This window comes from Sphingomonas sp. AC449, from assembly GCF_979253475.1.
This window is the reverse complement of sequence record NZ_CEEDCZ010000005.1, coordinates 55,888-113,558: the sequence shown is the minus strand read 5'-3', so window position 1 is coordinate 113,558 and position 57,671 is coordinate 55,888. Positions and strand designations below refer to the sequence as shown.

Below are 57,671 nucleotides of genomic sequence, written 5' to 3'. Positions count from 1 at the left end.
CTGCATGCAAAGCCCTGGATATCGACGCCGGATGGTCCGGACGCCGACATCACAGGGACCACCATCATGACTTTCCTCTTCGCTTCCGCCCGTATCGAAGCCGCCAAGCGCATCGCCGTCTCGTTCGTCGGCGCGGTCGTCTTCGCCGCAATCGCCGTCAGCGCCGCCGCGCCGATTGTCCCGATCGCCTGAGCCACGCGCCGCTTTCACCTCATCCCGTACAACCGGAGACACACCATGGCCCGCAGCCTGCTGATCGGCCTCGCCGCATTTTCAACGACCGTCCTGCTGATCACGACGCACAGCGCTGCGTTCATCTGACACAGGGTATCGGCACGCGCCGATCCGGTCAGGCGAGCACGCCTGACGACACCGGTCCGACCGGCACCTCCTCCTCGCGCGAATAGGTCCCGACCAGGACCCCCGCGGCGAGCACATGACCCTTTATCGCCTCGACGAAGGCGGATCGACCGGGTGACGTCCCCGGATCCCCGAGTGCGGAGTCGAGCGCGAAAAGCTGGAAGACATAGCGGTGGAGCCCGTGCCCGGTCGGTGGGTCGGGCGACAGCCATCCCTCGCGCAGATATGAGTTGCGGCCGACATCCCCGGGCATCGCAGCGTTCGCGAGGCCGGCGCCATCGGCGACGATCGCACCCTCGGCAAGACCGTTTGCGTCGGCAGCGATGTTCCACACGACCGCGTGGACGAGTGGCTGCGGCGTCGGCGCGTCGGCATCTTCGACGATCAGCGCAAACGCCGCGGTGCCCGCCGGGGCGGCACCCCAGACGAGCGGCGGCGAGACACCGTCACCGTCCGCGGTAAAGCGCTCGGGCAGGCGCGCGTCGGGCGCAAACGCCGGGCTCGACAGGTCGAGCGACGCAAGCTGCGCATCAGCCGTTGCACCAGCGGCGAGGTCGGGTTGCGCGATCACGACCGCATCGGCGCCCGCGCGCCACCCCTGCATTGCATGACCGAGCCACGCGGGAAGATGTTCGAGCATTGCTTATCCTTCCGACGGACAGGAACCGGGACGGAAGGTCGGTCCGCCATCGCCATACCAGCGGCTGCGATCGCCCATGCTGTCCGCATCGTGATAACAGGCCTCGGGTCGCCCGGCATCGGCATCACCGGCCTGGCTCGCGTCCGCGGCGACCGCGAACATCCAGTTGTGATCGCCGCAATTATGCTGCTCGCAGCCCCAGGCAGCGACGCGCGGCCCGCGCCGGAAGATCGGCGTCTCGGGACCGTCGCGGGTCCGGATCAGCGTGCGGACCTTGTCGTCGCCGACCGCCTCGATCAACGCGTTCGCGACCTCGGTCCGGTCGAAGAAATCGACGCCGCCAACTGCGTCGTGCGGATATTTGCCGACATAGGCGGTGATCGGCGTCGTCTGCGCCTGCCCCGCCATCGGCTTGGGCGCGCGCATCGCCGGCGGGGTAAAGTTTCCGACCGCGTCGGCCTGCGCCCGATCGTCGGCCTTGCCGCAGCCCGTGAGCGCGAACGCCGCGAGCGCGATGGGAACGAGCCTGGTCATCATATGCATCGCATCCCCGCCTTCATGACCTTCCTCAACGCGCCGGCGGGGTCGAGGTTGCGATCCCGGGCGATCCTCCGGTTGGCACGCACGCCCGCGAATATGCGCGCGTGCGGCACCGTGACCGTGTAGCATGGCGGCACCGGGGCGCTCCGCTCCGTCAAAGGGGCAGCATCATGGCCAAGAGCCAGAAGAAGTCGAACAAGGAAGTGCGCAAGCCCAAGGCCGAAAAGGCGCCCAAGGCGAACGCTGCGAACCCGACGACCAAGGGCAAGCCCGTCGAGATGACGACGCTGAAATGAGCGGGTCCGAGACGACGGCCGGGACCGGCGCCGAGGACAGCTATGTCTATGACGAGGCGACCGGCGAGTGGGTGGCCGCAGGCGCCGGGGCGGACAAGGATGCTGGCGAGGATGGCGTCGTCGTCCGCGATTCGGTCGGCAACGTCCTCGCGGACGGCGACCAGGTGACGCTGATCAAGGACCTGACCGTCAAGGGCGCAGGTCAGACGCTCAAGCGCGGGACGCTGATCAAGTCGATCCGGCTTACCGGTGACGCGCAGGAGATCGACTGCCGATACGAGGGTATCAAGGGGCTGGTGCTGCGCGCGGAGTTCGTGCGGAAACGCTGACCACGGCGATGCGAGGAGCATGAAGCGCGCGGTTCGTGCGCGTCCGCGTCGCGCGCCCGACGCTGCGGCGGGTGCGAATCACAACGCCCCCGCCGCCGCTCGCCGACGGTCCACGCATGACCGCGACCCTCCCCCGTTTAACGATCCGACCATGACCGGAACACCAGTCATTGGTCGACGGCGCGTGCGATGCCCCGAGGAGATCATGGCCACCCCCGGGCGAACGCGAGCGGTAGTTGCTTTGGGGCGGTACTAGTCGGACAATTCACACACGGCATTCGCCTCGCGCTTGTGCCGACCGACTGCTTCGAGCCGCGCTGCTGCTCCTGCAAGCGCTCCGAGGACTATTTGTCGATCGCCGCCGGCTCCGACGGTTCGCCATATTCTTACAACACCGGAATAATAAGAGTGTCGCGCCTCCGGTTATAAACGATTTTTTATTGTCGTCTGACTTGCCTCTTAACTTCACTTCCTGCCGTTACTATTAAGTTCACAGCGCTGCCCATTGGATTGGTTGGGTTTTTCAAAATCACCCAAGACTCGAATACATGGTGGCTTCACAATAGAAGTTTCGTTCGAAAATTTCGCGTAATTGCATATTTTTGTTTGATTTCTGGCCCTCCCTGTCCCATGTTGAGACAAAGCGAGCGATATGACCGCTGAGGAGAGTGCCATGAATGAGCTTCACCGCTCTGTGATACAACCGCCGTCGTACCACGATGCCCCGCAGGCCATGTTCGGGCTTGTCGTGGGCCTTTCCATCAGCATCGTCATTTGGATGCTGATCGCGTTGGCGTTGATGCTGGCCTATGCGTAACAGGTCTTGGCAAGACCCGTGTGATACATGCTGCCGATCTGCGCCGCCTCATTTCTGACAAACGGCGCAAGTTCTTGGGCGGAGGCATGACTTTCAGACTGTATGCGCCTGCACTCGTCTGCAGGTTCCAGTAAAGCCGGTCAAGCCATGTCTTGGTCGCAAGCATGGCCGCTGATCTTTAGGCCGGACATAGGCTGGCGGATGTGGCGCCGTCCCCTCCATACCGTTTTCGTGTAATAACGATGCGATTGCCCGCGGCGGCGTTGAAGCTGGCGATTTCGACCAGACGGTTGTGACATCATCTGTCACGACATGATGCGCACTGCACTGCATGGCCAAGCGCGGCGGACCGCGCGCTACGGTCATCATGGGTACCCGAAACACCGCGGCTGTTCGCAACGCGACGCTGCGGAAACATCGATGCTGGCAGTGACACTCGCGAGCAGATCGGCGGTCGGCTGACGAAGGCTCGTGTCGACGGCCGGCTGCCACGCGGAACCCGACTCACGCTGCCCCGGACGCCTGTCCGTATGAAGCGATCATCCACGCTCACGACGGATCGCAAACCGCGCGCGCCACCACCTCCGCCCCTGACGCATCATCCAAACGTGATGCGTTCGTCACGCGCACGATACCGCCCCGTAATGTCGTTGACTTTTGTAATAAAAGTGTCAGCTTCGTTAACCAAGATGGGGGAGCGGAACACCGTGTGGGGGCCAGTCGGATTGTCCATGATGATAGCGTCGCCGCTGGCCGCCGCCGCACCTGACGCCGTGGACGCCGCACCGTCGTCGCAACGCGTGATGCTGTCGCCGCTATGGCGCGGTGCGGCGCGTATCGGCCTGATGTGCGACACGGGGATCGCGCCCGCGCTATGCGACGTCATCGCCGACGAAGCGCGGCGGCGCTCGCGTCTGCCGGTAACCCCCATCTCGCGGGACCGCCGCGCGACCAGGGCCGACCGTGACACCGTCATCGTGGCCGTCGCGATCGAACAGCATCCGCAGGGCGAACACCTCGTCGTCGTCGTCCGCCGCGCCGTCGAGATCGACGACGCCGAATCGCCCGCGCGGTACAGTGTCGCGTGGCACGGTACGGCGCCGCCACGACCACAGATCGACGAAGTGCTGCAGAAAAGCCTGCCTCATCATCGCAACGCCGGGAACAGACCAGAATAGGCGGTCCGGGCGCGCGTACATATCCGCCGACACAGGGTTAAAACAGGGAGAATAGCATGACGTTCGAAGCATCCGGATCAACGGCAGGGTTTAATGACGGCGGGACGTACAATGATGGCGGGCCCGTTCCCCTCGCCGCTTCGCTCGACCCCAATGCGGGCGGCACATCCAATGACAAGACGATCTGGACGCTCGATCAGATCAACGCGAACTTCAATCGGTCGGGCTATGACTGGTACACCAACAACTATGGCGAACTGAACGACGGCGTCCTCAACTATGGCTTCTGGCTGAACCAGGAAGAGCTGGGAAACAGCTATTACACCAACGTCACGGGCACGGTCGCGCTTAGCGAATATTTCGATTTCACCGCGTTCAACGCCGGTCAGACGGCGCTTGCCCAGCGGTCGATGACGTTGTGGGACGATCTGGTCGCGATTTCGTTCGAGCAGACCAAGTCGGGGTCGGCGGACATCACGTTCGGTAATACCGCGACCGGTGGCGCGCAGGCCTATGCCTATCTGCCGTTCGGCAGCACCGACGATGCAGAGATCCTCGCGGATTTCGGATTCGAGGATTATGGCCGGCTCGGTGGCGACGTCTGGATCGACGGCGGCGTCGCGTCGAACTTCTCGCCGCTGACAGCAAGCTATTACGCGCAGACGACGATGGTGCACGAGATCGGTCACGCGATCGGGCTCAGCCATCCCGGCGATTATAACGCGCTCGACGACAATGACGGCGACGGCGTTCCCGATCCGATCACCTATGCGAGCGATGCCTTCTACGCGCAGGATTCACGCCAATACAGCATCATGAGCTATTTCGATGCGTACGAGACGGGGGCGCAGCATATCGACTGGGCGCTGCTGAACTTCGCCTATGCGGCCACGCCGCTGGTCCATGACATCGCCGCCATCCAGAAGATCTACGGCGTCGACCAGACGACTCGGACCGGCAACACCGTCTATGGCTTCAACGCCACCGCGGACAACGCCGTCTATGACTTCTCCGCCAATACCCGGCCGATCGTCGCGATCTGGGATGCGGGCGGCACCGATACGCTCGACTTCTCCGGCTGGAACACGTCGTCGACCATCGACCTCAACCAGGGTGCCTTCTCGTCGGGTGGCGGCGTCGACGACTTCCTGACGCTCGAACAGGTCAATGCCAATCGCGCGGCGCTGGGCTTCGCAGCGCGCTCGCAGGCCAGCTACGACTTCTACGAGGACCTCAAGACGCAGCTCGGACTGAAGAGCGGGTTGTTCACCGACAACGTCTCGATCGCCTATGGCGCGGTCATCGAGAATGCGATCGGTGGCGGCGGCAACGACCGGATCATCGGCAACGAGGTCGCCAACGCCCTCACCGGTGGCGCCGGCCGTGACATCTTCGAACTGCGCTCGGGCGGGACGTCGGGCACGGATCGGATCACCGACTGGTCGCGCGGCGATGTCCTCGCCACGACCAAGGCGATCAACGACGCCAATGGCGACGGGATCATCACCTGGAAGGGTGCGTCGCTCACGCTCGACGGCAGCGACGGCGACCGCGTCGAACTGGTCGGCGCGCAGGGGAGCAGCGGGCTGCGACTGATGGGCAGCATCGACGGCGTCTTCTACTATGAGGACGCGCGGGTCCGCCCGGTCGCGTCGAGCGGGCAGAAGGTGTATGAAAGCGGCTTCGGCAACGACGTCCTGCGCGGACGCACGACCGCAAGCGCGACCGACGTCTTCTTCTTCGACACCGCCAACCCGGTCTCGTCGCTCGGCAACGATACGGTGTCGTTCACGAAGAACGACATCTTCGTGACCACGACCAAGCTCGCCGATGCCAACAACGACAACAAGATCACGTTCGGCAAGAACGGCGTGCTCGATCTGGGCGGCGATCATGGCAGCGTCGCGCTGAGCGGCACCTCCGCGCTTGAATATGACGGCGTCGTCATGAACAACGGCACCGAATATTACGTCTACAGCAATGTCGGCTCGGCCGTCGGTGTCGGCGCGCTGCACTTCTGACGCTCGGGGGAGCGGCTTCGGCCCTCCCCCACACGCCCGCGGCACAGCCTGGTCGCGGGCGCACAGGACAAGAGAACGAAGCCGCCGAGTCAGGGCGGCTTCGTTTTTTTGCGCATGGCGTCGACGCATGACGATGCGGCATCGTGCACGATACCGGCGGCCGCGCGCTTTGCGGCATGCCGCCGGCGATGATCAGATCAGACCCGATACCGTCCGATCAGCGGGTCTCAGCTTCGGTCGGGAGTATGCCACGCGGGCTCAGCGCGCGCCGACATAGTCCTTGTACCATGCCGCGAAGCGCGCGAGGCCTTCGGGAAGCTGCGTCTTGGCTTCGAACCCGCAAAGTGCCTTCAGCTTCGACACGTCGGCATAGGTCGCGGTGACGTCGCCCGGCTGCATCGGCTTCATGATCATGTTCGCCTTGCGGCCGATCGCCGACTCGAGCGAGGTGATCATTTCCATCAGCCCGACCGGCTGGCTGCCGCCGATGTTGAGGATACGGTGGCCGTGCCGCGCCGGAGGGTTGTCCAGCGCGCCGAGGATGCCGTCCACGATATCATCGATATAGGTGAAATCGCGCGCCATCTTGCCTTCGCCGAACACCTCGATCGTCTCGCCCGCGAGGATCTTCTGCGTGAACGAGAAATAGGCCATGTCGGGTCGCCCCCAGGGGCCATAGACGGTGAAGAACCGCAGTCCCGTCTGCGGACCGCCATAAAGCTTCGTATAGGCCGCGCTCATCAGCTCGCAGGCGCGCTTCGTTGCCGCATAGAGCGAAACCGGCTCCATTGCGGGCTCGTCCTCGCTGAACCCCTGCCCGCCCATGAGACGATCGCCATAGACCGAGCTCGACGAGGCATAGACGAGATGCTCGAACCCCGGCGCGTGCCGACACGCTTCCATCACCGAAAGATGGCCCGCGAGGTTGGACCGCTCATACGCGAACGGGTTCTCGATGCTGTAGCGGACGCCCGCCTGCGCCGCGAGATGGACCACGCGGGTCACGCCTGCGTCGCGGACGATCGCCGCCACCGCATCGGCGTCGGCGATGTCGACCTGCTCGAACCGGAAGCCTTCACGCCCCTCGAACGTCGCGAGACGCGCGTGCTTGAGCGCCGGATCATAGTAATCGTTGACGATGTCGATCCCGATCACCTGCTCGCCGCGGTCGAGCAGACGGTGGGCCGTCGCGTGGCCGATGAAACCCGCCACGCCGGTTACCAGAACCGGTGCAGTCATATCAGCGGCCAACCGCGTGATAGGTGAACCCGGCCGACTCGACCATGTCGCGCGGATAGATGTTGCGCAGATCGACCAGGATCGGCTCGCTCAGCAGCGACTTGACGCGTGGCAGGTCGAGCGCACGGAACGCATCCCATTCGGTGACGATCACGAGCGCATCGGCGCCCTCCATCGTCTCGTACGCATTCTCGCAATACGCCACGTCGGTCAGGACCTTCTGCGCCTGCTCGGTGCCCTCCGGGTCATAGGCACGGATCGTCGCGCCGGCATCCTGCAGCGTCTGGACGACGGCAATCGCGGGACTGTCGCGCATGTCGTCGGTGTTCGGCTTGAACGTCAGGCCCAGCACCGCGACGGTCTTGCCGCGAACATCGCCGCCCATCGCCGCGATCACCTTGCGGCCCATCGCACGCTTGCGGTTGTCGTTCACCGCGACGACCGCCTCGACGATACGCTGCGGCGCCTCGTAATCCTGCGCCGTCTTCAGCAGCGCCAGCGTGTCCTTGGGGAAGCACGAACCACCATAGCCGGGACCGGCGTGGAGGAACTTGCCACCGATGCGACCGTCAAGGCCGATGCCGCGCGCGACGTCCTGCACGTCCGCGCCGACCTTTTCACACAGGTCCGCGATCTCGTTGATGAACGTGATCTTGGTCGCGAGGAACGCGTTGCCGGCATATTTGGTGAGCTCGGCACCGCGACGGCTCATCTCGACGATCGGCGACTTGTTGATGTGCAGCGGACGATAGATGTCGCGCATTACCTGCATCGCGCGCTCGTTGTCGCCGCCGATGACGATGCGGTCGGGCCGCTTGAAATCGTCGATCGCCGCGCCTTCGCGAAGGAATTCGGGATTGGAGACGACCGCGAAATCGGCATCGGGGTTCGCCGCTGCCATCAGCCGTGCGACCTCGTCACCGGTGCCAACGGGCACGGTGGACTTGTCGACGATGACCGTGAAGCCTTGGATCGACATCGCGACCTCTTCGACGGCGGCGTAGACATAGCGAAGATCGGCGTGGCCATCGCCGCGGCGCGACGGCGTACCGACCGCGATGAAGACCGCGTCCGCGTCCTTTACCCCTTCGGCGAGGTCGGTCGTGAAGCTCAGGCGACCCGCGGCGACGTTGGAGCCGACGAGGTGATCGAGGCCGGGCTCGAAGATCGGCATGCGACCGGCGAGCAGTGCGTCGATCTTCGACTTGTCCTTGTCGACACAAACCACGTCGTGCCCGAAATCTGCGAAGCAGGCTCCGGAAACGAGCCCGACATACCCCGAACCGATCATCGTAATGCGCATGAAGATTAAAAGCCTTGTATCGCGACCGTCCGGGTCCAGACTCGCCCCGGTCGGACAATGCTGCGCCGCGGAATTGCAGATTACGGGCAGTGACGCAACGCCTGTTCGCCGAGTCGACTGTACAACAAAGACACAGCGCGCTCTGTGTAAAACATTGCGCAGGGGCGGAATAGAATGGCCGCTGGGGCCAGATCCGTCAGACGTCTGAACCGCCATCCCGCGCAAACATGCGACGGGATTGGAGCGTCATTCGCGTGGCGCTTTTCCGCTCGCGACGCGGTCGTACACCGCCAGGGTCTGCGCAGCGATGCCGTTCCAGTCGAACCGCAGCCGAAGGGCGGCGGGATCGATGGCATAGGTCTCGGCCGGCGCCGCCAGCTTGGTCACAAGATCGTCGATCGATCCCGTGCGGAAATAATGGTGCGACGGCAGGCCGATGTCCGTGTTCGCCGGAATATCGCTCAACAGCATCGGCGCGCCCACCGAGCCCGCCTCGAGCGCGGCGATGGGCAGGCCCTCGTGGAGCGACGGCAGAACGAACAGGCGACAGCGTTGATACAGGTCGCGCAGGGTCGCGCGCGTCTGCACGCCCGCAAAGACGACGTCCGCGTCCGCCATCGCGCGGACACGATCGGCAAAGGCGCTCTCATGATCCGAGCCGCCAACCACCAGAAGCTTTGCGCCCGGCACGCGGCGGACCGCCTCGATCAACTGGTCGACCGCCTTTTCGGGAACGAGTCGCCCCACCGTCAGGAAATAGTCGCCGGCCGCGAAGCCCGCGGTCGCGAGCACCTCATCGGCGGCCGACCCCTGCTCGGGAAGCCGCGACGTGCCGTTCGGAATATAGACCAGCCGGTCGCGCGCAGCAGGGTTGTCGCGCGCCAGCGTCTCGCGCAGCGACGGCGCGACGACGATGATCGCCTGCGCGAACCGCAACGCGGCCTTTTCGCCGAGCCGCAGCATGATGCGCGCAAATCGTCCCCATTTCGCCCGTGCATAGTCCTCGCCGTGATGCGTCACCACCACGCGCAGGCCGAGGATCCGGGCGAGCGGCGTCAGCAGCGCGGGCCCGACCGCATGGATATGGATGAGATCCGCGCGCTGCCGTCGCGCATGGAGCACGGAGAAGAACGTACCGACGATCGCTTCGAGCCGTGCGTTGCGTGTCGATGGCAGCGGGACGACATGGAGGCCGTCATGGTCGAACGGCGCGCGGTTCACATAGGGCCGCCGCGCCAGGATCGTGACGTCGAGCCGTGGCGACTGTGACAGCGCGCGGGGATAGAGTTCCTCGCAGTGGCTTTCGACGCCGCCCATGATGTCAGGGATGCCGCGCAGCCCTGTTACGAATACTCGCATTGATCACGCCGCTCCGTTTGATCCGCGCCAACGCGACGATGCCAGTGGGCAGCGCGGGAACCTAGGCACTAGCGCCAAAGTCGTCAACGCGGCGTGAATCCGCCGGGTTTGGACACGCGCAAATGCCGTGTATGCACGCGGCTACTCTTCCATCGCGCCGGATCGGGCTTCATGCACTCCCCTCCCCCTGATTTCCAACCGATAGAGGGCGTGACGGCGCGCGCGCACGTCCCGCTGTCGACGCTCGGCCGCTGGCGGATCGGCGGCCCGGCGGATCTTGTCCTGACGCCGACATCGACACGGTCGCTGGGCCTGGCACTGGTCGCCGCACGGGATCTGGGCAAGCCGCTCATCATCATCGGCGACGGCACGAACCTGCTGTTTGCCGATGAAGGGTTTCGCGGCACGGTCATCCGTATCGGCCCGGCGATCGCGGCGGTACGACATAGCGGGCCCGGCCGGATCGAGGCGGAGGCCGGGCTCTGGGTGCCGAGCTTCGTACGCCTCGCCATCGGCGCGGGACTGGGCGGCGTCATCCATGCGATCGGCATCCCCGGCCGGCTGGGCGGGCTCGTCACGATGAACGGCGGCAGCCAGCGCAAGGGGATCGGCGACCATGTCGAATGGGTCGACGCCTTCGATCGCGACGGCGTGCTGCACCGGCTCGATCGCGACCAGCTGAACTTCGGATACCGGCAATCGCGGCTGCAGGATGGCAGCCTTGTCGTCGCGCGCGCGGGCTTTCTGCTGCCGCACCGCGCGGCCGAGGAGTCCCGCCGCGAGGCGATCGCGATCCTGGCGGCACGACGCGCGAAGTTTCCCCGCATCCACGCCAATTGCGGCTCGGTTTTCGTCAGCGACCCTGCGCTCTACCAGAAGATCGGCCCCCCCGGCCAAGCCATCGAACTGGCGGGACTGAAAGGCGCGACGCAGGGCAGCGCTCAGTTTTCCCCCGACCACGCCAATTTCATCGTCAACCGGGGCGGCGCAACCGCGCGCGACGTGCTGTCGCTGATCGCGCTGGCGCGCGATCGCGTCGCGGCGATGACCGGCGTAGCGATGCAGGCCGAAGTGCGCTATGTCGCGCCGAACGGAGCCGTGACTGCGGCACATGAAATCCTAGGGACTTAAGGCGGACTCGCTTCGCTCACCGATCATGACGTAGGGGCGCGACGGGCGCGCGGATGGGCAGGGCTCGCCAGGGCTATGCTCGAGAGATGGAGCGCGACGACGTGACTATTGTAACGCGGCACTCGGCCGAGGTGCCCGCCATGTCGCGCGACGGCGAAGGCGATACGCGGATCCTGACCGTCCGGCCGTCGCAACTGCGTGGCCAGGTCCGCGTCAGCGGCGCGAAGAACAGCGTCCTGCGTCTGCTTGCCGCGTCGCTGCTGACGCCCGAGCGGATCGTACTTCACAACTATCCCGGCGAACTGCTCGACGCCATCGTTCACGTCGGGATGCTCGAGACGCTCGGCAAGACCTGTCGCGTGATCGGCGAGACGCTCGTGATCGAGGCCGAGACGGCGCCGCCATCGTCGACGCTGGCATGGCAGGGCCGCTCGATCCGCAACACCCTGCTCATTCTCGGCGCGATGGTCGCGCGGACTGGCGCCGGCGCCGTCCCCGCGCCCGGCGGCTGCGACCTTGGCGATCGCAAATACGATCTCCACGAACTGGTGCTGACCAGGCTCGGCGCGCGCGTCTGGGAAGAAAACGGCATGCTGCACGCGGAGGCGCCCGATGGCCTGCGCGGTGCCGAAATCACGTTGCCGCTGCGCTCGACGGGCGCGACGGAGAACGCGCTTATCGCCGGGTCGCTGGCGAAGGGGCGAACCACGCTGTGGAACCCGCATATCCGCCCCGAGATCATCGACCTCGCCCGGTTCCTCCGGTCGATGGGCGCGGCGATCACGATCAACGGCCAGGAAAGCATCGTCATCGATGGCGCGCCGACGCTCGGCGGGATCACGCACCGCGTCATGCCCGACAACATGGAGGCGATGACCTGGCTGATCGGCTCCGTGATGACCGGCGGCGATGTCGAGATCGTCGATTTTCCGTTCGAGGATCTCGAGGTCCCGCTGATCTTCCTGCGCGAAAGCGGCGCCAGGATCTTCCGCGACGGCCCCGTGGCGATCGTCCGTTCGGGCCGCCCCTACCCCGTCGAGATCAGCACGGGTCCCTATCCGGGCATCAATTCGGACATGCAGCCGCTGTTCGCAGCGATGGGCGCGTGCGCGCGCGGCGTTTCCCGGCTAGTCGATCTGCGGTTTGCGGGACGCTATGGCTATCTCGACGAATTCGCCCGGATGGGCGTTTCGAGCGAAGTGCGTGACGGCGCCGCGCACATTACGGGGGGGGCCGCCATCGAGGGAGCCGATGTCCGCGCGCTCGATCTGCGCTGCGGCGCGGCGCTCGCGCTGCTCGGCATGGTCGCGCGCGGTGAAACCCGGATTGCCGACGCGTGGCAGATCGAACGCGGCTATAATGATTTTGCGCGGAAAGCGCATGAACTTGGCGCTAACCTGGCATATACAAATGCATGCTAAGACGCTGAGCAATAAGTTGCCTCGGCCGCTCTACTATTGGATTTCCGCATGACGGATGGCTTGTACGATTCGAATCCGCTGCGTGCTGCGTTGCGCGCCTGCAAACGACACTTCCTGTTCGCGGGGCTGTTCAGCGGCCTCATCAACATCCTCTACCTCGTCCCGTCGATCTTCATGCTCCAGGTCTATGACCGGGTCGTGCCGACGCGCGGCGGGGCGACGCTGTTCGTCCTGACGCTCATCCTGACGGTATCGCTCTGCGTCTTCGCGATCCTGGACTCGGTGCGCATGCGCCTGTTGCTGCGCGCGAGCGTCCGGCTCGAGCGGATGGCGGCATCGAACATCCTGCACCGCATCCTGGGTGCGGGCGGCGCAACCGCGCTGCAGCGCGCGACGGCGATGCGTGATTTCGACACGTTGCGCGGAACGCTGACCGGTCCGGCGATCATCGCGATCTTCGACGCGCCATGGGCACCGATCTACATCCTGATCTGCTTCCTGCTGCATCCGTGGATCGGCGCGCTGGCGCTCGTCGCGACGCTGCTGCTGACCGCGGTCGCCATTGCCAGCGACTTTGCCACCCGCAAGGGCGTCAGCGAGACCACGCTGCGCTCCAACGCGTCCTATCGGTCGCAGGATTATTCGATCCAGGCCTCGGAGGTCGCTCGGTCGCTCGGCATGCGCGAGGCGCTGGTGCGCCGTCATCTGCATGAGCGTGCCGATCTTGTCCGCCGCCAGGGCGAAGTCGCCGAGAGCTCGGGGACGTTCCTTGCGATCACCAAGTTCCTGCGCCTGCTGTTCCAGTCGCTCGCGCTGGCGCTCGGTGCGTGGCTCGCGATCAACCAGAGCATCTCGGCAGGGTCGATCTTCGCCGCGTCGCTGATCCTGGGTCGCGCTCTTCAGCCGGTCGAGCAGATCCTCAATGCACTCAAGAACGTGCTGGGCGCGCGCAACGCCTATCGCGGGCTCGACGAATTCTGCAAGCTGCCCGACATCACGATCGCGCGCACCGCGCTGCCCGCCCCGCGCGGCAAGGTCGAGGTCTCGAACCTCACCGTGCGCGCGCCCGGCAGCGACCGCGTACTGCTCAAGAACATCAACTTCGTCGTCGAGCCGGGCCAGATCGTCGCGCTCATCGGCCCGAGCGGCGCGGGCAAGTCGACGTTGCTGCGCGTTCTCTCAGGCGGTCTCGAACCCGACGAGGGCGAGGTCCGCATCGACGATGCGCGCCTCGACGACTGGAACCGCGAGGACCTGGGCCGGCATGTCGGCTATATGCCGCAGACCCCGACGCTGTTCCCGGCGACGGTCCACGCCAACATCTCGCGCTTCCAGGCGGCGGTTGAGGGCGGTGGCGAGGCGCTGGACCTCAAGGTCGTCCATGCCGCGCAGCTGGCCGGCGCGCACGAGCTCATCCTGCACTTCGCCGAAGGCTATGACACGCGTTTGGTGATCCGCGAGGGCGGTGGCCTGTCCGCCGGCCAGCGGCAGGTCGTGGCGCTGGCGCGTGCGTTGTTCGACAGCCCGTCGCTGCTGTTCCTCGACGAGCCGAACGCGCATCTCGACATGAACGGCGAGTCGCGGCTGATGCACACGCTCGGCGAATTGCGCAAACGCGGCGCGACGGTGATCGTGTCGACGCATCGCACCGGGCTGTTGCAGGCGGTCGACAAGATCCTGCTGCTGCGCGACGGCGAAGTTCAGCTTTTCGCGAACCGCGAGGACGCGCTGCGTCCGCAATCGACGCCGGTCGGCGAACAGCCCGATGGCGCGGCTGCAGGTACCGACGCGGGCCATAACGACGACGGCGACCGCCGGCTCGAAGGAGCGAATTGATGAGCGAAGGCGAACTCGTAGGCCCCGTCACGGCCAAGTCGCAGGAGCTGGTGCAAACCACCAGACCCGTTCCGGCGACACCCGAACTCGAGGATTCACCGCGCGACGCGCTCTGGATCGGCGGTCTCGTCGCGGTCCTGTTCTTCATCATCCTGATCGGCTGGGCGAGTTTTGCGCGGCTCGACGCCGCCGCCTATGGCGAGGGCCAGGTCTCGGTCGCTGGCAACCGCCAGACCGTGCAGCATCGCGACGGCGGCAACGTGCAGCAGCTCGACGTCCGTGAGGGGCAGCACGTCAAGGCGGGCCAGATCCTGATCCGCCTGTCGGGCGCCGAAGTGGCGGCGACCGAACGCGCGCTGGCGAACAGCGTCATCGACCTTCAGGCGCAGAAGGCGCGCCTCGAGGCGGATATCCGCGGTGGGCCGATCCAGTGGCCTGCCTCGTTCGCGGCGGCGACCGGCGATGACCGGGCGCTGGTCGCCAAGGCGATGCAGCTGCAGATTGCCCAGCGCGCATCGCGGCAGAGCCTGCTGGCGTCGAGCCGCAACGTCCTGCAACAGCAGGAGGCGCAGGTTTCCAAACAGTCGGGCGGGTATAACGCGCAGGCCGGTGCCAGCGCCGCCCAGCGTGCGTCGCTTCAGGCGCAGCTCGACCGGACCCGCAAGCTCGCCGACGAAGGCTATGTCTCGCGCAACTCGGTCAGCGCGCTCGAACGCGCGGTAGCCGAAATCAACGGCGCCAACGCGGATTATGCTGCACGTGCGGCCGCATCGCGCGAGCAGATCGGCGAGACGCGCCAGCAGATCATCCAGACCGAGCGCAAGTCGATCGACGACAGTGCCAGCATCCTGCGCGATACGCAGTTCCAGTTGAACGAAGTGATGCCGAAATGGATCGCCGCGAGAGAACAGTTGGAACGCACCGTCATCCGTGCACCGATGGCGGGCAGGGTCGTCGGCCTGCGGGTCTTTTCGGTCGGGGGCGTCGTCCAGCCCGCGCAGCCAATTCTCGACATCGTTCCGGATGCAGCCCCACTGATCGTCAAGGCCAACTTCCAGCCGAACGACATCGACGGCGTCTATGAGGGACGCGAAGCCGAAGTGAAGTTCCTGTCGATCCACGAACGCGACCTGCCGATCCTGCTTGGAACGGTTCGCAACGTCTCGGCGGACAGCCTTCGCGACGAGCAGAGCGGCCATACTTACTATAGCGCCGAAGTCGTGGTACCGAAGTCGCAGCTGGATCTGCTCAAGAAGATCCGCGGCGAGGATACCGGCGTTCGTGCCGGCGTACCCGTTCAGGTGCTGGTCAAGTTGCGTAAGCGTACCGCACTGCAATATTTTTTCGATCCGCTTACCGAAGCCTTCTCCCGGTCGTTGCATGAACGGTGATTGTCGAGTTCACGGTAGGCTTCCGGGAATGCTCTTGTGATGAATGGTGACACGCGCATGGCCGCAAAGACGAATACGCTGTCGGACGAGCTGCACGAGGGCGAGTCCGACGCCCGGCTGATCGATCTGCACCGGATCTTCGGGATCGCCCGACGTCGCCGCTGGTGGATCGTCGCAACGGTCGTGATCATCCTCGTGCTTACCGCCGTCGCCTATACCATGGTGCCGCGGCGCTACATGGGCACGGCGAGCATCGCGCTCGACCGGCGCGCGGATCAGATCATCGCGGGCCAGTCTCCCAACCAGGAGCTGCCGACCGATTCACCCACCGTCGATACCGCGGTCGAGGTGCTGACATCGCCTTCGCTCGCCGCACGTGTGGTCGACACGCTCAATCTGCAGCGCGAACCGGGCTTTGGTCAGGCGATCGACGGCCCCGTCCTCTCGCCGGCCGCGGCGCGATCGCGGGCGATCTCGAAGGTCCAGAGCGGGCTGGCGGTCAAGCGTACCGGCCTGTCCTATGCGATCGACACCAGCTTTACCTGGACGGACCCCAAGCACGCCGCCGCCGTGGTGAACGCGCTGGTCGACGAATATATCGCGAGCCAGCGCGACACCAAGGTTGATTCGCGGACGAACGACAACAAGCTGTTGCGCGAACGCCTGTCGCGACTGCGCGACGAGGTCATCCGCGCTGAAACGGCAGAGGCGCAGTACCGCGCGAACACCAACCTGATCGACGTGCAGAAGGACAGCACGGCGGTGCAGCAGGAACTGTCGTTCCTGAACACGCAATTGGCGACCGCGCAGGCCGACCAGGCAGCGGCCGAGGCACGGTTGCGCGCGGCGCGCGGCGGCGGCGGCAATGCGGCGGCGGACTTCGGGTCGCCGGTGATCCGCAGCCTGCGCCAGCAGCAGGCGCAGCTGAGCGCACAGCGCGCGGACCTGGCGGGGCGGTACGGCCCGCTGCATCCCGATCTTGCCAAGCTCGACCGGCAATATGCCGACGTCAACAACAGCATCCGCGACGAAACCCGCCGGACGCTCGCCGGTCTCGTGGCGGACGCGCGCGTCTCGGCGGGCCGGACATCGGCGATCCGCTCCTCGCTCGACCGCGCACAGGGCGGGCTGCAGGCGGGCAACCGCGCCTCGGTCCAGCTGAACGAGCTGCAGCGCAACGCCGACTCGGCGCGCGGCCTCTATCAGGCGTTTCTCGATCGGTATCGCCAGTCGGTCGCCGGTGAAGGCACCGACAAGAGCAATGCGTCGGTGATCTCGCGTGCGATGGTCCCCGGCGGACCGGTCTTCCCCAACGCCGCGGTGTTCGGGGCTGGCGGCATTCTCGCGTCGCTGCTCGCCGCGGTCGGCGTCGTATTGCTGCTTGAGCTGCTCGAAAGCGGCTTCCAGAACCGACGCCAGGTCGAGGCGCGGCTTCATGTGCCGGTGATCGGGACAGTTCCCGACCTAGCAACGATCCCCGGCGCGCGGATCTCGAAGCGAGATCCGATGGCGCCAGCGAATTTCCTGGTCGAGAACCAGGGGTCGTTGTTCAGCGAATCGTTCCGCAGCATCCGGTCCGCGTTGAAGATCGGCCGCCCCGATCAGGTCGTTCGGTCGCTCGCGGTTTCGTCGGCTTTGCCCGGCGAGGGCAAGACGACGATATCGATCTGCCTCGCCCGCTCCGCCGCGCTGGCGGGTGCGAAGGTCGTCGTGATCGATTGCGACGTCCGGCGTCGCACCTTCAGCCGCTCGGTCACCAATGACACCGCGGTCGGCCTGATCGAGGTACTCGACGGCACCGCGCAGCTCGACAAGGCGCTGCTCCACGACACGGCGTCGGGTGCGTATATCCTGCCGCAGAGCAACACCAAGTCGATGAACTACGAGCTGGTCGCGTCGCAGGCGATGTTTTCGCTCATCCAGTCGCTCTCCGAGCGGTTCGACCTGGTGCTGCTCGATACGCCGCCTGTGCTGCCGCTCGCCGAGGCACGCGCGATCGCGGCGATGGCCGACGGCGTGCTGTTCGTGACGCGGTGGCGCAAGACTCCGGCGAATGCGAGCGAGCTCGCGGTCGACATGCTCGCGCGCGAAGGCGCCAAGATCTACGGCGTCGCGCTTTCGCAGGTTAACCTCAAACAGCAGTCACGCGCAGGGTTCGGCGACGAGATGTCCTATTATCATCGCTTCAAGGGATATTACGCCGAAGCGGGCTGACGGGCACAGCTAGGATCGAAAACGGATATGGGCCGGGAAATCATATTTCCCGGCCCATATTCTTTGGCGTGAGGGCGGCGCTTCTCCGCGGCGGAGCGTGCGCGGATTTGGGACTTACGGCGTGATGGTGAAGCCGAACGTCGCCTGCAACTGGTTGAAGGTCCGGGCGGCCGGAATGCCGAGGATCTCCCCATTGCCCTTGCGGTTGCGATAGCCCGCCGACGCGTCCGCGCGGAGATGCTTGCTCACCAGCCAGCGGACGCCGCCCTCTAAGCCATAGCCCTTCGACGTCGTATCGAGGATGACGAACTTCGATTGGCGGTACGACAGCGAGGTGGACAGGATCACGTTGCGCAACAGTTCATGGTCGACGCCGATGTCGAATTCGGTGGCCAGCGCCGCCGGCGAGACCGCCGCCGCGACGTTCTGGAAATAGCGTTGCGCGCTGAACTTCACGGTCGTGAGCTCGGTCACGAGATAGTCGAGATCCGCCTGAAACCCGAGCGCACCGCGCGATTCGATATTGGGATCCTTGAAGTCCGCATAGATGTACCCGAGGCCGAGACGTCCGCGGAGCAGCGGGGTGATTTCGCTGCTGACCCCGCCGAGAACCTCGATACCATCCGCATCGCGCAGGATCGGCCCGCGCGGCAGACGGAAGCGGCGTATGTCGCCCGTGGCCGAGAGGAAGAATATCGGGCCGGCACCCGTGCGATAGCCGAGTTCGGCGGATCCGCGATACAGGCTGTAGTCGCGATATTGCTGATCGACGGGCTCGCCGGTCGGACGTTCGGCGTCCTCATAATTGTAGCGGCCGGCAAAACCCGTCAGCTGCGCCGTCAAATGGCCGAATTCCTTGGTGCCGGAAAGCTGGCCACTCGTCAGCGTATAGCGAACGGGTTGACGCGTCAGGATCAGATCGCCCGTGCCACCGCGGCGGACAAACGCGCGCTCATGCTGGACGTCGGCGGAAATCGCGGAATCCTCGGCGATGTCATACCGCGACCGTACGCGGCCGCGATACGTGATCCCGCTCTCGGTGACGAATTTGCTATACGCGCGTTCGTTGACATAGCCGTCGAAGCTTAGCGAGTTCCGCCCCCAGTTCGACTTCAGCGCGACGTCCGCACGCAGGATGCCATAGGCGTCCGATACGCCATCCTGCTGCACATAGACGTTGCTGTCATAGCCGCCACGCGCGGTCAGCGCGGGGAAGAGCGTGAAGCTGCCGAGCTGGATTCCCGTCGGATCGAATTCCGGCCGCGACCGCGCGGCAACCGTGACGCCATTCACCGTGCGCTTGGCGGATGGCAAGACGGAGTCGTTGCGAAAGCCGATCACATCGCCGCGGGGCAACGCGAGCGAGCCTGTCCCGATCGCCGGGGCGTCGGAGCGATCGCCTCCCGGCAGCGTAAGCGGTGTCGCCTGCGGTGCCGTCTCCGTTAGGATCGCCGGCGTTCCGTCAGCGACCTGATCCTGCGCGGTTACCACCCCCGGTATCGCGCCGACCGCAAGCCCCGCAACGAAGAGTGCCGACCGCCGCCCCTGTGTCCTGTGTCGCACGCGCATTGCCTCAGTTAATGTTTGACCGCCCGGAACGTCGCAGGACTCAGAAGTACCGCTCGCCCACGCGGAGCACGTCGCCCGGGAGGACCTTCAGATTGGCGTTGATGTCGACTTCGTGCTCGGCGGTATCGCCCGCACGACGGACGAACACCTTGTTCTTGTTCGCGCGGTAGGTGAACCCGCCTGCCGTCGCGATCGCGCCGAGGATCGTCGCGTCTTCGCCTGCGGGATAGCGGCCTGGCTTGGCCACTTCACCCAGCACGAAATAGGGCCGGAAATCGTAGACTTCGACTGCGATCTTCGGGTCCTTGAGATAGCCGGCGGCGTAGCGTGCGACCAGCGCCGCTTCCATCTCGCGCGCGGTCAGGCCCACGGCCTTGACGTCGCCGATCAGCGGCATGGTGATCGCGCCATTGCCCGACACCTGGAACTCGCCACTCAACGCGGGCTCGCCGAAGACGTTGACGCGCACCTTGTCGCCGAGGCCCAGTCGATAGACGTCGACGCGGGCGTTGATCTGTTCGGCGGTCAACGGCGTCTTGGGCTGCGTCGCGCAACCGGCCACCGCCAGCAGCGTCGCCACCGCCGCTCCGAAACCCGCAAACTTGCGTGCCGCACTGATCGCAGTCATCCAGCCCTCCTTGAATATCAGCGTTTGTCTATACTGACCGCGCGACCAAGCGCCATAGAGATACCGCGACGATCCACGACCGGAATGACCGTAATGGGTCGATTGCCACGACGGCATGGCATGGCTAGGCGAACATCGGGCCAAGGAGGAACGCGATGCGACGCAAGGTTTTATTCGCGATCAATTCGCTTGCGGGCGGCGGCGCCGAGCGCGTGATGGCGACGCTGCTCGGAGGATCGGAAGCGCGTACGCGCGACTATGACTGCGCGATCGCGCTGCTCGACCGCGACGAGGAGGCCTATGCGCTGCCCGACTGGATCCGCGTCCACCGGCTCGACTGCAAACATGGCTTCGCCGCGAGCATCGCAGGGCTGACGGGTGTCGTGCGCCGCGAAAAGCCGGACGTCGCGCTGTCGTTTCTTACCCGGGCAAATGTCGCGACCGCCGCGGCGATGACGCTGCGTCGCCGTCCCTTCATCTTGAGCGAGCGGGTCAATACCACCGCGCATCTCGGCGAGGGGCGTGCCGCCACCGCGAGCAAGGCGATGGTCCGCCTCGCCTATCCGCGCGCGACGCGGATCATCGCCGTGTCGCAAGGCGTCGGCGATACGCTGGTCGAGGATTTCGGCGTCCGCGCCGACCGGGTCGTGGCGATCGCCAATCCGATCGACACCGATCGGATCGAAGCGCTGGCAGCCGAACCCGCCAACGACCATAGCGCCGTACCGTTCGTCGTCGCGATGGGACGGCTGGTGACGAACAAGAACTTTCCGCTGGCGATCCGGGCCTTCGCCGCCTCCGGACTCGCGGGGAATCTGGTGATCCTGGGTCAGGGACCGGATCACGCCGCGCTGCGCGCGCTGGGCGACGCGCTCGGCCTTGGCGCGCGGCTGGTTCTGCCGGGATTTGCCGAGAATCCGTATGCGATCGTCGGCAAGGCGCAGTTTCTGGTGCTCAGCTCGAATGCGGAGGGATTTCCCAATGCGCTCGTCGAGGCGCTCGCGGCGGGGGTCCCCGTCGTGGCGACGGATTGTCGTTCCGGACCTTCCGAGGTGCTCGACGTATCGATCGCGCCGGGCAACGTCGTTCCGGGTCAGGGTCGAGGGGGGCTGCTCGTCCCCGTCGACGATCTCGCAGCGATGACCGAGGCGTTCCGGATGATGGCCGACCCAGCCCGGCGTGCAGCATTGGCCGCGGCGGGTCGCGCGCGCGTGCGCGACTTCAGCGTCGCGCACGCGGTCGAGCGCTACTGGGCAGTGATCGACGACGCGCTCGCGACCCGGCGGTGATGATCCTGCGCGGCGTTGCGACGGCGATCGCGGCGGTTGCGGCCACCGCGGCCCTGCTCCTGTCGCTTGCGCCATGGGCGGGTGACTGGATCGCCGCCGCAGACATCGCCGCAGCGGCGCTGCCGGTCGCGCCCGTGCTCGCGGTCCTCGCGATCGGCTTCGCTTGGCGACGCTCCGTCATCGTCACCGCGATCGCCGTGATCGCGCTCGGGATCGCGACGGCGACCTTTGCCTATGAGTGGCGCGACGCCCCGAAGGTCTCGACGCCCGGCCGGGGCCTCGTGATCATCACGCACAATATCGCCGTGCGCAACGCCGACCCTGCGGGCACCATTGCGACGCTGGCCGCGAGCGAGGCGGACATCCTCATCCTTCAGGAGACCGAAGGCACGGTCCGTCCCTATCTGGGACAGCTGCGTCGCAACTTTCCCTATGCGAGCGAGTGTCGCAAACCCTGTTCGCTGGCGATCTTCTCGCGGATCCCGCTCACGCGCGTCCGCTATCGATTCCGCGACGAGACCGGCAAGCCGTTCGGGCCGGGACTGGTCCAGACGCGCGTCAGGCTGCCGGGCGTGACCGGGGGATTCGTGCTGGCCAGCGTCCACCTGTCCCGCCGGCTGACTCTCGAGGGACAGAGCGAGGCACGCCGTGCGCTTGCCGAGGCGGCAGCCCGCGTGGGAACCCGGTCGCTCGTCGTCGCGGGCGATTTCAACCTGGTCCCATGGTCGGCCGCGATGCGGGATTTCGACGCCGCCGTAGCGCCGATGCGTCGCGTGACGCGCGGCCTGTTCTCGTTTCCCGCCGACTTTTCCGGCCATGCCGTGCCGGTCCCCGTGCTGCCGATCGACCATCTTTTCGCAGGTCCCGACTGGGGCGTTCGCGCCGTCCGACGTCTGCCCAGGACGGGGTCCGATCACTATCCGCTGCGTATTGAACTCGTCTGGAAAGGGCCCGACCACTGTGTTACGCAAGATTGTCGTTAACGTGCGACATCAGGGGGATAATCTATATGCGGCGGGCTCGTTGGTTGATGTGCGCGTGCTTACTTGCGGGCATCGCCGTGCAACCGGCGTCGGCAGATACGCTGGGTAATGCGATCGCCGATGCCTATCGCAACAATCCCCGCCTCGAGGCGCAACGTGCCCAGCTGCGCGTCCTCGACGAGCAGGTCATCCAGGCGGCCTCCCCGTACCGGTTGAACGTCGGCGTCGTCGCGAGCCTTTCCTATCAGGAACAGGTGCAACGCGCGGGCTTCTTCAACGACTTCCAGAAGTTCGATCAGAAGATGATGGGCGCGGCGGTGTCCGTCTCGCAGATTCTGAGCACGGGCGGCCGCACCGCGGCACAGCTGTCGGCGTCCGAAGCCGATGTGCTGTCGGGGCGCGAACGCTTGCGCGAGGTCGAGAACTTCATCCTGTTCGAAGTCGTCGACTCCTATGTCTCGGTGCGGCGCGACTCGCGGATCGTCGCGATCCAGGAGCGATCGGTCGGGTCGTACGAACGCCAGGTCCAGCAGGCGCAGGCGCGCGAGCGTGGCGGCGATCTGACGCGGGTGGATATCGCGCAGGCGCAGGCGCAGCTCCTCATCATCCGCACGTCGCTGGCGCAGGCGCGCGCATCGCTCGAACAGAGCCGCGCGCGGTTCGCAGCGGTGGTCGGCCGCAACCCGGGCGTGCTCGAGCCAGAGCCCGCACTGCCGGGCCTGCCGACGTCGATCGACACGGCGTATCAGATCGCCGAGAAGGAAAGCCCGACCCTCTGGCAGGCGATCCTCAACGAGCGCGCGGGACGTTCGCGTGTCGCGGCGGCGCGCGCGGAGCGTAATCCGACGATCGCGACCGAGGGGCGCTACGGCTACAATGCGCCCGCGAGCTACAATGTGCGCGATATGGGTCGGGCGCTGTCGGGCGTCGTGACGGTGACCGTGCCGCTGATCAATCAGGGTGTCGTCGGGTCGCAGATCCGCGCCGCGATCGCGAACCAGCAATCGCTGTCGTTCCTGATCGAGGATACGCGGCGCAGCGTCGACAGCGCGCTGCTCAACGCGTGGAACCAGTCCATCACGTCGCAGGATCAGGTGACGAACGGCCAGGCGGCGGTTGAAGCCGCGCAGGTCGCGCTCGACGGCGTCCGCCGCGGATTCGCCGAGGGCTTCCGGTCGAACTTCGAGGTTCTCGATTCGGAACAGCGCTTGCTCAACGCGCAGCTCATCCTCGCGAACGCGCAATATTCGCAATATGCCGGACAGGCGAACGTGCTCGCCTATCTCGGCAGGTTGCAGGCGGCGGCGATCGATCAGGCGGTCGCGATCTATGATTCCGCGGCCAATCTCGAAAAACAGAAGCGGAGCCAGTTGAGCCCGTTCACGGCCATCGTCCGCGCTTTCGACAGTATCCAGGTGCCGAGCAGCCGCAACCGCGCCGCGCCGATCCTCCCGCCCGCCACCGATACGACGGTCATCGCGGCGGTCGCGCCCCCGCCAAGCGGTCCGCTGGCGACCACGCTGCCCGTCGACCCGACCGGCCGGCCGACACCACCCGAAGGCGAGGCCCCCTCGCAGCGACGCTAAGCCCCTGCTAGATGGCCGGCGACGACCGCAAACGCTGCGGTCGATCGAAAGGACGGCGTATGGCGTACCGGCTTGGCATGTTGATCATATCCCTGGCGCTCGCGTCCGGAGCGCCGGCGAAACGGCTGGAGCCGGGCGCTGCCGGGGGCGCCGGTGCCGCCGGCCTGCCCGCTTCCGATCGTTTCGACGCGCGGCGGGGTGCCACGGAGCGGATTGCGCCGCGTGCCAAGTCGGTCGTCCAGAACAAGCGCTATGGCAACGCCTACCGCCTGCTCGATGACCCGCTCGGGATCGCGAGCGGCAGCCGGTTCGAGAATATCGATGCAACCGTGCTGCGCGGCGGTTTTCGCTTCAAGGGCGATGCGCACGACATCGTCATCCGGAACACGACCCTGCGACTGGCCGCGCCGACGCCTGCGCCCGAACTCCCCGCGGGTATCGAGCTCCAGGGCAACGCCCACGACATCCTGATCGACTCCGTCACCGCCAGCGGGTTTCAGATGATCCATCGCGAAAAGCGCTATACCAACGGCGATGGGTTCTCGAGCGAGCGCGGCGCCGCGCGGATCATATTCCGTAACAGCACCGCCAACGACAACAGCGATGGTGGCTTCGACCTGAAGTCGACCGACACCAGGCTGGAGAACGTGTCGGCGGCGCGAAACGGGATCAATTATCGGTTCTGGGGCACCGGCACCGGTACGCGGATCACGAGCACCGATCCCGCCAAGGCGCATCTCCAGATCAATCCCGGGGCCGACTGGCACATCGGCACGCTTGTCGTCCGCTCGACCGAGCGCAAGCCGATCATCGTCGTGCATGGTCAGGGGCAGCTAACGATCGACCGGTGCGAACTTCATGTGCCGGCAGGCACGAAGATGATCCGTCTCGATGCCAAGGTGACGCCCGACATTCACCTCGGGACGGGATGCACGCTGCCCTGACGGCACCGAACGCGGAGCGGCCGGATAATGACGACACACAGGCGTATGTCGGGCTCATTCCCTAATCCCGCGAGCTGGCAAAGTGGCCACGCCCCTGAAGGGACGTCCGTCTTCAGTTAAATTTGCGCGCTGCTCGACGGCCTTACCCGACCGCGTAAGCTGTTGATCCGTCTGGATTCAATGGGGAATGGCAAGTGACCGGCGAAAACGTTCGGCCCGCGTTTTGGTTCCCAAGGTTAACGGAAATTAGACGTCTATGTTGAGAAGCCGTCAATTGGTCCGTGCCATTCCTATTGAACGGTTTTGGGTGATTCGTTGTGAGGAAGCAGCGAGTGACCCGCAGTTGCCGTGACATTCAGGGAACCAGAACGCCGTGCGGATAAACCCGCGCGCCGTCTGGAACGGGGGAACAGCGCATGACACTCGACGCAACCATCGGAAATGAGATTTTTCTGCAGGGTCAGTATCTGAGTCTGGGCATCAACGGCAGCGGCACGCTCGGGACGCGCGCCACCGCACCGGTCGGGTTCGTCACCGATGCGGTTAACGGCTATATCCGCCTGGGGCTCGTGGGCGACACGGATGGCTTCGGCAAGGGCGCGGCAGCGACGCGCGACGCGATGCTCGCGGGAACGCCCGTCGAGAGCTTTTCGATCGGCTACGACATCGGCGCCAAGCATTACACCAGCGTCAACAGCGAGCGGAACGGCAAGAGCCAGGTCGCCGGCGGCGTTTCCTCCGACCTGTCGAGCGATGGGATCGGCAAGGCCGGCTGGACGGGCGCGACGACCGAGGGCGTCAAGGTCGCGCAGACGATGTCGCTCGCCGATGGTGCGAAATACATCAAGGTCGACGTCACGCTGACGAACACGACGAGCAAGGCCGTCGCCGATCTGCATTACATGCGCTCGATCGACCCCGATCACGGCGCGACCTTCGATACCGTCAACACGGTGATCGAGCAGGGTGGCGACGGTGCTGATGGCGCATTGATCGCGGCCTATGCCTCCAGCGGCAAGACGCCGCTGTTTTACTACACCGCCGATGATCGCGCGATGGTCTCCACCTTCAAGGGGTACGTCAACGAGAACCCCAACGCCGCGGCGACCTTCGATGCCGCACCCGCCGAGGGCTATTCGCTCAAGGGCGACAACGCGATCAACATCAATTTCGGCCTCGGCACGCTCGCGGCGGGTCAATCGACGACGTTCACGTTCTACATGGGGATCACGAACGACCTGAACGCGACGGTCGCCGAGATCAAGGCGAGCGCCGTCGCGCGCCCAGAGCCCGTCAACGCAGCTCCCGTTGCGGTCGACGACTTGGTCGCGATCGTCGCGGGCAAGAGCGAGACCGGCAACGTCCTGACGAACGACCGCGACGGCGACGGCGACGCGCTCACCGCCAGCCTCGTCAAGGGACCAACGCATGGCTCGCTGCTGTTCAACGCCGATGGCAGTTTCACCTATGTCGCGGACAAGGGCTATGTCGGCAGCGACAGTTTCACCTACGCGGCAAGCGACGGGCAGGCCTTCGACAATGGCGTCGTCTCGATCGCGGTCGCGGCGGCGCCCGTCATTCCCACCATTGCCCCGCCAGTCCTTCCCCCCGTCGTCGTCGTCGTCCCCCCGGTCACGCCGCTTGTCGCCAAGCCATCGGTCCAGGACGGCAGCAGTTCGGCCTCGCAGACGCTCTCGGGCACGTCGGGCAACGACATGTTCTTCTTCGACATCGCGAAGAATACCGGCACCGACACGATCAAGAACTTCAGCCACGAGGACGTGCTGGCAACAACGGCCAAGCTTTTTGACGGCAATGGCGACGGCATCATCACCTTCGCAGCCAACCGCCTGTCGCTCGATTCGCCGAAGAGCAACGATTACGCGGTCATCGAGGGCGTTTCGGATCTCCGCCTGATGGGCGCCGATTCCGCCGGGCGCTACATTTACGCGGATGCAAGCGTCCGTCCCAAGGGGGCGTCGGAAAGCAAGCTCGGCAACGACAAGATGTCGGGCGACTCGACCGACAAGAAGGCCAGCCAGTTCTTCTTCGACACCGCGCTCGGGCTCGATCTCGGCCACGACACGCTGTCGAATTTCGGCAAGAAGGACGTGCTGGTCACCACGGTCGCGCTGCAGGACGATGGCACCGGCCACGTCAAGCTTGGTGCCAAGGGCATGCTCGACCTGGGCAGCGGCGCGGGGGTCGATCTGGGCGATGTCACGATCGGCGGCCTGAAGGGCGCATCCGTTTCGATGCTCGAGTTCGACGGCGCGGTCTCGCACGACGGCATGACCTATTATGTCTACAGCCTCGACGGATCCGCTGCCGGCATCGCGACGCTGAACTTCTGATCCGGTGACGTGCCGGGCGACCGCGGTTGCCCGGCACGGGTCTCGAACGCGTTCGCACCCGAGCGCGGCAAACAAAAAAAGAGAGAGATTTCCGTGAGGAAATCTCTCTCTATCATCTCTCCCGAAGAAGAGCCGCGGGCATTAGCCTGCGGTGTTGTCGATGCCGTAGTGGTAGTACGTCACGCCGTTCACCTCGTTGGTGGACTGCAGGTACAGACCGCTGACGCCGACGAGGTCGATCTGGCCGCCATGTGCTGCGCCGTCATCACCCTTGGTGTTCATCATTTCGCCCGACAGATCGAGCACGCCGTTGTTGCCGAACTTGATCTGCACGCCTGCGTCTGCACCGGCCTTGCCGTTGAAGATCTGCGAGGTCGTAACGATCTGGTCGTCAGCGCCGAAGCCCGTGATCGTGTCGCCGCCGAGGTTCAGACCGAGTGCGGTGTCGTAGAAGAACTTCTTCGAACCGGTCGCCGCGTCGAGCGTGTCGTTACCAACCGTACCCTCGGTGAAGCCAGCGAGCTTGACGCTTGCGTCGGCGTAAACAAATGCGCCGCCCTTTTCGCCAAGGTAACGGAGCTGCTTGCTCTCCATGCCCTGCAGCGTGATCTGGTCTGCGCCAGGGTTCTTCTTCGACGTACGGTCGATATCGAGGATACCGTTTGCGCCGAAGTCGATGATGCCGTCGTTGTTGCCGTCGAAGATCTTCTGGTAGTTCAGGATCGTGTCGTTCTTGCCGAAGTTCTCGATCTGATCGTCACCGGTGTTGCCTGCGCTGAAGCTGAACGCGGTCGCACCAGTCGTGTTGGCAACCGTATCGTTCGTGCCGTTGTTCAGCATGATCGTGTTGTCTGCCGTCGTGATCAGCTTGCTGTTGTCGCCGAATGCCATTGTCTTGTCTCCGCTGCCGTCTTTGTTTGAAACCATGTTGTCACGTTTTGCCGTGCCCAACGCTTAATGCTTTATTAAGGATCGAGTTCAATTAATTCAGCATCGTTGTCAACGATTTCGCCAGTCGCCTGTCTCGCGATGGGACAGATCGGAATCTTGCATGCAGCAAGCAACGGTCCGGACATCAGGTTTCCGACGGACGATCCGGACCATCGGCAAAGTACAGCTGTCGAGATACGAAGATGTCTGAGCGCGGCGCTGATAGTTTTACGGGCCGGCTGGCCAATATGCCGGCCCCTGCTGCCGGATATGGAGCGACGTCTATATTTTGATTGCCCCGCACACTTCGTGCGCGGTGCGATTCAGCGCTTACCAGGCCGCTTCAAATACGGGATATGCGTCGCCAGAGCGGCAAAGTCGGACCGCCGGAAGGCGACCATGTCGCGCACGGTGAAGCCCGTCATCCGCGCATAAAGGCCGACGTACAGGATCGTGGCCACGACGTAGGTGATGCTCGACGCCAGGGCGGCGCCCATCACGCCGTCGAGGCGAATCATCCACCATCCCAGCATGATGTTGCACGCGAGCACCGGCGCCATGATGATCAGCGACGCCCAGGGCTTTCCCTGACCGGCGAGGTTGGTGTTGAGAATCTTGAAGACGATGAACGCCACGACACCCGGTAGGAGCGCGTTGCAGACCGACGCGCTTTCGGCGAACCGCTTGCCGAACAGGAGGGGAAAGGCGAATCCCGAGACGATCGCTATGCCGATCGCGAGCACCGTCGCCGCGAGGAACGAGACCCGCGCCAGGACGAGCACCTTCGTTGAAAAGGCCTTGTCCTCCTTTGCATTGACGCTGCGCGACAGCAGGAGAGAACTGACTGCGGTGGGAATTTCCCAGATGAGTTCGGCGATGACCGTGGCCTGCGCATAGACGCCGACCTCGCGCAGCGTCGCAAACCGCGTCAGCAAGAGGATCATGATCTTGTAATTGAGCATCATGACGAACAGCGACGCGGCGTAGGACAAGCCCCGGCGTTGCAACCTGACCGCGACCTCCCGGTCGAACCCAAGGTACAGCCGCCCCTCCTTGGAAAGCAGATACAGCGCGTAGCCGGATCCCAGCAGCGAGGCGCCCAGATTGGCGATCAGCACGCCGTACAAACCGAGATCCAGTGCCCAGCCCAGGACGATGATCAGGACGAGTCGCAGCAGCGCCGGCCGCCAGCTCGTCCGACGAAACGCCGCGATCCGCTGCCGCCCGAGAAAGACGCCGCTTGCATAGCTCGACAGCAGCGATGTCGGGATCGACGCAACCGCCAGCGCGCGCAGCATCCAGTCATCGCGTGCGACGCCCGCATAGTCGAGATAGGCCAGCGCCAGCAGGACCGCGATCGTCCCCGCCAGCGGTACCAACGTCAGCAGCGTCGGCAGCAGCCGCTCGAGCGGATAGATACCGCGCCCGAGATGGAAGGCGGTGGACTGGCGGATCCCCATTTCGGAGAAGTTGACGGCCAATTGGGCCGGCACGAGCAGCGCCGCGACAAGCCCCCTCCCCTCGGGGCCGAGCAATCGGGCGAGGATGAGGCTCGTTATGAAATAGCTGCCCTTCTGGAAAAAGCGGCTGATCGCGACGGTTATGGCCTCCCAACCGAAGCCGGATGGTGCGCGCCGCGCTTGCGGGGAGGGACCGGCCTGGCGTGTCATCTCGACTATCAATCCTCTGGAGATGCCGCCCAGGTCGACAAGGCGGCGCGCCTAGCATATGCGACGCGTCGGTAAAAGCTGGGCGCTCCACTGCGGTCGCGGGCAAAGTGCAGGGAGGCATGACGTGACGGACCCCACTATCGCCGTGGTTATTCCGGTGCACAACAAGGAGCGCCATGTCGTCCGCTCGCTGGAGGCTGCGCAGGGACAGACATCGCCTGCGGACGAGATCATCATGGTCGACGATGCATCGTCCGATCGGTCGATCGAAAGGCTGCGTGCGGCCGCAGGAAACCGTGCGATCTTCCTGACGCGCACCGAACCTGGCCCCGGCGGCTATGCCGCGCGCAATCTCGCGATCGAAGCCGCGGGCAGCGAATGGATCGCGTTCCTCGATGCCGACGACAGCTGGACGCCCGATCATCTCGCCTCGATCCGTGCCGCGATCAGCGACGGCGGGACGGACGTTGGCTGCGTCTTCACCGGATACCAGTTTCTGGAACCTTCGGGTCGGCAGGTCGAGGACTGGTTCACGCATGCCGGGCACAAGGCCGGCGTCTATGATACCGCGCAGATGCTCGACTTCTGGCTGGAGGGCGGATGCCCCTTGTGGACCGGCGCCGTCGCCATCCGACGCGACATATTGCTGTCGGTCGGGATGTTCCCCGCGGGGCTATGCCGGCGCGGCGGCGACCGCGACCTGTGGCTGCGCACGATGCTCGCAACCCGGTGCGCCTATACCGGCCGGAAAACGGCGACCTACCACCGCGATGCCGACAATATGCTGACCAAGGTCGAGCGTTTTACCGCGCGACAACGCATCGTTGATACGATTGTGGACCGCGTACCGACTGTGGATACAGGCATTGCGCGGAGACTGAGGCGTATTGCCAATCGTGAAATGCACAAATACGCGTTCAATACCTGGAAGACGGGGGAACGGCCCTCCGCGATATCAATCGAGGACTTCAGCCCGCGAGACAGCCTCGGCAAATACGTCGCTGTGAAGCTGATGTCACTCACCCCCCTTCCACTGCCTGCATTGGCTCGGAAATCGGTTCGGATATTGAAGATCATGAGGCGCGGGCATCGATGACAATAGCGGTGGCAACCTGACATCATGATTTCTGTCGATCACGAGCTGGCTGATACCAGCAGCGAGCATTCCTCGCCGCAGATATCCTGCATCACGGTATTCTATAATCGAGCCGCACTTATCAGCACCTCGATCGGCAGCCTCCTTTCCCAGACATCGCAAGATTTTGAAATCATTGTAGTTGACGACGGCTCCACCGATGACACCTTAAGCCAGTTGTCGCTTTTCAATGACGCCCGGCTTCATGTCACCGGCCAAAGCAATAGCGGATTTACCGCGGCCATGAACGCTGCGGTCAGGCGGAGTCGAGGACAATATATTGCAGTCCATGGCGCAGGCGACATTTCGCTTCCTGAGCGGCTGGAAAAGCAGGCAGCGTTCCTTGATGCAAACCCTGAGGTGGGCGCGGTGGGGTGCGCGCGGCTGACCGATGGCATGGTTATTGGGCCCCGCGCAGGGGTGATCGAGCGAGGTCCGATGTTGAAGACCATGCTTCATCGCAACCCCTTCAGCCACGGCGAGGTCATGTTTCGTCGAAGCCTGTTCGATAAGGTCGGCGGGTATCGTCAGGAATTCAGGTTTGCTCAGGATCGTGACCTGTGGCTACGGATGGGCCGATACTGTGACTATGCCGTCCTGCCCGATCTTTTGTACGAGCGGACAAGCTTTCACGGCGGCGTCACCAAAACACCACGAAGCCTATTTCTTCAGACACGGCTGTCCCAATTCGCAGTACAATGCGCTGAAGACGTCGATCAGGATGGTCGCGATCTGCTCGACAGAATTGGCCCCAGCGCTTTTTTCCTGACAAAGCCTTTGATAAAGCAGTCGAAGCAATATGCCGCCCGCGGCCTGAGGGGATTGCGGGACGGCAACATGGAGGCAGCGGAAATATTCCTTACGCAGGCCTGGAATGAGAACCACAACCTGCAATCATTCGCTGGCATCGTGGCACTTTGGCTGTCGAGATACCGACGGACAAACGCCCTCATACGGTCGATACTGAGATACCGGGCGCGGTTGCAGACACAACGAGACGATTAAAACCCCAGTTGCGCGAGGCCTGCAGCGCTGCCAATCGCGCTATAGACATAATAATGCGTGTCACCGACGACACGCTCGCCGTCGAATTCCAGCGCGCCGACCGATTTCCCTGCCGTATCGGTGACCGTGAAGTCGCCCAGATCGATGCCGTCATGGCCAAGCGAGAACACACCGCCGGCCGCCGCCACGGTAGCGCCTGCATCGCTGCCGCCGATCCTGGTGGTCGTGACGATGATATCCTTCGCGCCGAACTTGGTGACCTTGTCGTGCCCGAGCGACTGGTCGAGCGCGCTGTCGAAGAAGAACGCCCCCGCCTTCTTGTCGCCCGCGTCACCCGCCAGCGTGTCAGCGACGCCGAACTTGCCCTCGACCGCGTTTTTCGGACGCACCGACGCGGCGGCATAGGCGAAATGGCCATCGACGAGGCCGAGATAGCGCAACCCGGCATTGACGCCCTCGAGCTTCACGGTGCCCATCTTCGATCCGAGGTCGAGTACCCCGTTCGAACCATAGGTGATGATCCCGTCCTTGTTGCCGTCGTTCAGCATCTTGGCCGTCATCAACAGGTCGGTGGCACCGAAGCCGATGATGCTGTCGGCCCCCTGCTTGCTGGCCTGGTTGAAATAGAAGCTGTCGGCCGCGCTGGTTGCCTTGATCGTTTCGCTGGCGGCGTTCGATACGAAGTGGAGTGGCGAAATGCTGTCGCGAGGCGTGTCCACGGCCGGTGCGGCAGGCGCGACCACGACGGGCACGGAGGCGGCAGGCGCCTCGGCGACCGGTGTCGATACGACCGGCGCAGCGATGACCGGCACCGTGATAACGGGCACCGTGACGACCGGCGCGAGCACGATTGGAAGCGTATCGAGCAACGAGCCGACCACGGGCACGTTCAGCCCGGCGTCGAGTGAATAGGGGCCCGTCGGCACAAGCTTTTCGACGGTCGTCAACGCGCCCGTCAGTGCCTTGCCCGCAACAAGCTTTGCGGTGCTGGCAAGACTGACGCTCACGTCGGACACGGTGATCGTGCCGTTGTTATAGAATACGGCGGTGTTGGTGCCCGAGTCCGTAAAGCTGCCGCCGTCAATCGTCAGCTTGGCACCTTCATTGAGCCAGACCTGTGCCTGGCTCGCGATCCCGCCGCGCTTGTGGGGATCGAGGCCGACAGAGTCGATCATCGTCGCCTCGCCCCAGATCCGGAAATTGCGGGCATTGTCGTCGGCGATCGCGCGCACCAGCGTCGTCCCGGTCGACTTGAGATCATAGCCGGCATCCGTGTTGCCGCTGGCCACCGTATCCTGGAACAGGACGTTGTACACGCCGCGTTCGGTCGCAAAGCCGTCGCCGTTCCAATAGCTCGAACTCGTGGTGTCGGTCGCATTGGCCATGGACGTGCGGATGATCTTTACGTCATGCGCCGTGCCGTCCAGATGCACGCCGATCGCAAAATTGTCGCCATCCTGCTTCAGGCTGTCGCCCCGCACGTCCTCGATCAGGATGTTGCTGCTATTGTACTGAAGCCGGATGACGCCCTTCGAAAAGCCGTCGACCTCGACGTCACGGATCGTAAGCCCGGTCACGGTCGCGGTCTTGTTCGCGCCACCCGCATAGTCCTCGAAGAACCGCGCGACATTGCTCGCATCGACATGCTCGATGGTGATGTTCGACACGTCGCCGGCGGCACGGAAGACGGTCCCGGTGTTGTTGACCTGAAGGTTCTCGAAGCTGAGATTCCCGGCACCGGCCTGTAACTTGAACAGTTCGTTACCGGCTGCGTTGCTCGCGGCATAGACGGAGGGCCGCGTGCCTTCGATCGTTGCCTCCATCGCGTTGCCGCTATGATCGACGCCCTTGATCGTGACGGCTGCGCCCGCCGTGCCGCCGCCGTAGATATTGATCGGGGACGACACCTTATAGCTGCCCGCATCAGCAAGAAGGAGGACTTCGCCCCCGGGCCCGGCCTTGGCGATCATGGCGTTCAGGCTTGTAATGGATGCTGCGTTAGCCCAGTCGGAACCGCTTTTATTGCCCATCCCCGTGGGTGAGATATAAGTGGTAGCCATCGCGCGAGTTCCCCGATTAACGCGCGACGTCGCGCGGCATTGATCGGGTTACGTGCGAAAATGATACAGACTGTATCGATACCTAGTGAAACTTTCGTTAATCATAGGAGCAGAGCGTGCAGCCAAAGCGTGTGATCGTACCATACACGGGCACCGAGATCGGTGGCAGCCACATCTCCTCCTTTACGCTGTGTCGAGCGTTGCAGGATCTGGGCATCGAGGTATTTGCATACGCGAACAAAGACACTCAGATTGCCCATGAGGCAGCGCGCTATGACTTGACTGTGCGCGAATTGTCCGAGACGCCTGCCGCTCGCCATAACCCCGCGTATGATTTGCTGCGATTGCCATTCCGGGCGCACATGCTTCGACAGGAAGGGCCCGGAATAATCGTGCATTGCCATGGCATGGGCGCGCTGCAATCCTGGGGCCCGGCTGCAAAATTGGTGGGAGCGCCGCTGGTATATCACAATCGGGCATTCAATCGTCCCATCCTGGCGAACCGGCTCATCATGAACCTCGCGGACAAGTCGATTGCGATATCCGAGTCGGTGAAGGAGCTCATGGCGTTTTTGCCCGCGGGAAAGGTCGAAACAATTGACAACCCCTTTGCATTGGGCGGCATCCCGAATCGTTCAGAAGAGCGACAAAAGTTGGTCAATGAGCTCGACTTGGCTGCCGAGGGTCCGATCATAGGCTTTGTCGCAAATTTCTGGGAGCGAAAGCGCCCCTTCTTCTTCCTAGATGTTTGCAAGGTCATACTCGAACGCCACCCCTTAGCATCATTTGTCATGTTTGGGCGAAAGGGTGATGTCGCGGTGGGCGCAATCAAGGACTACGCAAGGCAAGTCGGCATTGCTGACCACCTGCATCTTCCAGGCTTTCGCCTGCCCGTAGAGAGCAACATTGCTGCCCTTGATCTGATGCTCGCGCCGGCTATCAACGAACCTCTGGGAAGGACGCCGATCGAGAGCCTTTTGCTTGGAACGCCATACGTAGCCACCGACGACGCCGGACATGGTGAAATTGGTCGGCGATGGGCGGGCGGCCGCCTGGTCGACAAGGCGGCGGATTACCCCGCATTCGCCGCCGTCGCACTCGACGTATTAGACCACCCTGCAAGTGTGCTCCTGAAAGAAGACAAGAAACTCGAGATCACTCACGCTCTATCCGCCGCGAATCATGCGACGAAGGTGGTCGAGTTATACAGCAGGCTGCTTTAAGATTTTCCGCGATTGCGGCCTTCCCGCTTTGAAGGCCGCGATCGTAGCTCCGCACAATATACCGTAATAAATCATGCCTTCGATCATCCAGAGCGGCATCGTAGCCATGTTCAGAATTATGAAACTTATATGCGCGGACACAAGAATGCCTCGAACGCCTTTCGGCGATTTAATCGCCAATACGAGCATCCATATCCATAGGAACACGGTGCTTATTAAACCAAATATTCCCAATTCGTATATTGCGGATACCAGTGTATTATGCGCGTAAACTTTAAACTTGCCTATCCACGCGTTTGGACCAAGGCCGACAATATGTTGCAGGGGCGTTGAATCACTATATCCGTAAAGATAACCGCTCCAGATGACAAACCGCCCCGATAACAAATGGCGTTCGTCTAGGTTGAACTGATCCGGGCGTTTTATAAGCTCCGTACCTTGTGCAGCGACAGCACCTAAATCGGCAAATCTTTCTCTTCCAGCGATAGCTCCGCCCACACCGACCGCCAAGACGATTGCCGCCATCATGCCGACGACAATTACACGCTGTTCACGGATCACAGATCTAGCGGCGCCAATTAGCGCGGTTGCGCCGATCAGAGGCGCCATTGCCAATATCGCAGTCCGGTAATTTGCGAGCATAATGGCAACACAAAACACCAGAACCCAAGCCACCTTGTAGAGAGCGACCTGCCGTCGTCGCAAACACACAACGAGCAACCCGCCAGCAAGCGCAACCGAGAACCCCGCCTCATGGTAGAAACCGCCAATGTAGCTGGCCGATCCATCGGATTCGGCTGCCTTCACCGTACCTAGCAACACCGATAGCGCCTGAAAGCCAACGAGTATTAGAAAAGGCAGAAACACTTTCCGTAGGGGCTCGTCCCAGCCATCATCTTGTAGCGATTCGGATACCGCCAGCGTGATAATTGCCAGATACAAGTACTTCACCGTCATATCGACCATTGGTGAAACGCTGTGATTAGCAAAGCCGCTTAGAATTACCGCCAGCAGGATCGGATAAAAAGGCACGAGACCGACATCGAACATGCCGCGCGGTTTCAAAACCCACGCCCCGAGACCGCAGATGAAGATTGATCCGAGCGCGTTGTACGACAGCCCGATGGGGGAAGAACTGAACGTGATCGGATGAAAGGCGGACAGGATGAACCGCAGCCAGATCGCGAATATTACAAAGCGGGTGGCGCGCCCTTGGCTGCTCCGCAATGCCACGAACAGCATCGCAAGCGCCAGCAACGTCGCTGGAATGGATGCGTAATAGGGTAGAGCGCGCCCATTCGCGACAAGGGAGTCCATGGATGGCATACCTAGCCGATCACGCCGACGACCGCCAGCGCTACGGTCTTGACCACGCCCGGATCAACGCCGTAGGTCGCGTTGCACCGCAACAGGATACCTGATCGTGACACATGTCGACGAAGCTGATCTTGAACAGCTCGGAAAACCGCATCGCAGGGGCTGCATACGCCGCTTCAGTGCGTTACGTGCCGTCCTTGCAGCCGACCTTTACCGGTATTCCGGATCCGTCGATGCGAAGAATTTCCTGAAGCATTACCTCTTTACGCCCGGATACAAATACACGGTGCTGATGCGCCTGACGGGGTATCTCGCGCTCAAGCCCGCCAAGGCCGGCGGGCTGTATTTTCTGCTCAAGTGGATGCTGCTGCGGGCACGCTACAAGTTCGGGATCGCAATTCCCGAATACACGCTCATCGCACCGGGGCTTTTCATCAATCGGTTCGGCGGCATCTATTTCAACGGCGATGCCATTGTCGGCTACAATGCGAACATCACGCACGGATCGATGCTCGGCCAGGCCAATCGCGGCCCGATGCGGGGCAGCCCGACATTGGGCGCCCGCGTATTCATGGGCGCCGGATCGAAAGTGGTCGGACGCCTGACGATCGGCGACGACACGTCGATCGGTTCCAATGCCGTAGTGACCAAGGACGTGCCGCCGACGAGCGTGGTGGGCGGTGTCCCCGCGAAGCTGCTCTCACAGGCGGGCTCGCTGGGGTACGTGAACAGACAGGTCCCCGAGGCGCTGGTACGCCGGTGCGTCGATGCGTTTCATGGCCCCGTGCCGGCCGGATTCTACGACGGCTGATCCCACTCACCGACGCGGCGTCATCCCCAGACGCGCCACCACGGTCGCCGGGCTTGGAGCTCGATGCCGCGCTCGGATGCCGCACGCGTCAGGTCACGGGCAAGAGAGCGCAGCTGGCGATCGTTCAACGCGACTTGGACCTTTGCCACGCGCTGTTCCTGATACGCCTCCACCGACTCGACGATCTGCATCGTCAGCACGATGCCGCTCATTCCCTCGCAGCGCTTCCATCCGGCCAGAGCGCCGGTTGCAATCGTAGACATGACACCCTCCCGTTATGAAACATCCTTGACGCGGATGCTGCCCTGTCAGCAATTCATATCCCAAGACAGCGGTCCGCGCGAGGCGATTGACGGCGTGGGGTTGCGACGCGTGGGACAGGCTGCATAGAGGCCGCAAGAGATCCGCAACCAGGAGTGCGAGAATGATCCGCCGAACTATCTCGAAGCTTTTTCCGAAGGCGGCAACGACAGCGACGCGCGCGATCGCCGCGCCGTACCCGATGGTCGAGCTGTTCCATTGGGAGCCCAAGGACGGCAGCCGGAATTTTGGCGATCACCTGTCGAAGATCGTCGTGAGCGGCGTCGGCATGATGCGCGGGGTGACGCTGGATGACGAGGTCAAAACCGCACGGCGACTTCTCGGCATCGGCTCCATCCTGCATTTTGCCAATGATGGCGACGTGATCTGGGGCAGCGGCATCAATGGAAAGGTTGCCAGTGGCGACATTCCCGCCCGGCAGCTCGACATACGCGCGGTCCGCGGACCGAAGACCGCCGCGCGGCTGCGCGACATGGGAATGTCCGTACCCGATGTGTTCGGCGATCCCGCCCTACTCGTGCCGCGCCTGTTCAAGGACCGGTTCGTACCGACGCCGAACCGCGACTATGTTATCGTCCCCAATCTCCACGATCTACCGCTCGTCACCGATCAGACGCGATTGGTCTCGCCGCTCTGGGGGTGGAACCGGTGCATCGAGGAAATCCTGTCGGCGAAGTTCGTGATTGCGAGCTCGCTGCACGGCCTGATCCTCGCCGAGGCGTTCGGTGTTCCGGCGCGCTATCTGCGCCTATCCGAAACCGAGTCGACGTTCAAATATGACGATTACGCGCAAGGCACGGGACGCGCATCGCTCGACCCGGTCCGCTCGGTCGAGGAAGCGCTTGGCGAAGGCCCCCACCCCGCGATCAGTTTTGACGCCGATGCGCTGATCGCCGCGTTTCCGTTCGACCTCTGGCAGCGATAACGGTCTAGCGCGCGACAATCTGGCGCAGATACGCCGTGATCCGGCTGCCGATCAGCGCCCATTCCTGTCGCGACAGATCCGGGCCCCGCGCATCGCGCGGCTGGCGGGCCCAGTCGAGCGCCGCTGCAAGCTTCTCTGTCGTCAGATCGCCTTCGTACAGCCAGACCCACGCCTCACCGACCTCGTTCTGCAAATCGACGAGGCTGCCGAGGCGTGGGGCGATGACGGGTCGAAACCGCGACAGTGCCATGAGCGCCGAGCCACTGTTCAGGATGTCGCGATAGGGCAGGATAACTGCGTCGGCGCCGTCGATCAGCGCCTCGAGGGCAGCATCCTCGAGATACCCGAGCTGAATATCCACATTCGACACCCCCGCGGCGATCGTGGTCAATTCGCTGCCGAGATCGGGATCCTTGCACTGTCCCGCGATGACGAGCTCGCACCGGTCGGGCGACAGGCTCGCGACGAGCCGGGCGACGATATCCGGTGCCTTGTATCGCTTGACCTGTCCCATGAAGGCGAGTCGGACCGCGCGCGCGCCGGCGACGTCGCGGACAGACGGGACGGACCGCTCGCGCGATCGGTAATGGCCATGCGGTACGACGATCGACGGCACCGCAGCCAGTTGCGGATAGGTCTCGCAAAACAGGCTTTGCGAGGCTCGCGACAGGAAAATCAATCCATCGACCGCACGGAGAAACACCGGCAGCCGGATCCGCGACACGCGCGCACCGCGCTGGTGCGGTACCAGATTATGGCCGACCCATATGATCCGCTTGCGCTGGACATATTTCGCGATCAGCAGCGCCGTCAGGCTGCGCATGCCGCGAAACCGGCGGCTCAGGCTCCGCGCATAAAAGAATTCGTCGGGCCAATGGAGAATGAGGACATCACCGGCGGCGAGGACACTCGCCGCATTCTGGTACAGTTCGCGGACGGTTACGCCTTCCGACGCGAGCGCATCGGCGAACATCGCCGTATAGGGGTTGGGCCCTCGCCAGGCAGGCCGCAATGCAACACGTAGCGTCCGGCTGGGCAAACTCTCATCCTTCTCGCAAGCGCGGGGACGCTATGGCCACACGCTGACGCCGATACAAGTTGCGCCTTCCCATTTCGACGTGCGCTTTCTAACGGGTCACCACACGCATACGCGCAGCCGCTGCGTCGATACGTTCGAAAGGAAGACGCTCGAATGAATGTGAAGCGCAAGCTCGCCGCGAGCAGCGTATGGACGGTGACGGCCAGCGTCTTCAACAACGTATCGACGATGGTTGTCTTCATCGCGCTGGCGCGGTTGTTGACGCCCGCGCAGTTCGGGATCGTGGCCTTCGCCTCGGTCTTCATCGAGTTCAGCCGGATCCTCGTCGGCGCGGGCATCCCGGATGCGCTGATCCAGCGACCGGACTGGGACCGCGACGTATCGAGCACCGCATTCTGGACCAATATCGCGATCGGCGTCTCGATTGCCGCGATCCTGTGTTTCGTCGTCGCGCCGCTTGCGGGCGTCTATTACGACCAGACGTTCGGCTATGTGCTCGCGGCGCTGTCCGCGCTGCTGCTGATCGAAGGCGCATCGACCGTTCACACGGCCAAGCTACGACGCGAATTCCGCCACAAGATCATCGCGCGGCGCAGCATGAGTTCGAACGTCATCGGCGGCGTGATCGGCGTTACGCTCGCCTATTTGGGCTGGGGCGTCTGGGCGATGGTAATCAGCCGGTTGTTCGCATCCGGCATGTCGAGCCTGTTGCTGTGGCGTTCGTCGGGCTTTCGTCCCCGGTTCCACTTCTCGTTTGCCGAATACCGGCAGTTTGGCCAGTTCAGCTCGCATCAACTGGGAAGCCAGTTGCTGGCCAACGGCAACTCCCAGGTCACGGCGCTGCTGATCGGCAGCTTTCTCGGGCCGGCGGCGATCGCCCAATATCGCGTCGGATCGCGCGCGCTGAACATGCTTGTCAGCCTGGTCATCACGCCGTTGCAGTCGGCCTCGATGTCCGCCTTCTCGCGCGTGCACGAGACCAACGGACAGATCGGCCCCGCCTATCTGCGCGTCACCCGCGCGTGCGCGCTCCTGACCTGCCCCGTGTTCTTCGGGATGGCGGCGACGGCGCCCGATATCGTCCGCCTCATGTTCGGTCCGAAATGGCACGAGGGCGGGCTGATCATGATCGCGCTCGCGCTGGTCGTCGGACCGGCAACACTCAATTATTTCCAAGGTCCCGCGCTGTCGGCCGCAGGCCGTACCGGCCTCACCTTCTGGGCGACGTTGATCGGCTTCATCGGCAATCTGCTCGTCGCGTTGTGCACCATCAGCTTCGGGCCGATCGCGGTGGCGGCGGGGCATACGCTGCGCGCGCACATCACGACGCCGCTCTCGCTGCGGTTCGTGGCGAAGGGGATCGGCGTGTCGCCCTGGCGCGCGATCACGAACATCGCGCCGCCCTATCTGTGCGGCGCGATCATGGCGATCGCCGTCACAACGCTCCGCCTGTTCGTGCTTGATGATTTCCCGCCGCTTGGCCGATTCCTGCTTTGCGTCACGGCAGGCGGCATAGTGTATCTCGTCGCGCTTCTTGTCTTCGCACGCAAATTCACCGTGGCGAATCTCCAGGAACTGCAGCCCCTGTTGCCGCGCGCGATCGGGCGGCACGTGGCACGGTTCACGCCTTCACCATCCAAGAGCTGAACTGAGCAAATACTTGGACTTGCAGTGGCGAACAAATATAGGATGTCCACGGCATTAACCATCTTTGATAGAGTTGTTGCGCTATAAATCGGCTATTGGCTTCGCGACAGCGAAGGAAATAACTATGGCAGCAAGGGCTAACATTCGTCGGGTCAGGCCGATCGAAGTCGCTCCGGCAAAGACCGAGCGCGCGCCGGTTCAACTCCCCCCCGCCGGCGCATCGCCAGCCGGCGATCTCCAGCGCCGGGTCAGCGACGCCGCGCTGCGCGGATTCTATTCACCGACCAAGACGCCACGCTGGCGCGGACGGTCGCAGCTCGTCCTGGTGCTCGGCACCGTCGGCCTCTGCTGGGCAACGGTATTTGGCCTTGGGGCAGTGTTCCTCTACTAGCACCAAGATGGGCCAGCGCTCGGTCGGGCTTAATGTTTGAGACTTGCCCGCGTTCTGCTACACCCCACTCAAATGAACGGGCCGCTTGGACCGTGCGGGGGCAGGGGAACAAAATAATGACAAGCACGCCGGCCGTGGCAGCGCGATGAGCGCAACGTTGTCGCAGCATGTCAATTGTGCCCTCGATGCCCAGACCATAAAACCGACGCTACGTCTTGCCGTGATCGGGCTACGCGGAATGCCCGATGTCATCGGCGGCATTGAGACCCATTGTGCGCTGATATATCCGTTATTGGCCGCCGAAGATCGCGACCTCGATATCCAGGTGCTGGCGCGCAGCAGCTACATGCCCGCCCGCACCGCGCAACTTGGCCGCGTCAATATTCGCGCGCTTTGGGCGCCGCGTACCAGCGGGCTCGAAGCGCTGGTCCATACGGGCCTGGCGCTGCTCTACACCGCCGTCCGTATCCGCCCGCATATCGTCCACATTCACGGCATCGGTCCGGCCTTGTTCTCGCCGCTGGCGCGGGTGCTCGGCCTCAAGGTCATCGTCACGCACCACGCGGCTGATTTCATGCGACCGAAATGGGGCTGGGCCGCGCGCACGTCGTTGCGGCTCGGCGAGAAGCTGGCGGCGCGTTTCGCCCACCGCGTCATTTGCGTCAGCGCGACGTTGCAGGCGGAGTTCCTCGCGCGCAATCCGAACGCCCGGGACCGCACCATCACGATCCGCCACGGCATCGAGGCGCCATCGGAGACAATCAGCACACCCGACGCATTTCTCGGGTCGCTCGGACTCGTGCGCGGAAACTATGCCATCGTCGTCGGCAGGATCGACGAGACCAAGCGACTCGACGATCTGATTGCCGCGCACGCTGCCGCGGGCCCGGACGTCCAGCCGCTCGTGATCGTCGGCGCGGCGACCGCCGCGTCGCGATACGATGAATGCCTGCGCGCGACCGCGGGACCGGGCGTCCATTTCATCGGCTATCACAGCGGCGAGGCGCTCGCGGCGATCTATGCCGGCGCATCGCTGCTCATCCATCCATCCGAGATGGAGGGTTTCGGCCTCGTCATCCTCGAGGCGCTGAACGCGGGTGTGCCGACGTTCGTGTCCGACATTCCGGTCCACCGCGAATTCGGTTTGCCCGAGGACCATTATTTTGACGTCGGCGACGTGCCCGCGATCACGCGCATCATGACGATGGGCGCTCGCCGGAAGATGCCATGGCCCCCCGCCAAGCCGATCGTCGCACGCCACCGCATATCGCTCGCCGTACTGGCGTACAGCGACCTGATCCGGCAGGTCGCGCGCGGGACCGCCAGACAGGCTCAGCGCGTGGCGGCCAAGACCCCGTCAAAGGTATCCCAGTAGCGCGCGGCGATCACGGCAACGCGGAAGTCGTCCATCCGCCTGCGCGCCGCCTGCCCCAGCCGCGCGCACAGCGCGTCGTCGTTGATCCGCGCCAGCCCGTTGGCGAGGCCGTCGACATCGCGGTTGCAGACGAGCAATCCGTACTTCGCCTCGACAACCTCGCCCGGGCGCACCGCGACGCCGCCGAGCAACTCGGCCGGCCCTGAGGGGCAATCGGTCGCGAGCACCGGGCGCCCCAGCACCATTGCCTCGGCGATCGCATTGGGGAAACCTTCGTTGCGCGACGCCGACACGAGACAGCGTGCGCGCGCCATGATCGCGAAGGGTTGCTCGACGAACCCGGGGAGCAGGACCCGCCCGGTCAGTCCGGCCGCGGAGATCTGTGCCTCGAGCGCCTGCCGCTGCTCGCCATCCCCGAGGATCACGAGCGACGGGGCGGGATCGGCACGCCGGTACGCCTCGATCAGGTCGTGAAACCCCTTCGCCTCGACCAGCCGGCCAACCGCCACCATGTAGCGCTCCGGCAGGTCGATGACTGGCCGCTCCGCGCCCGCCCGGGTGATCGCGTCGAGATCATAGGGATTGTGGATCGTGCGCGTCCTGCTCGGCGCGAGACCGAACGTATCGATCAGATCCTGCTGCACGCCTTCCGACACCGCCAGGATTAGGTCGGCGCGGGGATACAGCAATCGTGGGAGCAGCCGGAGCGTCCGCAGCGCCGCTCCGGTATAGCGCCCGGCAAGATGCGAGCTCAGATGCATCCGCTCGCACAGGATCGTTCGCCAGGGACGCCCGATCCCGGCCACGGCGTTTGCCAGGTTCGACCGTACCAGCAGGCTGACGACCAGATCCGGCTGGAGCGCATCGAGGCATGACCGAAGCCGGGAAATGCTCTTGAGCAGGCTTCCCCGGGCGTCGAGACAATGGCGACCGTCCAGCGCGGGAAGAATCCGCCGCTCCGGTTCGTCATCGAGCAAGACGAGATGCATCTCATAGCGTGCGGCACGATCGCCAACCGCGCGCAGCACGGTATCGAGCGCCCGCTCCGCCCCGCCCTCGCCGATCGAATTGATGACGAACACGAGTTTCCGGCGACGGCTCATCGGTGTGAAACCCGCCGTGAACACTGCCTGTGAATCATGATCGACACGCTGCTGCTTCCCCATCCCGCACACGGCGATCCACCGACCCGCGCCCCGCCGCCGATCAGAACCCGATCCCGGGACCGTCTAATGGAAACCGCGGCAGCAACAAGCGCGCTCAAGTGGTTCGGAATCGCGAACAGTGACGCCCATTGAATACCGACTGTCGCCGGTACCGAGGCTATAAGATCGTCGCGATGATCGTCCAGCACATGGCACCGGCGAGCCCCATCAGGATCAGGCCGACAGCGGGCGATGCGATCTTTGTACCGTGGTCCCGGCGCGATCGCGGTCCCAAAGCGGCGTCGTCGGCCGAAGCGCTGGCCGGGGTTATCGTCAGGACGTTCGACGTCGGGCTGAAGGCTGCATCGAACTGCGCCTTGGTCAGCGCGGGGCGAAAAAGGCAGCCATGGCAATTGCCCTTCCGCCAGGCGACGCGCGCACCGGCGCTGCCCGCACCGGCAAGACCGACCTTGATCCGCCCGCCGACCGCCACGACGGTGTCGCTGGTGAAGGAGAATCCCTTGCGAGACAGGTTTTCGATCGTCACGTCGTAAGGCGCGGCGTCGACGTTCCGGACCGTGCTCGATCGCACGATCGGGGTGCGTTCTTCCGTTCGACGACAGGGCGTCGGCTGCGACGAAGACAGTGCGCTCATTGGCTCGCCTCAGGCGATCCAGCCGACAAAGGCGGCGAGTGCGACACCGAACACGATCGGCCCCGATGCCGTCGAGCAGAACCGGATGATCCGCTCGCCACGCGTGGGGACTTCGGGCGGAAGCAACCAGGCATCGAAATCGATGCGGTCGTCGCGCAGCCGATCGTTGCTATGCGCATCGTCGTCGAAGGGTAGCGCTTCCACAGAGCGCGCATGAAATGTCGAACGGGCCATAGCGACGATTTGGACCACTTAGGTTAAGATGGCATATTCCGAGATGGTTAAGCAACGATACACGATATCACATCCAAATGATTACATTACGACGCAGCAGCGTAATCATTACGCAGCTAGCATATCAGAAAGCGTTCTTGTGTACCACCACTCGTGCAGTGGAGACGAGAATTGCAAAATCCCGCCATACGGACCAGCCGACGATATATTCGAGATCGGCCTGAAGCCGTCGTGTCAGATCATCGCGGCGATGGGTCGCACCACGAAAGCCGCGTACCTGTGCCAGCCCTGTAATCCCGGGCTTGAGCGCGTGGCGATGCCAGTAACGTTCGTCGACCTCCCAGAATAATTGCTGCCCGGCGAGCGACCCGAGCGCGTGCGGACGCGGGCCGACGATGCTCATCGAGCCAAACAGGACATTGAGCAGCTGCGGCAGCTCGTCGACACTTGTCGCGCGGATGAAACGGCCGACGCGCGTGATCCGGTCGTCGTCGCGCGAGGCGGACACCGAGCCGGCGGCATCGCCCCGGTCGGTGTGCATCGACCGGAATTTATACACCTCGAACAGCGCGTTGCCGCGCCCGACACGTTGCTGGCGGAAGAACACGGGCCCGCGGCTGTCGAGCTTGATCAGCGCCGCCGTCAGGACGAAGACGGGGAGCAGGACGATCAGCGCCGGGACCGCGAACATCAGGTCGAAGACGCGCTTCACGAGCCGGCTCTGCGTGCTGAGCGGACCCGCGGCCACGACGAGTGTCGAGCGACCGTCGAAGGATCCCATGCCGATCGCACCGACCTGATCGAATTCGTTCGAGATAATCTCGCCGTTGATGCCCGCGCCCTTGAGCAGGACCGCCCATGGCCGCTCCTGCTCGGGCTGGCACGCGACGATCACGCGATCGACGCCGCGCAGACGCCGCGCGAGGCGATCGAGCATCATCGGATCGCGGACGTTGGGCCGCAGGTTCGTCGAGGCCGTGTCGATCACCTGATAATGCGCCGGCACGGGCACGACGACATCATCGAGGATCACGACATCGGACGTGATGCGTTGCCCGATAACGCGCTTGAAGATTCGCGCCAGGATCAACCGGAACGTGATGAGCAGGATGAAGCTTGCCGCCATGCCGACGCTGGTGGCGCTCCGCGGCTGGAACAGCAGGATTCTGAAATAATAGGAGATGAACAGGAAGCTGGCGAAGGCGAAGACCAGCGCCGCCGCCGAACGCGCGATCCCCACGCGTGCGCGACGCAGCACGTCGATCGAATAGGCGCCGTTGTTGAGCGCAGTAAGAATGTAGATCGGCAGTGTGACGACCACGACGTCCATCGCCGACTGCCATCCGATCGTGCCGTACCGGGCAATCATGCCGAGCTGGAACGCACCGACCACCGCGAGGACGTCGAAAACGACAAGTATGATATACAATACAACGCGAACTTCTTCGCGGTGCATCGCATTTCCTGCGCGACGCGAGCCCGCCAAGTGCTCACTGCTGTGTTGACCAGATTTCACCGCGTCAGCCCCTTGCCCTGCCGTAGCGACAGTTCCGTACAATAGCTCGATAGTTGAGATAGGCGCCCGCGGTAAACCAGCGATGCAGCCCGTCCGATGTCTCGTAATAGGATGGCGGAAGCGCGCCCGAGCGCGGAAAACCGAAACCGTGCATGGCATCCCTTTTTACGAGACGAAGCTTCGGGCCAAAATGCACCAGCATGCTCGACATGTTGAAGCTCCCCGCATGTCATGTCCGAGCCGCCATTGTCCAGCGATCTCAAGAGCAAACTTGACCGGTTTCTTTGTGTCGAACCGTTATGGGGCCGTATCGACGAATACAGGGCCGATCAAGGCGCCATCCGTCGCGATCGATGCGGCGGGAGCGGTTTGCGACGGCCTGCCCCGCACAAGCGCTGAAGCTGCCCGGACCAAGGCGCGTACGCGCCGCAACGCGGGGCTTGCGAGCGGTCCTTCAGGAAGCAGGCCGCGCGCGCGACCCGGTCGCTACCGTTTATACGGTACCGGCGCGGTTACGCCTGCGTCGGTCTGTATCACCGGCACCAACGTGCCGTCCGGATTGTAGCGGAGCGGTTCGACCGTGACCGCGCGCCGGCCGATCGCGCCGTTCTGATCGCCGATCGCGAGCGTCGCATTGTGCAGGAAGAGATAGGACCGGCCCTTGAACGCGGCGATGCCGGGATGAATCGTGAAGCTGTATTTGCCCGAACCGGTCAGCTCGCCCCGATACGTCCAGGGGCCCGTGATCGCCGGCGCGGTGGCATAGGACACGCGTTCATCACGGTGCTTGCTCCGGTCGAGCGATGCATAGGTGAGGTAATAGAGCGCACCCCGCTTGAGGAGCCACGGCCCTTCCTCGAAATGCGGCGGCGTAATCTCGCGGATCGGCCCGTCGATCTCGATCATGTTGGGTTTCAGCTTGGCGATGTAGCATTGCCGGTTGCCCCACGCGATCCACGTCGTCCCGTCGTCGTCGGTCAGCACCGTCGGATCGATATCCTCCCAGCTGTGCGACCCCTTCGGCGTCATCTGATTGGTGATCAGCGCCGCGCCCTTGGCATCGACGAACGGCCCGGTCGGCGTGTCCGCGACGGCGACCGCGATCGCCTTGCCCGGATGCGTGTCGTCATGCTCGACCGCGGCGTAGAACCAGTAACGGCCGTTCTTCCGGATCGCCTGCGATGCCCAGGCGTCCTTCTTCGCCCATTTGAAATCGCTGACGTTCATGATCGGCCCATGCGGCGTCCAGTGCCGCATGTCGGTGGTCGAATAGACCCGCCATTCGCGCATGTTGAACATCTCGTCGCGCTGCGCCTCGTCGTGCCCGACGTACAGATACAGCCGGTCGCCGACGACCAGCGGCGCCGGGTCGGCGGTGAAGATATCGCGGATGATCGGGTTCGACCCGGCCTTCGCCGGTATCCCTCCCGGTGCAGCGAGGCAGGGTGCCGCCGCCAACATCAGGCCCAGTCCGAGGCGTGACATGCCCAACACCCTGTCTCCTGTCGTTAGAAAGCGAAGCGCACGCCGACACGATAGATCCGCCCCATCACGTCGTACAGCGCCGGATTGACGAAATACGGGGATGGCGCAGGGTCGCGATCGAACAGATTGTCGACCTTGACGTAAGCGGTCGCCTTGTCGGTGACGTTGTACGTCCCGCCAATGTCCATGTAGAAGGCACCGGGGACGAAATTACGCTCGATCGTCGGTCGGTTATTGGTCGATGCCGGGCAGCTTCCCGGTGCGCACTCGACATATTGATTGCCCAGCACGCCGTCGCTGAACCAGCGCTCCTGGATCAGCAACGAGAAATTGTCGTGCTCATAGGTCTGCACCGCAAGCCATTTCCAGTTCGGCGTGCTGCCGATGTTCACGCCCGCGGTATCGACCGGGATCGTGCCGGGGAGGCCGGTATCGGTCACGAACTTGCGGATGTTGGTGGCCAGCGCGCGGACCGTGAAGCTGCCCGGCAGCCCGAGCGGGCGACGCCAGCGATAGCTCGCCTCGATATCGAAACCGTCGGTGTCGATCGACGCGAGATTGAACGCCTGCACGTCGATGTAGTTGGGCCCGTTCTGATTGTTCAGATTGAACGCGTTGCAGCTCTCGGGAAGCACGTTCTGGAAACACAGGTTGACGATATCGGCGGCGCCGAGGCTCGAGATGACGTCGGTGATCTTGATCTTGTAATAGTCGACCGAGAGGCTGAGACCGGGGATCAGCGATGACCCCGAGAACGCCATCCCGAGCGTGGTGTTGCGTGCGATCTCGGGCGTCAGGTTGCGATTGCCGATCGTGTTCTGGATCGCCAGCACGTTCACGTTGCGGAACGGATCGAAGAAATTGGGCAACGTCGTCGTGACCGGTGCTGCGAACAGTTCCGACAGGTTCGGCGCGCGGACGTCGCGCGACGTCACGCCGCGAATGCGAAAGCCGTCGACCGGCAGGTCCCAGGTTCCGCCGACCTTCCACGCCCATACCGTCCCCGATGTGCTGTAATCGGTGACGCGGGCCGCGCCGTTGACGTTGAGCCGTCCGGCGACATCCGAATTGAGCAGCGGGAGGTCGGTTTCGAAAAACGCTTCCTTGACGCTGTAGGCGCCGCTGCCGTTCTTGTAGTTGCCGGCATACCAGTTGTTGCCGCCCGAGAGCAGCAACGGGTCGGCCGGATAGGCGGCGTTGTTGGGCGTGCTGTCGCTGCCCGCGCCATAGGGATCGGCGCGGACCGAATAGAATTCGTGCCGGAACTCACCGCCGAACGCGATCGACACGGGCCCCGCCCACGAACTGAACGGCGATCCCGAAAAGCTGAGGCTGGCGACGTCCTGCGTCTGGCGCGTGCGCTGATACGGTCCGTTCTGCGGCATGACATAGCCGAGCGCGCCCTGTGACGGGTTGCCGCCGAAGATGTTGAGCGGCTGGCACCCATTGGCGCGCGCGACCGGATCGGCGCACACGATCGCGCCGTTCAGCGTGGTCGCGTTGATCGCCTGGTTGAAGCGGTTCGACAGCAGGACGTTGTCGACGTCGATGTCGCTGTAGTTCGTCCCGTGCGCATAATAGATGTCATAGCTCCAGTCGGAGCCGAGCACCGGCTGGCGCCCCTTGGCCCCGCCGACGAAGCGATATTGCCGGCGATCGGTACGCACCTGCGTATTGCCGAGCGCCGCGTTGCTCGTCCCGTATTGGAAATCGGTGATCCCCGCCGTCGCGCACGCCGCGCTGACCGAGGCGGGCACGAACGGATTGGCACACTGGATCGTCAGGTTCGGGCGGTTCTGCCCGCCGACGGGCTGGTTCTGCGTCTTGACCTGACCGATGTTCGCGCTGAGATAAATCTCGTTGTCGGGCGCGAAGTCGAACCCGATCCGCCCATAGCTGTTGAGCCGCTGGATCTCCGACTGGAGCGACCGCCCCGCATCGACATTCCCCGACAGGTCACCACCGAGACAGAAGCCCGGCAGGCATCCGTTGACGTTGCCCGCTGCGTCGCGCGCGGGAACGCCGTTTGATCCGTACTGGAACGCGAATGGATTGCCCGCCTGATCGAACGCGGTGCCCTGCAGCGGCCCCGCGGTGATGAGACCGTACTTGGTGTAGTTATAGGGTTGGGCAAAGTCGCGGTAGAGATATTGCGGCGAGCCGTCGTTCAGGACGTTGCGGTTGATGAGCGTCGACTGGCGGAACCAGTCGCGTCCGCCCGCCATGCCGATCCCCAGATCCGACCCGCCGCCAATCCCCTCTTCGCGCGCGAATTCGGTACTCGCGACGATGTGCAGCCGGTTTTCGAGGAAGCTCGTACCCGCGGCGAGCTGGACCAGCACCTGTTCGTTGTCGCCATAGGTGGTGATTCCGCCCTGCACATTGCCTTTCACCCCCTTGAAGCGGGTGTCGGTGATGAAGTTGACCACGCCGCCGACCGCATCCGAGCCATAGGATGCAGAGGCCCCGCCGTTGACGACGTCGACGCGCTTGACGAGCAATTGCGGGAACAGGCTGATATCAGGCACGCCGGTCACGTTGGCACCGACGACGCGCTGTCCGTCGAGCAGCGTCAGCGTCCGGATCGCACCGACGCCGCGCAGCGAGAAGGAACTCAGCCCCTGCTGCCCGCTCGAGGTGCTGAACGTGCCCGTGCTGGTGCCGGTCGATCCCTGCAGCGACGGCAGCTGCGCGATCGTCGTGAAGATATTGGGCTGTGCATTCGCCGCGATTGCCGCAGCATCGATCACCGTCGTCGGCGTTGGCGCGGTAAAGCCGCTGGTCGTGATACGCGATCCGGTGACGACGATGTCCTGCGCGGTCGGTTCGGCCGGCGGCTCGACCGCGCCGCCGGGCGCGGGCGCCGCCTGAGCCTCCGCCTCCGGGGTGGCGACCGGGGCCGGCGCGTCCGCAATATCCGCGTCCTGCGGCGGGGGCGTCTCGATCTGTGGTTGGGGCTGTGGCTGTGGTTGCACCTGGCTATTGGCCGGCGGCTGTTGCGCCCAAGCAGGCGTCGTCACGAGGCACGCCGCGATGACGGCGAGGCTCGCGGTGCGCAATCGATCAGGAACGGTGCCACCCGGCGGCTGAGCTTTCACGGACATCCCTATCTCCTCGTCGTGATCGGACACCGCAACGGTGTCGTCCGCCCCGCACGCATGTTTGCGTCTAATGCGGTAACGCTACCATAAGGATCGATGCTTAGGCAGTTATTGTCAAGTGTGACGATTAGGGCCGGTCCGGCACGGAAATCGCCGCGCCGGTTGAGCACCAGCCACTGGTGAACCGCGCCGTCCTGCGGCCTTGGCGGCATGATCAGAGCCAGCACGTTTAGCGCTATCAATGCTGCGGATCGTCGATAGATTGCGCGGTGCAGCCGGGTGCGTCGGGCTGTTCGGGTGGCGTCTGCCATCGCGAACGGGGCGACGCGGGAACCGGTGCACGGACGGACCAGAATCATCTGAGCCGCGGGGAGAGGATGTTCGTCGATGTCGACCGCCACGGTGCGCCTGTCATGTCTTGTCGGTGTCGCGTTGCTGATCCTCGCGCTCACCCCCGCGGCGGCAGCGGCACCGCGGCTTGATGGCGTGATCGGCGATCATGCCGTGGTTCAGCGCGGCCAGCCGATCCTTCTGACGGGGGATGCCGGGGCTGGGGAGCCGGTGATGGTGACGTTGGCAGGGAAGACGGTCGTCGTGCGCGCAGGCCGGGACGGGCGGTTCTCGGCGCAGCTGCCCGCGCTGCCCGCGGGTGGGCCGTACGACCTGACGATTGCCGCGGCGAGCGGCGCGGTGGTGATGCGCGACATCCTGATCGGCGACGTGTTCCTGTGTTCGGGCCAGAGCAACATGGAGCTTTCGGTCGGCGACGCGCAGGACCTGATCCCCGATGCGCATCCCCCGGTCGACGCGATGCTGCGGCTGCTGACCGTCGCCAAGGTCGCGGCACCCGCGCCGCTTGCGCGCTTTGCGGACACGCCGCGCTGGACGGTCGCGGGGCCGGCCAGCGCTCCGGGCTTCTCCGCCGCCTGCTTCTACATGGCGCAGGCGCTGCGGCGCACCGCCGGGGTCCCGATCGGTGCGATCCATTCGAGCTGGGGCGGATCGCGGATCAGCGCGTGGATGAGCGGTACCGCGCTGCAGGACGCGGGGCTCGGCGACGACGCCGCGCTGCTGGCGCTCTATGCGCGCGATCCCGCTGCGGCGAAGGCGCGCGCCTCGGCGCTCTGGGAGCAATGGTGGCGGGGCGGATCGGGCGACCGGCCCGGCGCCGAACCGTGGCAGCCAGCCGCGGCGCTCGACTGGCGCGCCGTCCCCGCGATGACCAATTTCGAGCGCTGGGGCGTGCCCGAACTCGCCACCTATAACGGGATGCTCTGGTATCAGCGCACCGTCGAGCTGACCGCAGAACAGGCCCGCGGCCCCGCGACTCTGGTGCTCGGGACGATCGACGATGCGGACCAGGTCTGGGTCAACGGCCGCGGCGTCGGTGGCAGCAGCCTTGCGTCGCAGGCACGGGTCTATGCGCTGCCTGCGGGCATGCTGACGCCGGGTCGCAACGTCGTGACCGTCAACGTGGACGACGTCTATGCCGATGGCGGGATGACCGGCCCCGCGGACTCGATGCGCCTCACGCTCGCCGATGGCAGCAGCATCCCGCTCGGGACGGACTGGCGCTATGCGATCGCCAGGCGGCTGCCCGGTTCGGCGCCGCGCGTGCCATGGGACGACATCAACGGCGCGGGCACATTGTACAATGCGATGATCGCACCGCTGGGCGCCACCCGCCTCGCCGGGATCGCCTGGTACCAAGGCGAGTCGGACACCGGAATACCCGGCTACGACCGCCGCCTCACGGCGCTGATCGCGGATTGGCGGCAGCGGTTCGCGAGCCCGGACGCGGCCTTCGGGATCGTCCAGCTGTCCGCCTATGGCAGCCCGTCCAGCACGCCTGCGGAAAGCGGCTGGGGGAGCGTGCGCGATGCACAGCGCCGCGTCGCCGCGAAGGATCCGCGCGCGGGGCTCGCGGTGACGCTCGACATCGGCGACGCGCTCGACATCCATCCGGGGGAGAAACACGCCGTCGGACAGCGGCTGGCGCAGGTGATGCGCGCACGCGTCTATGGCGAACGGGTCGCGCCCGCGGGCCCCGCGATCGCCGACGCGCGCCGCACGCCCGATGGCGGGGTCGCGTTGCGGTTCGACGGCGTGACGGGCGCGCTCCACGCCCGCAGCGCGGACCGGGCGATCGGATTCGAGCTGTGCGATACCGCCCCCGGAACCTGCCGCTATGCCAGTGGCCGGGTCGACGGGCGCGGCGTCACCCTGCCCGCGGATGGCCGCCCCGCAGTCCGCGTCCGCTATGCCTGGACCGAGGCGCCGATGACCAATCTCTCCGACGATACAGGCTTGCCGGTCGGCACGTTCGAGATCCCCGTCGAATGATCCCGCCCCGTCAGGCGGTTACCGCCACGCAGGAGACCGGCATGACCAGCCCGCGAACGATGGCCGGAGCGGATGCCCGCGCCGTGCCACGCATCGCCGCCCCGCGCTGGGCACTGGTCGCGGCGGCGCTGGGCGCGATCCTGTCGTCCGCGCACGCCGCGTCGCTGCCCGGTTCGCCCGGTTCGCCCGATCCGCTCGTGCCGACGGGGCGCTGGAGCGCGAACAGCGACGGGTCGGCGCCCGTCCCGCCGATGGGCTGGAACTCGTGGAACGCGTTCAACAGCGACGTCGACGAGGAGAAGGTGCTCGCCTCCGCGCAGGCGCTGGTCGATACCAAGCTGGCGACGCTGGGCTATCGCTACGTCAACATCGACGATGGCTGGTGGCTCAAGCGACGCCAGCCCGATGGCCGGATGATGATCCGCACCAGCCATTTCCCCTCCGCGCGCACCGGCGCGAACCCGAGCTTCCGTCCGCTGACCGATCGCCTGCACGCGATGGGGCTGAAGGCGGGGATTTATTCCGACATCGGCCGCAACAGCTGCGGCCAGATCTATACCCCCGATTTCAAGAACCAGCCCGAGGGCAGCGTCGCCGAACGCGAGGTCGGGCTTTACGGACATGTCGACGAGGACATCCGGCTGTACTTCGCCGAGTGGAACTTCGATTTCATCAAGGTCGACGGCTGTGGCGCGCGCGGACTCGCCGCGGATGCGCCGCGCGTCCGATCGGGCCTGTACCGCGCATTGCCGCCGCTGGTCGACATGCAGTCGCTCGCCGCGTCCGACGTCGCCGGGATCCGCCGCCTGTACGCGGCGGTCGGCACCGCGCTCAGGACGCATGCGGGGCAGCGCCCCTATGTCTATTCGCTGTGCCTGTGGGGGGCGGGCGACGTCCGCACCTGGGGCAAGGATGTCGGCAACATGTCGCGGACCAGCGACGATATCCAGCCGAGCTGGGCGCGGATGCTGACCAATCTCGACACGGTGACGCACCGCGCGCTCTATGCGCATCCGGGATCGTGGAACGACCCCGACATGCTGTTCGTCGGCACGGGCGATTTCGATGCCGCGCACCCGGTCGAGGCACGCGCGCATTTCGCGCTATGGGCGATGCTCAACGCGCCGCTGATCATCGGCTACGACCTGCGCAAGCTGACGCCCGACCAGCTCGCGATCTTTGGCAACGCGGACATCGTCGCGCTCAACCAGGACGCGGCGGGCAACCAAGCGGTGCTCGCGTATGATTCGGACGATGCGCAGATCTTCGTCAAGACGCTCGCCGACGGGAGCAAGGGCGTCGCGGTGGTCAACCGCACCGCGCAATCGGTAAAGGCGGTGCTGACCGCGGCGCAGTTGAAGATGACCGCGCAGCGCGATGTCCGGCTGCGGGACCTGTGGAGCAAGACCGAGCAGACGTTCCGCGGCGAGACCGCGCTGACGCTCGCGCCGCACGAGACGCTCGTCTTCCGCGCGACCGGCACGCATCGCCTGGCTGGCGGCGTGTATCTTTCCGAGCAGCCCGGGCGCGTCAATCCGACGGTCGACGGGATCGCGCGGCCGACGCCCGATCCGACGATCCATCGCTCGATCACGCCGTGGACGGGCACGCGCGGGCCCGGCGACCATCCGCAATATGGCGGCTGGGGCGGCGCCGAGGCCGACCGCGCCCCTTATGGCGCGCCGATCCGGATTGCGGGCACCGCGTTCGATACCGGGATCGGCGTTCTGGCCAACGCGCGGCTCGAGGTTCGCAACCAGGGGTCTGCGCGCTTCACGGCCAGGGTCGGCGTCAACGATTCGGCGCCCTCGCGGGCCGGCAAGGTCGTGTTCGAGATCTGGGGTGACGGCCGCTTGCTCGCGCGGTCGAAACCGATGGCGTTCGGCGATCCCGCAGCACCGATCGAGGCGCGGGTTGCGGGCGTCGGGATCGTCGAACTCGTCGCGCGCGGCGACGCCGAGGGCGTGGCGAGCCCGGCGATCTGGGCGGACGCCGCGCTCATCCGATAGGCCATGGGTCCGGGGGCAGCCGCCCGTCAGCGCGCGGCCCGCGCGCGCGTCCCCTCGGGCTTGAGCGCGGACAGGCGGAACTCGTCGATGTCGAGCCATCCGCGGCTCGTGGCCGGCGCATAGCAGAACAGCGCGAACTGCTCGCCCTGGAACGTACCCGTCCGCCACGCGAAGGCGAGCGGAAAGCTGCCGCCCAGCGCGGTCCAGCGCGCGCCGTCGACACTGTAGGCGACGCGCGCGAGATCGGTGGTGAAATCCATGTCGGTCCGCAGCCAAAGTGCGTCGCCGCGCGCGACCATGGTCCGCGCGCGGACCTGCGTCTCGGCGCCGCCGACCTTGTCCTCGGTCAGCTCCATCTCGATCGCGATCCTCCCGTCGTCGGCGGGTGCGACGGTCAGGTTGCCGCTATATTGGCCAAGCGTGCCGAAGCCGCAGCGATCGCCCGAGGCGAGATGGCGTACGTCGAGCTTCACCTCGCCGCGGCTCGCGGGCCCCTGCCCCTTTTGCGTCAGCGTGTTGCGTGCCGACCAGAAGCGGTCCGCAACCGTCGGGCGCAGCCGCAACCAGCCCGGGCGATCGGTCAGCGACCAGCGGGCGGGATCGGGATTGTGGTTCCATTGCCATTGCAGCCCGAGCGACGCGCGGGCGAAGTCGTCCGACGTCGCCGGCTCGGCAAAGGCGAATCCCGGGACGGGCTTGGCCGCGCGATCGGGCACGCGCCCCGGTGCCGCCGGCGTTCCCCAGACGGGCCAGTCGTCCTGCCAGAATACCGGGCTCAGATTGGTCATCCGGCCGATCGCGCCGCTGTCCTCCATGACGAAGCCGAACCATCGCCCGTCGGGCAGGTCGACCAGCGCACCCTGGTGGCCACCCGTCTTGTCGTCGATCTGGTCGCGCGTCTCCCATGGTCCGAACAGGCTGCGCGCACGCGATACGGTCAGCCCGAGCCGCGGCGGCAATGCGTTGAACAGATAATAATACGCCCCCCGCCGGATGATCTTCGAACCCTCGGCCCCCTTGATGTAATGGATCTTGCGCGACGCGGTGACGCGGGCGAGCCCGGCGTCGAGTGTCAGCAGCGTGATCGTCCCGTCCGCGGTGCTCGCGGTCGCGACGAACGCGCGGCCGTCGGGCTCGATGAACAAGGCGGGATCGAACGCCTCGCGGTCGAGCTCGTGATACGCCCATGGCCCGCGCACGTCCCTGGCATAATAGATCCGCGTCTTCTGCCCGACGGGCGTATTCGCGAGATAATAGGTCCCCGCATGATGGCGCAGGCTCGAGGCGTACAGGCCCTTGCGGTACGCGTTGCCGCCCTTGAGGTCGTATTGCGGACGCCCGTCGAGCCGGTCGACCAGATGCGAGGCGATCGTCCAGTTCACCAAGTCGCGGCTGTGCAGGATCGTGATCCCCGGGACGTTGGCAAAGGTGGTGGTGGCGAAATAATAGTCGCGCCCGACGCGGATGATGTCGGGATCGGGATAGTCCGCGAACAGCACCGGGTTGCGGAAACTGCCGTCCCCCTGATCCGACCGCCACACCTGCGCGGCGGACCCCGAGGTGAGCAGCAATGCGGCAATCAGCGCCATCCCCGCTTTGCGCCCCGCGCTCATCGACCCGCCCCCGTGCGAGCAGACGGCAGCATCGTCTCGCGAGATCCGTTCATGCACGCTCTCCCTCAGCGCAGGTCAAGGATGACGACCGATTTCGCGGGCAAGGTCGTCGTCAGCGTACCCCCCGAAACCTGTGCGCCGGCAAAGGGCTGCGGCGTGACGGTGTCGGGCCGGTCGAAGCTGTTGTGCGCATCCATCCCCGTCCCGGTGAGGATCCGTCCCGATACCTGACCCGCCTGCATGCCGGCGAGCGATACCGAGACCGGGATCGCGCGGTTCGGATCAAGATTGAC

The 57,671-nt window shown here is 64.6% G+C and carries 47 protein-coding genes (1 of these 47 running past the window's edge); 26 read left to right on the top strand and 21 right to left on the bottom strand.

The window, feature by feature from the left end:
• Positions 1–66 precede the first annotated feature (66 nt).
• Positions 67–192 carry a hypothetical protein gene (locus tag AC0CH3_RS10660; RefSeq protein ID WP_268795883.1) on the top strand — a complete coding sequence of 42 codons (126 nt, stop codon included), beginning with the start codon at positions 67–69 and terminating at the stop codon, positions 190–192.
• A 157-nt stretch (positions 193–349) separates the two neighbouring features.
• Here the strand turns inward: AC0CH3_RS10660 and AC0CH3_RS10655 are convergent, their stop codons facing one another.
• Both AC0CH3_RS10655 and AC0CH3_RS10650 read right to left on the bottom strand, forming a co-directional pair.
• A complete protein-coding gene (locus AC0CH3_RS10655; protein WP_465237883.1) occupies positions 350–1,000 on the bottom strand; it encodes a YbhB/YbcL family Raf kinase inhibitor-like protein in 651 nt (216 codons plus the stop codon).
• A gap of 3 nt (positions 1,001–1,003) precedes the next feature.
• Positions 1,004–1,534, bottom strand: coding sequence for a hypothetical protein (locus AC0CH3_RS10650; RefSeq protein ID WP_465237882.1), 531 nt, complete (start codon positions 1,532–1,534; stop codon positions 1,004–1,006).
• 176 nt (positions 1,535–1,710) lie between these two features.
• Here AC0CH3_RS10650 and AC0CH3_RS10645 point away from each other — a divergent pair, with 176 nt between their 5' ends.
• From AC0CH3_RS10645 to AC0CH3_RS10625, 5 genes are all read left to right on the top strand, one after another.
• Positions 1,711–1,836: a hypothetical protein gene (locus tag AC0CH3_RS10645; RefSeq protein WP_268795884.1), complete on the top strand. Its 126-nt coding sequence runs from the start codon at positions 1,711–1,713 to the stop codon at positions 1,834–1,836.
• The gene (locus AC0CH3_RS10640) at positions 1,833–2,165 is read left to right on the top strand and encodes an alkylphosphonate utilization protein (RefSeq protein WP_056018050.1); all 333 of its coding nucleotides are present in this window, start codon (positions 1,833–1,835) and stop codon (positions 2,163–2,165) included. The genes AC0CH3_RS10645 and AC0CH3_RS10640 overlap by 4 nt, the downstream gene beginning before the upstream one ends.
• 673 nt (positions 2,166–2,838) lie before the next feature.
• Complete coding sequence (locus tag AC0CH3_RS10635; RefSeq protein WP_333995592.1) at positions 2,839–2,982, top strand: hypothetical protein; 144 nt, start codon at positions 2,839–2,841, stop codon at positions 2,980–2,982.
• A 644-nt stretch (positions 2,983–3,626) separates the two neighbouring features.
• Positions 3,627–4,160, top strand: a complete 534-nt coding sequence (locus AC0CH3_RS10630; protein WP_465237881.1) for a hypothetical protein — start codon at positions 3,627–3,629, stop codon at positions 4,158–4,160.
• A gap of 56 nt (positions 4,161–4,216) precedes the next feature.
• Positions 4,217–6,181, top strand: coding sequence for a M10 family metallopeptidase C-terminal domain-containing protein (locus AC0CH3_RS10625; RefSeq protein ID WP_465237880.1), 1,965 nt, complete (start codon positions 4,217–4,219; stop codon positions 6,179–6,181).
• Positions 6,182–6,439: 258 nt separating this feature from the next.
• On the opposite strand, the gene AC0CH3_RS10620 is transcribed toward AC0CH3_RS10625, so the two are convergent.
• From AC0CH3_RS10620 to AC0CH3_RS10610, 3 genes are all read right to left on the bottom strand, one after another.
• The gene (locus tag AC0CH3_RS10620; protein WP_465237879.1) at positions 6,440–7,420 is read right to left on the bottom strand and encodes an SDR family NAD(P)-dependent oxidoreductase; all 981 of its coding nucleotides are present in this window, start codon (positions 7,418–7,420) and stop codon (positions 6,440–6,442) included.
• A gap of 1 nt (position 7,421) precedes the next feature.
• Positions 7,422–8,723, bottom strand: a complete 1,302-nt coding sequence (locus AC0CH3_RS10615; RefSeq protein WP_056018060.1) for a UDP-glucose dehydrogenase family protein — start codon at positions 8,721–8,723, stop codon at positions 7,422–7,424.
• 246 nt (positions 8,724–8,969) lie between these two features.
• On the bottom strand, positions 8,970–10,082 hold the full coding sequence (locus AC0CH3_RS10610; RefSeq protein ID WP_465237878.1) for a glycosyltransferase family 4 protein: 1,113 nt from the start codon (positions 10,080–10,082) through the stop codon (positions 8,970–8,972).
• A 210-nt stretch (positions 10,083–10,292) separates the two neighbouring features.
• Between AC0CH3_RS10610 and murB the strand changes: the two genes are divergently transcribed.
• The 5 genes from murB to AC0CH3_RS10585 all read left to right on the top strand — a co-directional run bounded on the left by murB (position 10,293) and on the right by AC0CH3_RS10585 (position 18,075).
• Positions 10,293–11,213, top strand: coding sequence for a UDP-N-acetylmuramate dehydrogenase (murB, locus tag AC0CH3_RS10605; protein ID WP_465237877.1), 921 nt, complete (start codon positions 10,293–10,295; stop codon positions 11,211–11,213).
• 101 nt (positions 11,214–11,314) lie between these two features.
• A complete protein-coding gene (locus AC0CH3_RS10600; RefSeq protein ID WP_465237876.1) occupies positions 11,315–12,634 on the top strand; it encodes a UDP-N-acetylglucosamine 1-carboxyvinyltransferase in 1,320 nt (439 codons plus the stop codon).
• A 48-nt stretch (positions 12,635–12,682) separates the two neighbouring features.
• On the top strand, positions 12,683–14,470 hold the full coding sequence (locus AC0CH3_RS10595; protein WP_056018067.1) for a type I secretion system permease/ATPase: 1,788 nt from the start codon (positions 12,683–12,685) through the stop codon (positions 14,468–14,470).
• The gene (locus tag AC0CH3_RS10590) at positions 14,470–15,861 is read left to right on the top strand and encodes an HlyD family type I secretion periplasmic adaptor subunit (protein WP_333995606.1); all 1,392 of its coding nucleotides are present in this window, start codon (positions 14,470–14,472) and stop codon (positions 15,859–15,861) included. The genes AC0CH3_RS10595 and AC0CH3_RS10590 overlap by 1 nt, the downstream gene beginning before the upstream one ends.
• A 57-nt stretch (positions 15,862–15,918) precedes the next feature.
• A complete protein-coding gene (locus AC0CH3_RS10585) occupies positions 15,919–18,075 on the top strand; it encodes a GumC family protein (protein WP_162235459.1) in 2,157 nt (718 codons plus the stop codon).
• A gap of 114 nt (positions 18,076–18,189) precedes the next feature.
• Here the strand turns inward: AC0CH3_RS10585 and AC0CH3_RS10580 are convergent, their stop codons facing one another.
• Entirely contained in the window at positions 18,190–19,638 is a 1,449-nt protein-coding gene (locus tag AC0CH3_RS10580) for an outer membrane beta-barrel protein (RefSeq protein ID WP_465237875.1), read from the bottom strand.
• Positions 19,639–19,684: 46 nt separating this feature from the next.
• Complete coding sequence (locus tag AC0CH3_RS10575) at positions 19,685–20,272, bottom strand: polysaccharide biosynthesis/export family protein (RefSeq protein ID WP_056019112.1); 588 nt, start codon at positions 20,270–20,272, stop codon at positions 19,685–19,687.
• Positions 20,273–20,427: 155 nt separating this feature from the next.
• On the opposite strand from AC0CH3_RS10575, the gene AC0CH3_RS10570 reads away from it, so the two are divergent.
• The 5 genes from AC0CH3_RS10570 to AC0CH3_RS10550 all read left to right on the top strand — a co-directional run bounded on the left by AC0CH3_RS10570 (position 20,428) and on the right by AC0CH3_RS10550 (position 27,428).
• Complete coding sequence (locus AC0CH3_RS10570; protein ID WP_465237874.1) at positions 20,428–21,561, top strand: glycosyltransferase; 1,134 nt, start codon at positions 20,428–20,430, stop codon at positions 21,559–21,561.
• Positions 21,561–22,544: an endonuclease/exonuclease/phosphatase family protein gene (locus AC0CH3_RS10565; protein ID WP_465237906.1), complete on the top strand. Its 984-nt coding sequence runs from the start codon at positions 21,561–21,563 to the stop codon at positions 22,542–22,544. Before AC0CH3_RS10570 ends, AC0CH3_RS10565 begins: the two co-directional genes overlap by 1 nt.
• A gap of 77 nt (positions 22,545–22,621) precedes the next feature.
• Positions 22,622–24,130 (top strand): TolC family protein, encoded by a 1,509-nt coding sequence (locus tag AC0CH3_RS10560; RefSeq protein WP_056018080.1) that lies wholly within the window; start codon positions 22,622–22,624, stop codon positions 24,128–24,130.
• A 77-nt stretch (positions 24,131–24,207) separates the two neighbouring features.
• The gene (locus AC0CH3_RS10555) at positions 24,208–25,074 is read left to right on the top strand and encodes a hypothetical protein (RefSeq protein WP_465237873.1); all 867 of its coding nucleotides are present in this window, start codon (positions 24,208–24,210) and stop codon (positions 25,072–25,074) included.
• A gap of 416 nt (positions 25,075–25,490) precedes the next feature.
• Positions 25,491–27,428 (top strand): Ig-like domain-containing protein, encoded by a 1,938-nt coding sequence (locus tag AC0CH3_RS10550; protein WP_465237872.1) that lies wholly within the window; start codon positions 25,491–25,493, stop codon positions 27,426–27,428.
• A 141-nt stretch (positions 27,429–27,569) separates the two neighbouring features.
• Here AC0CH3_RS10550 and AC0CH3_RS10545 read toward each other — a convergent pair whose 3' ends face one another.
• Positions 27,570–28,319: a hypothetical protein gene (locus tag AC0CH3_RS10545; protein WP_465237871.1), complete on the bottom strand. Its 750-nt coding sequence runs from the start codon at positions 28,317–28,319 to the stop codon at positions 27,570–27,572.
• A gap of 362 nt (positions 28,320–28,681) precedes the next feature.
• A complete protein-coding gene (locus tag AC0CH3_RS10540) occupies positions 28,682–30,028 on the bottom strand; it encodes an oligosaccharide flippase family protein (protein WP_465237870.1) in 1,347 nt (448 codons plus the stop codon).
• A gap of 124 nt (positions 30,029–30,152) precedes the next feature.
• Here AC0CH3_RS10540 and AC0CH3_RS10535 point away from each other — a divergent pair, with 124 nt between their 5' ends.
• On the top strand, positions 30,153–31,124 hold the full coding sequence (locus tag AC0CH3_RS10535) for a glycosyltransferase family 2 protein (RefSeq protein WP_465237869.1): 972 nt from the start codon (positions 30,153–30,155) through the stop codon (positions 31,122–31,124).
• Between the two features lie 24 nt (positions 31,125–31,148).
• Positions 31,149–32,168 (top strand): glycosyltransferase, encoded by a 1,020-nt coding sequence (locus tag AC0CH3_RS10530; RefSeq protein ID WP_465237868.1) that lies wholly within the window; start codon positions 31,149–31,151, stop codon positions 32,166–32,168.
• Here the strand turns inward: AC0CH3_RS10530 and AC0CH3_RS10525 are convergent.
• On the bottom strand, positions 32,165–34,138 hold the full coding sequence (locus AC0CH3_RS10525; RefSeq protein WP_465237867.1) for a hypothetical protein: 1,974 nt from the start codon (positions 34,136–34,138) through the stop codon (positions 32,165–32,167). The two genes, AC0CH3_RS10530 and AC0CH3_RS10525, sit on opposite strands and share 4 nt — an antisense overlap.
• A 206-nt stretch (positions 34,139–34,344) precedes the next feature.
• On the opposite strand from AC0CH3_RS10525, the gene AC0CH3_RS10520 reads away from it, so the two are divergent.
• Positions 34,345–35,451, top strand: coding sequence for a glycosyltransferase family 4 protein (locus AC0CH3_RS10520; protein WP_465237866.1), 1,107 nt, complete (start codon positions 34,345–34,347; stop codon positions 35,449–35,451).
• On the opposite strand, the gene AC0CH3_RS10515 is transcribed toward AC0CH3_RS10520, so the two are convergent.
• On the bottom strand, positions 35,431–36,768 hold the full coding sequence (locus tag AC0CH3_RS10515; protein WP_156350157.1) for an O-antigen ligase family protein: 1,338 nt from the start codon (positions 36,766–36,768) through the stop codon (positions 35,431–35,433). The genes AC0CH3_RS10520 and AC0CH3_RS10515 overlap by 21 nt on opposite strands.
• Before the next feature lie 106 nt (positions 36,769–36,874).
• On the opposite strand from AC0CH3_RS10515, the gene AC0CH3_RS10510 reads away from it, so the two are divergent.
• On the top strand, positions 36,875–37,579 hold the full coding sequence (locus AC0CH3_RS10510; protein WP_465237865.1) for a serine O-acetyltransferase: 705 nt from the start codon (positions 36,875–36,877) through the stop codon (positions 37,577–37,579).
• A gap of 20 nt (positions 37,580–37,599) precedes the next feature.
• Here AC0CH3_RS10510 and AC0CH3_RS10505 read toward each other — a convergent pair whose 3' ends face one another.
• Positions 37,600–37,842, bottom strand: coding sequence for a hypothetical protein (locus AC0CH3_RS10505; protein WP_156350159.1), 243 nt, complete (start codon positions 37,840–37,842; stop codon positions 37,600–37,602).
• Between the two features lie 161 nt (positions 37,843–38,003).
• Here AC0CH3_RS10505 and AC0CH3_RS10500 point away from each other — a divergent pair, with 161 nt between their 5' ends.
• Positions 38,004–38,825: a polysaccharide pyruvyl transferase family protein gene (locus AC0CH3_RS10500; protein WP_465237864.1), complete on the top strand. Its 822-nt coding sequence runs from the start codon at positions 38,004–38,006 to the stop codon at positions 38,823–38,825.
• Positions 38,826–38,829: 4 nt separating this feature from the next.
• Here the strand turns inward: AC0CH3_RS10500 and AC0CH3_RS10495 are convergent, their stop codons facing one another.
• Positions 38,830–39,864, bottom strand: a complete 1,035-nt coding sequence (locus AC0CH3_RS10495) for a glycosyltransferase (RefSeq protein WP_465237863.1) — start codon at positions 39,862–39,864, stop codon at positions 38,830–38,832.
• A 153-nt stretch (positions 39,865–40,017) separates the two neighbouring features.
• Between AC0CH3_RS10495 and AC0CH3_RS10490 the strand changes: the two genes are divergently transcribed.
• From AC0CH3_RS10490 to AC0CH3_RS10480, 3 genes are all read left to right on the top strand, one after another.
• Positions 40,018–41,511: a lipopolysaccharide biosynthesis protein gene (locus tag AC0CH3_RS10490; RefSeq protein WP_465237862.1), complete on the top strand. Its 1,494-nt coding sequence runs from the start codon at positions 40,018–40,020 to the stop codon at positions 41,509–41,511.
• A gap of 124 nt (positions 41,512–41,635) precedes the next feature.
• A complete protein-coding gene (locus AC0CH3_RS10485; RefSeq protein WP_465237861.1) occupies positions 41,636–41,902 on the top strand; it encodes a hypothetical protein in 267 nt (88 codons plus the stop codon).
• Positions 41,903–42,047: 145 nt separating this feature from the next.
• The gene (locus tag AC0CH3_RS10480; RefSeq protein WP_465237860.1) at positions 42,048–43,277 is read left to right on the top strand and encodes a glycosyltransferase family 4 protein; all 1,230 of its coding nucleotides are present in this window, start codon (positions 42,048–42,050) and stop codon (positions 43,275–43,277) included.
• On the opposite strand, the gene AC0CH3_RS10475 is transcribed toward AC0CH3_RS10480, so the two are convergent.
• The 6 genes from AC0CH3_RS10475 to AC0CH3_RS10450 all read right to left on the bottom strand — a co-directional run bounded on the left by AC0CH3_RS10475 (position 43,235) and on the right by AC0CH3_RS10450 (position 51,416).
• Entirely contained in the window at positions 43,235–44,380 is a 1,146-nt protein-coding gene (locus tag AC0CH3_RS10475; RefSeq protein ID WP_465237859.1) for a glycosyltransferase, read from the bottom strand. The genes AC0CH3_RS10480 and AC0CH3_RS10475 overlap by 43 nt on opposite strands.
• Before the next feature lie 220 nt (positions 44,381–44,600).
• Positions 44,601–45,077, bottom strand: a complete 477-nt coding sequence (locus AC0CH3_RS10470; protein WP_465237858.1) for a PilZ domain-containing protein — start codon at positions 45,075–45,077, stop codon at positions 44,601–44,603.
• 9 nt (positions 45,078–45,086) lie between these two features.
• Entirely contained in the window at positions 45,087–45,281 is a 195-nt protein-coding gene (locus AC0CH3_RS10465; protein WP_333995637.1) for a hypothetical protein, read from the bottom strand.
• Between the two features lie 154 nt (positions 45,282–45,435).
• A complete protein-coding gene (locus tag AC0CH3_RS10460; RefSeq protein ID WP_056018123.1) occupies positions 45,436–46,740 on the bottom strand; it encodes a sugar transferase in 1,305 nt (434 codons plus the stop codon).
• Between the two features lie 573 nt (positions 46,741–47,313).
• The gene (locus tag AC0CH3_RS10455; RefSeq protein ID WP_465237857.1) at positions 47,314–48,312 is read right to left on the bottom strand and encodes a glycoside hydrolase family 43 protein; all 999 of its coding nucleotides are present in this window, start codon (positions 48,310–48,312) and stop codon (positions 47,314–47,316) included.
• A gap of 23 nt (positions 48,313–48,335) precedes the next feature.
• Positions 48,336–51,416, bottom strand: coding sequence for a TonB-dependent receptor plug domain-containing protein (locus AC0CH3_RS10450; RefSeq protein ID WP_354300771.1), 3,081 nt, complete (start codon positions 51,414–51,416; stop codon positions 48,336–48,338).
• Between the two features lie 384 nt (positions 51,417–51,800).
• On the opposite strand from AC0CH3_RS10450, the gene AC0CH3_RS10445 reads away from it, so the two are divergent.
• Positions 51,801–53,756, top strand: coding sequence for a sialate O-acetylesterase (locus AC0CH3_RS10445; RefSeq protein WP_465237856.1), 1,956 nt, complete (start codon positions 51,801–51,803; stop codon positions 53,754–53,756).
• Positions 53,757–53,797: 41 nt separating this feature from the next.
• Positions 53,798–55,765 (top strand): NPCBM/NEW2 domain-containing protein, encoded by a 1,968-nt coding sequence (locus AC0CH3_RS10440; RefSeq protein ID WP_465237855.1) that lies wholly within the window; start codon positions 53,798–53,800, stop codon positions 55,763–55,765.
• Between the two features lie 26 nt (positions 55,766–55,791).
• On the opposite strand, the gene AC0CH3_RS10435 is transcribed toward AC0CH3_RS10440, so the two are convergent.
• Positions 55,792–57,378 carry a glycoside hydrolase family 43 protein gene (locus AC0CH3_RS10435; RefSeq protein ID WP_465237854.1) on the bottom strand — a complete coding sequence of 529 codons (1,587 nt, stop codon included), beginning with the start codon at positions 57,376–57,378 and terminating at the stop codon, positions 55,792–55,794.
• Positions 57,379–57,443: 65 nt separating this feature from the next.
• Positions 57,444–57,671, bottom strand: partial view of an alpha-N-arabinofuranosidase gene (locus AC0CH3_RS10430; RefSeq protein ID WP_465237905.1) — the final stretch only. The gene runs 1,299 nt beyond the window's last position; only the last 228 of its 1,527 coding nucleotides appear in the window; its start codon lies off the right edge, out of view; its stop codon occupies positions 57,444–57,446.

Bases quoted from the DNA above. Each gene is read 5' to 3' on its own strand.
- AC0CH3_RS10490 (WP_465237862.1), top strand. From the start codon at position 40,018: ATGAATGTGAAGCGCAAGCTCGCCGCGAGCAGCGTATGGACGGTGACG.
- AC0CH3_RS10530 (WP_465237868.1), top strand. From the start codon at position 31,149: ATGATTTCTGTCGATCACGAGCTGGCTGATACCAGCAGCGAGCATTCC.
- AC0CH3_RS10630 (WP_465237881.1), top strand. From the start codon at position 3,627: ATGTCGTTGACTTTTGTAATAAAAGTGTCAGCTTCGTTAACCAAGATG.
- AC0CH3_RS10445 (WP_465237856.1), top strand. From the start codon at position 51,801: ATGTCGACCGCCACGGTGCGCCTGTCATGTCTTGTCGGTGTCGCGTTG.
- AC0CH3_RS10570 (WP_465237874.1), top strand. From the start codon at position 20,428: ATGCGACGCAAGGTTTTATTCGCGATCAATTCGCTTGCGGGCGGCGGC.
- AC0CH3_RS10550 (WP_465237872.1), top strand. From the start codon at position 25,491: ATGACACTCGACGCAACCATCGGAAATGAGATTTTTCTGCAGGGTCAG.
- AC0CH3_RS10515 (WP_156350157.1), bottom strand. From the start codon at position 36,768: ATGGACTCCCTTGTCGCGAATGGGCGCGCTCTACCCTATTACGCATCC.
- AC0CH3_RS10645 (WP_268795884.1), top strand. From the start codon at position 1,711: ATGGCCAAGAGCCAGAAGAAGTCGAACAAGGAAGTGCGCAAGCCCAAG.
- AC0CH3_RS10615 (WP_056018060.1), bottom strand. From the start codon at position 8,723: ATGCGCATTACGATGATCGGTTCGGGGTATGTCGGGCTCGTTTCCGGA.
- AC0CH3_RS10480 (WP_465237860.1), top strand. From the start codon at position 42,048: ATGAGCGCAACGTTGTCGCAGCATGTCAATTGTGCCCTCGATGCCCAG.
- AC0CH3_RS10435 (WP_465237854.1), bottom strand. From the start codon at position 57,378: ATGAGCGCGGGGCGCAAAGCGGGGATGGCGCTGATTGCCGCATTGCTG.
- AC0CH3_RS10440 (WP_465237855.1), top strand. From the start codon at position 53,798: ATGACCAGCCCGCGAACGATGGCCGGAGCGGATGCCCGCGCCGTGCCA.
- AC0CH3_RS10475 (WP_465237859.1), bottom strand. From the start codon at position 44,380: ATGAGCCGTCGCCGGAAACTCGTGTTCGTCATCAATTCGATCGGCGAG.
- AC0CH3_RS10595 (WP_056018067.1), top strand. From the start codon at position 12,683: ATGACGGATGGCTTGTACGATTCGAATCCGCTGCGTGCTGCGTTGCGC.
- AC0CH3_RS10575 (WP_056019112.1), bottom strand. From the start codon at position 20,272: ATGACTGCGATCAGTGCGGCACGCAAGTTTGCGGGTTTCGGAGCGGCG.
- AC0CH3_RS10585 (WP_162235459.1), top strand. From the start codon at position 15,919: ATGGCCGCAAAGACGAATACGCTGTCGGACGAGCTGCACGAGGGCGAG.
- AC0CH3_RS10540 (WP_465237870.1), bottom strand. From the start codon at position 30,028: ATGACACGCCAGGCCGGTCCCTCCCCGCAAGCGCGGCGCGCACCATCC.
- AC0CH3_RS10610 (WP_465237878.1), bottom strand. From the start codon at position 10,082: ATGCGAGTATTCGTAACAGGGCTGCGCGGCATCCCTGACATCATGGGC.
- AC0CH3_RS10565 (WP_465237906.1), top strand. From the start codon at position 21,561: ATGATCCTGCGCGGCGTTGCGACGGCGATCGCGGCGGTTGCGGCCACC.
- AC0CH3_RS10470 (WP_465237858.1), bottom strand. From the start codon at position 45,077: ATGAGCGCACTGTCTTCGTCGCAGCCGACGCCCTGTCGTCGAACGGAA.
- AC0CH3_RS10655 (WP_465237883.1), bottom strand. From the start codon at position 1,000: ATGCTCGAACATCTTCCCGCGTGGCTCGGTCATGCAATGCAGGGGTGG.
- AC0CH3_RS10650 (WP_465237882.1), bottom strand. From the start codon at position 1,534: ATGACCAGGCTCGTTCCCATCGCGCTCGCGGCGTTCGCGCTCACGGGC.
- AC0CH3_RS10450 (WP_354300771.1), bottom strand. From the start codon at position 51,416: ATGTCCGTGAAAGCTCAGCCGCCGGGTGGCACCGTTCCTGATCGATTG.
- AC0CH3_RS10555 (WP_465237873.1), top strand. From the start codon at position 24,208: ATGTTGATCATATCCCTGGCGCTCGCGTCCGGAGCGCCGGCGAAACGG.
- AC0CH3_RS10455 (WP_465237857.1), bottom strand. From the start codon at position 48,312: ATGTCACGCCTCGGACTGGGCCTGATGTTGGCGGCGGCACCCTGCCTC.
- AC0CH3_RS10500 (WP_465237864.1), top strand. From the start codon at position 38,004: ATGATCCGCCGAACTATCTCGAAGCTTTTTCCGAAGGCGGCAACGACA.
- AC0CH3_RS10590 (WP_333995606.1), top strand. From the start codon at position 14,470: ATGAGCGAAGGCGAACTCGTAGGCCCCGTCACGGCCAAGTCGCAGGAG.
- AC0CH3_RS10660 (WP_268795883.1), top strand. From the start codon at position 67: ATGACTTTCCTCTTCGCTTCCGCCCGTATCGAAGCCGCCAAGCGCATC.
- AC0CH3_RS10505 (WP_156350159.1), bottom strand. From the start codon at position 37,842: ATGTCTACGATTGCAACCGGCGCTCTGGCCGGATGGAAGCGCTGCGAG.
- AC0CH3_RS10640 (WP_056018050.1), top strand. From the start codon at position 1,833: ATGAGCGGGTCCGAGACGACGGCCGGGACCGGCGCCGAGGACAGCTAT.
- AC0CH3_RS10625 (WP_465237880.1), top strand. From the start codon at position 4,217: ATGACGTTCGAAGCATCCGGATCAACGGCAGGGTTTAATGACGGCGGG.
- AC0CH3_RS10635 (WP_333995592.1), top strand. From the start codon at position 2,839: ATGAATGAGCTTCACCGCTCTGTGATACAACCGCCGTCGTACCACGAT.
- AC0CH3_RS10525 (WP_465237867.1), bottom strand. From the start codon at position 34,138: ATGATCGCCAAGGCCGGGCCCGGGGGCGAAGTCCTCCTTCTTGCTGAT.
- AC0CH3_RS10485 (WP_465237861.1), top strand. From the start codon at position 41,636: ATGGCAGCAAGGGCTAACATTCGTCGGGTCAGGCCGATCGAAGTCGCT.
- AC0CH3_RS10620 (WP_465237879.1), bottom strand. From the start codon at position 7,420: ATGACTGCACCGGTTCTGGTAACCGGCGTGGCGGGTTTCATCGGCCAC.
- AC0CH3_RS10545 (WP_465237871.1), bottom strand. From the start codon at position 28,319: ATGGCATTCGGCGACAACAGCAAGCTGATCACGACGGCAGACAACACG.